This window comes from Haladaptatus sp. HS23, assembly GCF_056892285.1.
The window spans coordinates 1-55,647 of the sequence record NZ_JBXGLH010000016.1 but is presented as its reverse complement, the minus strand read 5'-3'; the positions used below and the strand labels follow the sequence as shown (position 1 = coordinate 55,647).

Below are 55,647 nucleotides of genomic sequence, written 5' to 3'. Positions count from 1 at the left end.
AAAGACGAAGTAACTGCGTTAGCCGATGAATCGAACGAATTGGCGAATCTGCTCGTCGAAGAAAATGGTAAAGGGTTCTACCTGCACCGTGCTCACGGCGAGGACGCAGTCATGACGGATTCGTACATTGGCCAGGAAGTGTACCTTCATAACACTGGTCTCGGGAAAGCGATACTAGCAAATCTATCGAAAGATCGCGTCGTGGAGATTCTTGATCAGCACGGAATGCCAGCGGCAACTGAAAATACAATAACTGACCGTGAAAAGTTGTTCGATGAGCTCGATCAGGTTCGTGAGGCGGGTTACGCACTGGATGATGAAGCACGTGTGAAAGGCCTTCGCTGTGTTGCGGTTCCAATCATCAACAACTCTAACGAGGTCGAAGGCGCAATCAGCGTTTCAGGACCGACAAGCAGGTTTCAGAACAAACGCTTCCACGAAGAGCTGCCTGATATGCTTCAAAGCGTCGCTAACATTATCGAACTCAATATCACCTACACCTAACTGTTCCTGCATTAGTGACATCACAACCACTCTTTGAGGTGGTGTATCCGTTTATTCTGAACCAACATACATCAATATTGGATTAGTGCCAATAGCAACTAGGTGGTACAGTATTATTGCCGAAGAAGTGTGTTTAAGTTGGTGTAGATTTATAAATACTAAACAATAATCAGTAATACTGAATCGAGTTCAGTTTCTTTTGGGCTGCAGTTTGGAACATCGATAGCAGCCAACTGTCCGTCGATTAATTGTTGCGCTCTATGTGGCCCTATGTCGACTAAACACCCACCATGACAATAGTAGTACTGTAATGCCATTTCCTGGCGTGAAAATAATTTTGATCTATTTCGTCTGAATTCCACCACTGATCCAAGTTCCAGATCGGATGCTTCGATGGCGATGAATTGGTGAGATATCTCAACACTTCCTATTTTTCGTATATCGTCAAGATGAAAAGATATGAGACCATATAGCGTATTCTCATTACTCTATTGGCCAAAATTTTAGTGAAATTCGACTACTCGAAACCGCGGAGTGATATTACATTCGTAGTATTGTAATACATATTCAGGCAGTATTACCTTAAACCACGAATCTCCTGATGGACACTCTCTAGAAAAACCAGTTTGAGAAGCTGTCAATCCATAGATTCACTGGTCAAATTCAACCAACCATCGCACATTAAAACGATTAAGACACGAGGCTTGAATGTTGAGAGCATGTGCGGACGGTGAATACTCTGATCGTCGTCCGCTTTCACCCAACCACTTGCATAATTAAAGGGGTAAAAACAAGTCCCGGGCTCTTGATGTAAATCGATAATAGGCACTGTCTAGTTGAGCCAACTTGAGGAATGAGCAGGTTGTTGAGTAACTTGCCTAGAGATGCTCGCAAACCTGCTCAATGAAGACTTAGACGCGGATTTAGAAGAAACTTGGGAGAATGAGCGGACGGCGACGCCCGTTAGGGCGTTCGCCGTCCGCCTCCACGCGACTGGTTGTTCGCTTAGGGAGACAAAAGCAATTCTAGCACTTTTCGACGTAGAACGGTCACATCAAGCGATTTTTCAATGGGTACATCGGCTGGCTGACAGCGTCTCCGACCCGCCGTCGGCGACGCCGACGCGGGTCGCGGTGGACGAAACCGCTGTCAAAATTAACGGCGAGTGGTCTTGGGTGTACGCTGCAATAGACACCGAAACAAAGCTGCTGCTCGATATCGACGTGTTTGATCGACATGGCACAGATCAAGCGGCTGCGTTTCTGTCTGGATTAGCCGAGAAACACGATCTCTCGAACACGGTGTTTCTCGTTGATGGCTACGGCTATCGGACTGCCCTCTTTCGAATTGGATTGAGCGGTCAGCTCAACTACACCGAGCGAAACCTGATCGAGAAGTGGTTTCACACGCTCAAACAGCGGATCGACCGCTTTCATACGTCGTGGGTGGGCAGTCGGCCGAGCGTCCAGCAGTGGCTTGAACAATTTGTGCATTATTATAACCGCCAGAGACCGCACCAATCGATCGACAATCGAACACCCGTCGAGGAGGAGCTAAACTAGACAGTGCCATTTGAGACATGATCAAAAAGAGGCTTCATACGCTCAAGTTGTAGATTGACGCCTAACATCTGTTGTGAGTGGACGGCCAATCAACCAGCCGGAGTAGTCTTGGATATTCTATGCATATCTGTACCTTCATAAATCACACTGATGGTTGAACAACCAAATTATTGTCAAGGAAGAGTTTAATTAGATAGTCCAAAAAGAAGCAACCATTCTTCTGACAACACGATTGTAATTGAGAAAGTTCGGGAGTAAATTTCGACTCTGTTTCTGGCGAGTCGTCAGATGAAGAAATCACTGGGTCAAGAATTCGGATTTATCGTTGGATGTTGGGAAACGTTTGGGCTCCATCTCCGGGATTTGAGTGGTGAAGAGTCAGTGTAGACTGTGAACAGGACTCTAATCGGTCGCCTTCTTTTTTGATGGATCCGGTGAGTAGCATTTGCGCATAGATTGCCTCAAAAGTCCGGGTGGTTGTACTTCTGCTTATGATTTAGCCAATAGTAGCTAATTTCGGTCCCGTATTGAACAGGTGGATATCTGGTATCCGAAACCACTCCGAGACCAGCTGATTGAGGAAGGTCAAACGAAAGAACACCACATTGTTCTAAACTCAAACGCGACCACATTCCATATCGAATCAGCTGATGACGTCGACCACGTTGGCTGTTCTGACTCTCGTATTACAAGCCGATGAGCGAAGGAGACAGTAGTCTTATTCTTCAATGTTTCACCGTACAAATGACTAAAAATAGGCCACACAAAGCGCATCGATGATTATCAGCTGAAACGTGAGCCGTGGCGACGCCTAACGCCCCGAACACCTTTCCAATCGCAGTACCATCCCTCTCTCATGACGATTCTCGCACTCGCTGAGACAGCACACGCGCCCGATCCTGACTGCGATCTGAGTAAGGGCACAATTCGGGCCGCAGAAGAAAAAGACGTCGCCCCAAGCGAGACGGATCTCCGACTGTGTCCAGACTGTTTCCCCGAGCAAGCACCCTGATAAGTGACTGTCCATGACTGATACCGATGTCCTATACGACGTTCGCGAACGAACTGGAACCCCCGATCACGCGTCGGTCGACGACGTCTCATTTCGACCGCCGCTGCTAGATCTAGAGATGCACTAGTTAACGGTGTTCGTCTCAGACAATAGCCAGGTGGTTTCTGAGAAACCTGGACGCAGGAATAGATCGGTAGCGGCTTCTCTGAAACCATGGAGGTGACGATATTGGGAGAGATCGACGAGTCCGCTTGTTTGCCAGAGATTCCATCGATATCCGGGCAAACTCGCAAAGCGCGAAATCACCCCACCAGTTGAACATGGATTAATTCGGGGGTGCCGGGGGTTCGTTACTTCCGCTTATGGATTTAACCGGCAGGAAATCAGGTTCAATCTTCTTGTTTGTCCTCGTCGGTGGGAACAATATCAATCGCATCGAGCGGACTACCGGATGGCACTTCTAGCTTGGTGGCGATTACTGCCATCAATTTCCACGCTCGTTGTCGCCGATCTAAATCAAATTGTTTGGTGGATTCATCGCTAGCCAGATCGGAAGTGGATAAACTAAAGATAGTATATTATACTAATCTCTGTTAGCACCTGTACCGTCTAACAACGAACGAATAAGTGGATAAGGGAAGGCCAAAAGCGTTCGCGGGAGTTAGTGAGAGTCAGCGAGGAAGTCCGTCACCCACACTCAGGGCGAGGTGGGTGCAGATCGCCCATCTCAAGCACTGCATCAGGAGCAGCCAGCCGGTGTCCGCACGAACTCACATAGACCCGCGACGGACATGCCATCGTCATCGTCCCAATAAGCCGCAGACAGTGTGGACAGCGGTACTTCTGCGTCATTCGGTGGCCTCCTCGACGCGGAGCGACCCACCGCAGTCGCCACAGCTGTACTGCTCGGGGTGTTTGACGACCTTCGAGCGCTGGAAACGCGGGAGTTATCCACCGCATTCCTCGCAAATCACCCACCAGTTCGGCGATTTGAACCGTTCACAGTATCGGGGGTTGTGTCGAGCATGTCTGTCCACCGCTCGAACGTTCGCCCGTGGTCAGCCTCTTCGAACTCGTGATACTGCCATACGTGGATCAGTTCATGACGCACGGTCGAACTGAATGGCTCCCAGCCGTGTTACACCTCCCACGCAATCGCCTCAATTGGCAAATTGGGGAAATGCGCAGCGGCGACGTCCGCCGCATGCTGTTGGGCACGGTCAAGCAGGGTGCACTCAGTCGTCGGTGTTTTGTCCCCGCATTCGGTCGAACCAGCCGTACACTCAGTGAGCATTCGCTGGGTACCATCGGTCAGCGTCAGTTGGCGTGCGATAAATAGAAGAAGTGGGACGAGGTTAGCAGCAGTCGGTGAATGCACTCTTCCGGGTGGCTTCCACGCCACAGTTTTCACACTGCCAGTAGGTGTGATCGACATATCCGTACGTGTCGTAGCCAGTGTACGGGCCACTGACACGCTCGTCGTCATTGTCCTTCGATGAGAACATCTCAAATGTACCGTCGTCCGTCGCGGTTTTGACGGCGGCCATGTGTTTGCAGAATGCGTTGCGGTGGACGTGGTGTGGGCAGGTGCAGGCCCCATTGCTCACCCAAACAAAATTCTCTGACGTGCCTCACAACGGCGAGAAGGGAACTACAGTGATGCCTCTACGTAGGCAGTCTAGTTCGTGAAAGGGAAGTGGGTGTTCCCCTTCATGCAACCGTGGTAGATGCGTTGTTGTTTTACAGCATACAGTGGATTGGGACGATGACATACGTACTGACAATCATTCTCAATCACATATTTTCGGCCAAAAAATAAATTAAATCAATCCACTATTATCGTTTGTCGGGGGATCAGCCATGTGATTTCCATTAGCTTCCTGCCCCGACAAACGTGAGTAGCTCATGACGGCACACCCACCTGACTCCTCACGTTTTGATAACGAGGTCAGAATATATATTCTGCCTGATCCAGTGTGATTAAATAAAGGCCCACCGTAACTAAGGTGTCGGGTGGTTGGCGTGTACCGTCCGACTGGTGTGGGAGTAGTGTGGTGGCATTTCACTGGTTCCCACATCCTAACCTCTCACCTCAAATGTCGCTATGTCGGTCACAGTAGTCTCTGGATTAGTTCCTTCACAAATCCACGCCAAGCAACGACATAAAGAGTCCGTACGTCAGACAGATGCTGTTGAACGATGCAACGCGAATGCTACAAATCGCGCGCTTGGACGGTTTTGCGATCGTTTTCTTCGGCTCGGCGAGCAGCGTCCTCGAGAATTGATGCGACTTCCTCATCGAGTGCATCGTAGAAGTCACTCGCCACATTCTGTCCTTCGAGCTGTTCTTTCACTGCGGATTGGACAATCAAATCAGCCATACAAGCGCTCAGACGGTATAATACTGCAAAAGACCAGTGGCAGAAGAGCTGAGAAAAACGACTGATTCGGATCATTGGTGAAGAAATCTCTCGGGTGATTTGTAAGCCCGAGTTCCCAGCGGTGACCGCTCGGTAGGTCGCAAATACGGTCGAGAATGTCGCGACCGAACATCGATACCGAGTGAACAAGTATGATATATGCAAATAAACCTTATTTTAATTACACATGGATACAGCCAAAAAACTGATTCAAGCGGAAGGAATAGAACCGTTTGTCGGGTCAATCACTCTATGGGTGTGGTTGAAGTGGTTAGCTCTTTCCCGACACCCGTGAGAAGCGTTCATGTGCATCCAATAATCCTCACGGGTTTTCGGTACTGACATTCTCTATGACGAGTGGAATGGCGGCGGAGTTTAAGTGATCACGTCAGATGGAAGAGAGATTTTTATCGATTGACACCGTCGAGAATCACGGTTGGAGTTTGGTTTTGATAGACTGGTCAGAATGTCTTTTTCCGGTGCGTTCATTGGTCGAATTGGCTCGAGGAAACTCGGCCACCACCCCTGTCGAAGCGAAGTCAGAGGCACAATCTCTCGACAGGATCGCTGTGAACGCAGTTCAGGTCACAGCGGCTACCCGACTATCATCCAATCCGCAGCATCTCTCAACCCGGTCCACACTGGAGCATGATCCCGCTGTCATGCCTCAGGAGTCAATCTCCCGGACCGGGATTTCCATCCAAGAGAATGCAAAAGACACTATCGGCGGTGAGTACGAGTTAGACGTAGTCGATCTAGTTAGGTGAGCTATCTCCACCACAGTTATTCACAGGTGGGCAAGTTCGTAGTCACTCAATGTCTTGCGGTGTCGCTACAGCTGCTCAACTAAAACGGTTCGTCTGATGGTATGGACAATTCGCCATCTCTGGAACCCGACATATGCAGCCCCAATCGTTACACCATTAGTGAATTAAACATTACTCCCATGAGCGATGCCGAACTCTCCGACTCCGAGATCGACGAGAAGTACGAGAGTGGCACCGATGCCCTCGTATCTCCGGACTGGCTTCACGAACACCTTGACGCGTTTCAGTCGGACGATCCCGACTGCCGACTTGTCGAAGCCGATATCAAGTACGAGGAGTCCTACGCCCAGGGACACATTCCGGGTGCTGTCGGCTTCCGCTGGGGATCTCATCTCCAAGATTCCATCGAACGCGATATTCTAAAACGAGCGGAGTTCGAGGAGATAATGCAGAATGCAGGGATCACGGAAGATACGACAGTCGTCATCTACGGCGACGAGGCTAACCAGTGGGCCGCCTACACCTACTGGCAGTTCAAGTACTACGGCCATGACGATGTCCGGCTCCTTGACGGTGGGCGTCCCTACTGGTTCGACAACGAGTATCCGACGACTGACGAAGAGCCCGACTTCACCACACGAGAGTACGAGTCGGCAGGCCCCAATGAGGAACTCCGAGCATACCGTGACCACGTTGAAGAGGTCGCTGCGATCGACGGTGAGTCCTCTCCCGAGGGTCGCGCGGAGATCGGTGATGACCCCGAGATACCATTGATCGACGTGCGTTCAGAGGCCGAGTATCGTGGTGAAAAGATCGCTCCCGAAGGGAGCAAAGAAACAGCCCGCCGGGCGGGACATATCCCCGGTGCGACGAACATCACGTGGAAAGAGAATCTCGACGATGAGGGACGATTCAAGAATAGTGACGATTTGCGCTCGGTGTATGCCGAACGGGACATTCAGGGTGACACCGAGGTGATCTCGTACTGCCGTATCGGTGAGCGGTCCTCGATTACATGGTTTGCTCTCCACGAACTGCTCGGTTGGGATGTCACGAACTACGACGGGTCGTGGACCGAGTGGGGGAACCTCGTCCGCCAACCCGTCGCGGTTGATGTCGATGAACCGGCTTCGGCCGACACGAAAGAATAGTAGGTAGATACCATTTCGCGTTTGAGACAGATAGGGATGTGTGGGTAGTGTGGAACATCCTTTCTCGCGGTCTTTTCGGTGAAAGAGTGAGATACGCCGAAAGATCGCCCACAGAACGTGGATTTTCCGGTGTGAATGAATTGCTTCGATATTTATCCACGCTTCCGGAGGCGTGGACACTCCTATGCCAGGCCTGTTGATTGGCGTGCCATGGAAAAGGACTGAATCGGTAGTTAGTTCGGCAGTTCCTTCCGTCCCGTTCGCACGCACGGCCAGCACGGGAAGTCCCCGAGAGCCTCACAATCGCAGTCATCAGGTTCGGCATCGTCGTCATCCTCCGAGGGGAAGGCGTCAAGCGTCCCGTCGTCGGTTGCGGTTTCGACGGCGGCCATGTGTTTGCAGAAGGCGTTGTGGTGGACGTGATGCGGACACGTGCAGGCCATCAGTTCCTCGGTCACGTCGTCGATGGAGACCACGTATTGGTGGTTTGCGGGGTTCTCGTGGCTCTCGTTGGTGACTTTGACCATTCCGGGGGCATCGACGTCGAAGGAAAATTGTTCCCACTGTGCGCGTTTCTGTGCCGTCTCGTCAGTTTCAAGTTCTGCGGCCGATTTCGTTGACGTGGTCTTTCGAGATTCCATTGGAAGACCGGTGCCGGGTGTTAGAGCACCCGGCGCGTTTCTACACACGCCCGAGGGCACCGTTCTTCCTACTTATTCCTTGTACGGCATAGGTGATAAAACCACCGATTCCTTACAAGGAATAAGCTTATATCGTGCGGAAATGAAAGAGTAGGTATGACTGAGGACGATGAGAGGCCGCGTAATGAGAGCGGGGAATATGTCCAAGAACACACAGAGGAGGCCGTCTTAGAAGTCATGCAGCCGCTTGAACCCTACATGACGAGTGAGATCGCGGACGAACTTGGGTGGTCACGACGGTCGGCGTATAACGTTCTTACTCGACTGCACGAGGTCAACGAGATTCGCAAGAAGAAGCCCGAGGCGCGTCGGGTGATCTGGATTCGACCGGAATAACAGTTGTTCTGACCTTGATGAAACCCGCAGTGACCGATTACGATCCGCTTGCTCCGATTCGGCGCTCGAAGAGAAACAGTATCAGCACAGTCACAGCGAAGGCGGCCGGCATGAACTTGAGTTGGGTGAGCGGATCTGGTGGAGTGAGCATTGTGCTCGCTACTGTTGTCACAATACCGCTGACTGCGAGGACCCCAGCGACCCGCTCACGACGCGTTTGTGGGGTGTCTCGTTCGTGCGAGCGTCGATAGAACTGGAGATAGTACACGCCAGTCGGAATGAAAACCATCGTGCCGAAGGCCCAGGACAGTGCCGATGAACTACCACGAGCAGTGGCATTAGCGTATATCCAATAACCGAGGGACACCCACACAACCGCGAACAGAGCGACCATGAGATAATATTCGAGATACACTGCCGGCGGCACGGTCATAACTGCTATTAAGTGTCGTCTTGCCATGAACTTTCTGTTGATCCATAGATTATCAGCAATAAAGTACACGATACTTGCGGAGGATATGCAGAGCAAATGAGTGATGACGATATTCTTCGCGTGATTCGTGAGTTCGAGTTCCCAGCAGTGACCGCTCGGTGGGTCGCAGATACGCTCGGTCTCGAGCAATCACCTGCTCATCGATGGCTTGATGATATTCTAATTTTAGATGGAATATTATTTCGGTACACTCTTGTGACGCCACTGTCTTCCAATGTGACGCATGGCACGCATCGTAGAACAACCACACCCACAGACCTGGATATACCGCCCTGTTAGTACCTCCCAACACCAATCCACTAGAAGGAAATATCGATGATTCTTGCATCGATTCTTCAGTGGATCATCAACCAATTTCCAGGTTCCGAGGGCCAATTTTTCCTCTCACTCATTGTTGGTATTGGGTTCATCCTTTGTGAGTGGGTACTTTGGAGACTCTCACGGGTTGCAAAGCGTGAGTATCCATTTCGCCTGGTAAATGTTGGCCTCCTCATCGCGAGTCTGATTCTCATTGGAGTCAGTGGTAGTCTCTACGTCGTCATCTGGGAACAGACACACCAAGCGAAAGAGAGTGTAAAAGCACTCGGTACAGTCAGAAGAACCGGATTTCAGATCGTGCTGACACTCGGTGTGTGTGCAGCAGCGTACGTGAGCGCTGGAATGGTCAATCGAGTTGTTGACCGGCTCTTACAACAGACCGAAGAGATCACACGCCACCAGGCAAAAGTCGTTTCTCGCTTGTCTATTATCAGTGTATATATCGTTGGTCTTTTCGCAATATTAAGTGTCTGGAAGGTAAACCTCCAAGGGCTATTTGTGGGTGCTGGATTGCTTGGTGCCGTGATTGGATTAGCAGCGAATGAGACACTTGGATCGTTGCTTGCAGGCTTTCAGCTCATGTTCTCCAGACCGTTTGAGATTGGTGACTGGGTACAAATCGATGAGCATGAAGGGATCGTGACTGACATCACGATTTTCACGACTCGTATCGAGACGTTCGAAGGAAAATACGTCATGCTTCCAAACGACGTTGTCAGTAGTAGTACAATCATCAATATCGGGCGCAAAGGACGACTTCGACTCGGGGTTGAGGTTGGGGTAGACTATGAAACCGATCCCGGTCATGCGATGGCTGTTGCTAAAGAAGCAATGAAAGGTATCGACGAGATTTTGGCGGTGCCGAGTCCAGACGTTGTTCTAAAGCAATTTGGGGATTCTTCAGTCCTTCTTGAACTTCGGTTCTGGATCGAGAAACCGAGTAGCCGCAAGAAATGGCGAGCAGTGACTACCGTGGTTCGCGCAGTCAAACTCGCCTATGATCGTGAGGGAATCAAAATTCCATATCCACAGCAAGAGGTGTCGGCGCGAGAGGAAGCCGGTGGGTTTCGAATTGTTGATGGAGAATTGTCAGTTACGATTCCCGAGCAAGATTAAGCGATACGATCGATAGGCAGCAACTCTCCTCAATTTGATTGGACAAGGTCCTCCATCTGTTGGAAATTGGATACTGAAAAGATACACTGAATTGTGCTCTACAGTTCGAGCAGGATGAATGGCTCGATGCCTGCACCCGAGTGTTTCATCCACATGTCGTTCTGGCTGTTTGATTATCCTCGAAGATGGCAGTCTGCATGGCACATCGATAGGTGATGCCGTCCCCATCAGGAACACGAATCGGCTTACCGACCCCGAGTGGGTCAATTACGAGTTGTGTATGCACCGCAATGGTGGAACGTTCGCCGTTCCGGATGTGTGATCGGAACCAGTCATCGACTTTGTCATTGTTCATTGTGATTGGGATGACAACGTCTCGGGTTTCCCCTGGGAGTAGAAGCTTCTGTCTGGTCGAATTCGCTGAAGCGACACCACCTCCCGAGTGAAACATCGTCACACTGTTAACGTCAGCTTTCATTCTGAGTCCAGTTGGTTCGACGACGATGGGAACCGTCTTGCTCGGGTTGTGAATTCGAAACCGAACTAAGACGGTCGTCCGGTTCTGATTCACGCTCCCCCACGTTGTTGTTGCGTCTTGCACCTCTGCGCCAACGATCACATTTCGATGAGTGGGGCCAGCGTTAACCCGTCGAGTACGGATGTACTTCCCTTCGGTTCGCTCGATGGCGTGTGAAAGTGAATCGAGAATCGGCGTTTGGTGTGCAAACTGGGTGTGACTTTTTGATGCTTGGTACGACCAGTCTTTGACCGGCGTGGTGATGCGAATGTTTCCGTGAGCCGTCGCATGGACTGTTTCATTTGCCTTGATAAAATTCACCCACCAGTGGGTTAGTCGGTCATTCTGTATGTCTGTTGTCTGTGTTTGTGTCGTATTTCCGCGTGGGAGGTCAACCTTTTCTCGAGCTCCTCTGGCCACAGTGACTCCGTTGAGAGAAAGTGAATAGCGGACGTGCAGTGCGTTGCCAGTTGTAAAATCGACGGGATATGGGTTGGTTGTCCAGAACGTGGTAACGACCTCAGTCTGGTGATTCGTGACGCTACCCCAATCTCCAAAGTCTTGAACGCCAGCAGATGGTTTCGGAACTGCTCCACTTGTGACTGCTAAAAATCCACTCCCAGCGAGAATGAACATCACAACGACACCACCAATGATGAGGTTTCGTACCCGTATCATGTGAGTTTGATTCGTTTTGAATCGATCGTCGGCGGTAATGATCGATACTAATACAGAAGGGTGAGTTCCAAAGAGCATGATTCCATTGGCCAAAATTCAGAAATTTTTATATCTTATCGATTATAGAATAATTAGAATATTTTTCGAGGCGAATTAGCTCTCATATCCCAGTACTTGAGGATAATATACTACTTTGAGATTGGTATCGGACTAATTTCGAAATACTCCTCCATCTCCGAGAACGTCACTTGGCGTGCCATGGATAAAAAGGGCTGAAGCGGTGGTTAGTTCGGCAGGTCTTTTTGTCCCGTTCGCACGCACGGCTAGCATGGGAAGTTACCGAGACTGTCTCCGAATTAGTGAACATACAGCCGAGTTGTTCGGCAATATCACGATCTGGCTTGGTCGTTAACAGTAGCGACACAGTTATTGAACTACGTGAGTAATACAAATGTATGGCCGAAGCAGATACAGGAACGGAAAACATCAATATCCGAATCACGCCGGAACTGCTCGAGGCGATCGACGACGTCTGGCGTGAGCGCGGCTATAACAGTCGGTCAGAGTTTATCCGACAAGCAATCCGTGATTCGGTATACGAATCTGAGCTCTCTAAAAGTACGCTCGAAGCATTGCTCGAGAGTACAGAGCAAGTTCGACGTGGTGAGGTCGTTTCTAGCGATGATGTTCGTGAGGAGTTCTTGAATGGCGAGCGGGAGTGACTGGGATTATCAGCTTACTGAGCGCGCTCGTGATGATCTTCGTTCACTCGACGCTGAAACAGCCGAGCGTGTCGTGAGTAAGCTCGAAGAAGTCGTTAATTCTCCGTTTCGGTCCCCACCGGATTGGTTAGAGCCACTTGAAGGAACGCACTATAAAAAGCTCCGTGTCGGCGACTATCGCGCGCTGTTACTCGTGATAACTGCTGATAACATGCTTGAAGTACATCACGTCGCACACCGAAGCTCGGTCTATGACCGTCGTTTGTAAGATCACACTCTGTGAGTGTTAGCTGGTTAACTACTTCTGATAATATCACTTGACGTTATGTGGGTAAAAACAGCTGGATCGGTGGTTAGTTCGGCAGTTCTGTCCGTCCCGTTCGCACGCATGGCCAACACGGGAAGTCCCCGAAACCGTCGCAGTCACAGTCTTCTGGTTCGGTATCGTTGTCGTCCTCGGAGGGGAATGCGTCGAGTGTGCCGTCGTCGGTTGCGTGTTCGACGGCGGCCATGTGCTTGCAGAAAGCAGTCCGGTGGACATAGTGCGGGCAGGTACACGCAATCGCGTCGCCCGTCATGTCGTCCAGCGTGACGACGTATTGGTGGTCAGCGGGGTTCTCGTGGCTCTCGTTGGTGACGTCGATGAGTCCGGGGGCTTCGACGTCGAAGGCGAATTGTTCGGTCTGTGCGTGTTTCTGTGTCGTCGCAGTAGGGATCACGGGCTGCAGAGGGCCGGAGAATGCTATCTTAGACAATGCATAGTTCGTTATGCAAATTTCCGGATCAAGTGTTTGTCTATCCGCTTAAGTCGTCCACACTCTGTTTATACGAGTCGGTCGTAGTTGGACACAGTATGGGGAGTGAAGATTCGCCAATTGATCAGGAAGAGAAGACAGAGGAACCCGAGCAGATTCAGGCGTTCTATAACTGGGGGGATACAGCACCGAGCGCAGCTGTCATCGATACCGTTGCCTTCGCAGCCCATCGTGAGCTATCTGATCTTCCGTTATTGTACGAAGTAGTCGAACCGGAAGCACTTGATAAGCTGATCACCTCCTCGAATGCAATGCGGGCCTCTCAAGATTCACAACTCTCAATTTCGTTCGCGTATGCAAACTGTGCCGTGACGATAAAATGTGATGGCGAAGTTTGTATCCGGTCACCAACTCATTCGGAAAAACAGTCGGGATGATGGGCTCGATCTCCTCGCTTCACCCTTTGATGAGTCCTATCTAAACAGAGGAGCTCCTAGACCGATTTGCAGGGAGTGGCACATACTGTCAGAACATGAATACGGGTCTATAACTTCCTGTTTTAGCTTTGTATTGACTAGATTTTCCAGAATTCACTCAGTGGATGAATTCCCCATCCTTACAACCGTTGACGATATCTCCATATGTAAGAACTGATGAGAGGTACTCGACGGCGATTTGTTAAAATGAGTAGTGTAACAGGAATTGGTCTCCTTACAGGTTGCAGTGCGCCGGGAACACAAACTAACACGGAAAATGTGGCACCTGTTGATATTAGAGGTGCTCTCTATCTACCAACACGGGATTTTAATTTCTACCAGATGTGGGAAAATTATTCGCCCAAAATAATCGAGCGTGATCTCGGTTATGCAGCACAGTTAAATTTGAATGCGATTCGAACCTGGGTGAATTATGAATTTTGGCTTGAAAACCCACGAGCTCATAGAAAAGCGATAAACCATTTTCTCACAACTGCCGCCGACAAAAACATCGACGTTTTGTTCAGTCTGTTCGAAAACGTCGGTACAACGCCAAGCCATGAAAATTTAATAGATAGTGACCCTCAAACTGCAACGCCAGTACGATCACCTTCACTAACGGTCGTTCAAAATAAGAAACAGTGGACGAAACCGTGAGGATTTGTTCGATGGTTCATGGACCGATATCGTAACGATGACCGGTTGCTCGCTATCGAAGTGATGAATGAACCTGGATGGCGCAACGACGTGAAGAGATTTGCAAAGGCTATGTTTCAAACGCTTCTGCAGAATCGCGGTGCTGTTCCATTAACCGTAGGCGCGACTAGTCTAATTAACAGTGTAGACTATCTCGATTGGGGAAGTGATATACTACAGTTCCATTACAATTATCCATCTAGTAAGAAGATATTCAGAGATTTATTGCAAGATTATCGTAAAATATCAGAACAAGTTGAGCAACCAATCTGGTTAACAGAGTGGCAAAAAGTAGCCTCATTTGGATGGAATAGTTCAAGTCAAGCGGTAGAAGATTGGTATCCAGACTATTCATCGATAGCGCCACTTCTGCAAAAATACAGCGTTGGCAATTTCTTTTGGTCACTCATGCTCAAGCCAGCGTATACAATCCCAATGCGTCGAAAGAGTGTTCTTAATGGCCTTTTTTACGAAGATGGTGCTGTGTGGAGTCTGGAAGATGCACGAAGCATCAAAGGTATGTCTGGCGATCATTCCTTTTCGGGTGTGGAACGAAAACAATGGCCGCAATGGATCAGCGCAATAAAGCATCCACAAAGCTAAATCTCTATTCTAATAAGGCTGATTTTACAATAAATCTACTTCATTATTTGAATATGAATTCTCGTCTACTTCCAGCTGTTCAATACCATCATCAACTCTTATTCCAACGGTGTTATTTTGGATTGTATTCCATTTGATCTGTGCTCGAGTGACATTCTCAACTGAGATCCCAAAAACGTTTGATGAGGCCTGGACATTGTGTACAATAGCTGTCGTTGCCTGCCGAAATTCAACCCCGTTATGCCAATCAGTGAGAGATAAGTTCTGGATTTTAACACCTCCAGTAGCCTTCGACGTAATTACTTGAACTCCTGTGGTATGACTATTTCCACGCCCGCTTATTGTATGTCCGTTACCATCTAAAACCACATTTCCTGATCGGATTTTTATACAAGATTTGGAAATACCAGTTCCACCTCCGTTTGTGATATTACTTCTCAGTTCGTAGTGCCCAGGTTTATTGATTGATGTGCAATTGTTGATTGTTCTTTTGTTTTCAACGTTTGATATTTGGTATGCACTTTGAGCGCCGAGACATCCTGAGAAGGAGATTGTGAAGATCAAAAGAACTGACAGCAGTTTTCTGTTTGTGTGCACAAGGGAACCAATGAGTTCATCCCCAATAGATGTTTATTGAGCAATCCTCCATAAGCCAGATTCACGTATCGTCAAGAGATTAAACGGGAATATTCGAAAGCGATGACGATATTCTTCGAGTGATTCGTGAGTCCGAGTTTCCGGCAGTGACTTCTCGGTAGGTCGTAGATACGGATGCAATGGAACGGCGGCCAGTGCATCAGCGGCTCGAGGAGTTGCATGAACGAGGTGAGTTAGAACGCGGGAAATTGAGTCCGCGGGTGGTTATCTGGTGGATTCCAGAAGAATAGGTGCAATAGGTATCTTAGTTAGCGGTTGTCGGGTTTTCACGTCTGTTATACGTGATTAATCGAAGGCAAGAGAATAGCAGCGTTTTCGTGCATCGGCAAATGAGAAGCGTGAGCCGACGAGATCGTGTTCTTTGAGTCGAGTGAGCGCATAGCGAACCGTGCGTGGTGGGAGCAAGGTTTTGTCGGTGAGTTCAGCCTGCGTGAGCGTGTCGTCATTATATTCGAGTACTTTCGCAACCAGTTTTGCACTTGGTGGTAGCTCGGCCAGCACATCAGTCGGCGGTTTTGTTTGTAGATCGTCTGTGTCTTCTGGAGCTTGTACATGTTGTTGCATTAGACGACAAATGTGGCTAGCAACTCAAGACACCGTTGATATGGCAGAGACGTCTGTCGGGTTGGAACTGGTCTCCTACAGATATCGTTTCAGTGGTGTGAAGGGGAATGCAAGGGATGGGATTCGAACCCATGGACGCCTACACGAGCGGGTCTTAAGCCCACCGCCGTTGGCCTGGCTTGGCAACCCTCGCTCATCGGGTGATTCCGTCGTTCGGAATGTGAGAGGATTGGGTAAATGGCAGCCATACTCCCGCTAATATACGTGCAGGAGCTTTGACCTCATGGCCGATTGAACGGGTTGTTCATCACTAGATAGCGTGAGTTCTGTGCGTAGCAACGAGCACAAACAGGATTGGCGCCAAAAGAGGCGATGAGTCGCTACAAATCGCGCGCTTGGACGGTTTTGCGATCGTTTTCTTCGGCTCGGCGAGCAGCGTCCTCGAGAATTGATGCGACTTCCTCATCGAGTGCATCGTAGAAGTCACTCGCCACATTCTGTCCTTCGAGCTGTTCTTTCACTGCGGATTGGACAATCAAATCAGCCATACAAGCGCTCAGACGGTATAATACTACAAAAGAATCATGGCGGAATAGTTGAGAAAACTATCAATTCGGATCTCTGATGACAAAATCCTCCGGGTTATTCGTGCGTCCGAGTTTCGAGCAGAACCGCTCAGAGGGTCGCTGATATGCTTGGAACTGGGCGGCCGTCGGCGCATCGATGGCAGGCGGAGGACGGACCGGTTCGAGTATATCAGTCGTTTCAGTGACGACAGTCCGACTCTTGGGCAGAATACGCATTTTGCGTCAATACAAACCTTTTTTCGTTCTACATTATAATTCATATATGGGGAGTAGACAGCGCCATGGATGCTTCCCAGACGTAGCAGCGGATAGCATCATCCACGCTACCCGCTTTTCATAGACGGTTACGGGGCCCAGTCGTTGTATGAGCGGATATTTTTGGAAGTAACCATTCACACGGTTAGGAAACGGATTTCATCTAATTATCCCGAGCAGAACCAGCTTGCTGTGTGTTCTCGTGAACTGCTTGAAGCGGCACTGTACCTCCAAGGCGAGTACCTGCATTCCCAATAGCTGAATTACCGGTATCACCACGAGAAAATCGAGGAGTTCGAGTCATCTGAGTGATCGCTGGATTATTTCCTGGAAGATAGTGCGAGGACCGATCAAGACAAGGATATCTGTTCAAGAAGCAGTTATCTTCGAATATTCGCAGAATAACTATTGCCGTCCATTGGCTATCAGATTGTGCCGGGAAAAACGTTGATGGGGGGGAATTGTATCATATGCCCGGCACAGTTAGTGAGGTAGTGGTCTCGGGGGAACTACCTCACGAACCGTTCAGATTTCACGGATCCGGAGAGATCCATAGTCAGATATAATCACGTGAGTCGGAAATATATAACAGCTACACGATACTAATTGTATTATTCACGCGCGCTTGCATGGAGGGCACAACCAGTCAGGATCGGCTTCAAGAGGTTCGAGTCCTGGTTGCCATACGCAGCGGCTATCACAACCGTTCATTCCATACGCTCTGTTCACTCACCGGGAGTCTCCCTGGCTCCCATTCCCTGCTCTGCAGATTGAGAACAGCTATCGTTCTTTGACTAGACGTTGAGAAGATAGAAAGCGTGAGTTTGTTCGGTAGATCCCTCTGTCCCGTTTGCATACAGGACCAGCACGAGAAGCCACCGAGGCCGTCACTGTCTCATTCATTAGTTTATTCACCCCTCATAGATACCCCGATTTTGCACGACAGAATGGATCTGAACGTATACTAGTAGTTAGTACCACTGAGCACCGAATATTGTCGGTGTCTTGTTTATACAGTTTACTACGAACTATGCTTCCGTACCCACCATGAATGATGACACATCGCTGGACAACGAGAATGGTGAACTAGTGACCTCTGACATCCATTCTACGGAATTTGATCCCAGTACCGATAGCGCTAGCGAGGAGCTCATCAAAACTGTCGCAACACTCAACGACGTAGACCCCACCGAGCTACCACTTCTTGCGGATTTTATTGATCCTGAAGCGCTTGATGCACTATTTAGTCCACGAGACGATGGCACACCGCGTGGAGTCGGCGGCCAAGTGGAATTCACTATGACACGTATCACGTTACGGTCGACAGCCGAGGGATGATCAACCTCTATCCGCACAAATCAGCGGGGAACAACTGAATTCAGCGGTGTAAGTGAGTTGCTTCTCTAACGAGTGAATCGAGAGTGAGCGCGACAAGCAGGGACGATTTGCGGAGAGAATAAAGTACTCTTGCCTCCATATATAGTTTGGGTCAATTAGTATGGTGAGATTCAATCAAACTAACAAGACGTCGTCAGAGTGGAAATACGCACTCATTGGCGGACTCATATCTATTCCACTGACCGTCGGATACAATTGGTTCTTTGAACCAGAGATCTATTCACTCATAATGGCGACTATTGGGGGAGTGATTGCAGGCTATCTGGCGAAACGCAACGCACTGAGGATCTATCGTACGGGTATCGGTGCTGGAGCTCTTGGTGCTATTCCAGCACTGGTGATGGCGTTCAGTCCTCTCTCTGACATCGCCACCAAATGGCTTGGTTCCGGTGCAATCGTCTTTACGGTGGTCGTCGTCCCATTAGTTGTACTGGCTATCTTAGCTATCGGAGCCGTATTGGGTTTCATCGGAGCCGCAATCGGTGGTTGGTTAGCTACGAAATTTGGCAATCGAAACACAGTACACCCCGCAACGTAGTGCGGCTTATGGATCAATTGCCACCTTAGCTGTCCGCTACCTATTCGAGAGTGAAATTGTGTAAAAGCCAAATTTACGCCGAAGTTGATCCGCTACTACGTGAATTTGTTTATAATATGAGGTGCCCTGTTAGCTCGTTGCATCTTCGATGAGCGTATACAATCCATAGGCAAACTGTTTGAGCCCATAGAACGCACAAACAATCCAGACGATCAGTGCTGGACTCGCAGCGATCACCGGATCAAATATGGTCCCAAGTGCCGATGCAACGATACTACCAATCGAAAGGAGGACTAAGCCAACAAGACCGTTGATTGCGGCATCGGTTGCAGCCGTGTGTCGACATAATCTCACATCGTATTATAGGGTAGAAAGTAACAAGAATCGGTTACACTACGTTAATCAGCTAAGCGGTGTCGTTCGTTACGACGTTTGCTTTCGTCGAATTTGAACGAGTTGACCAATATCCAGGAAATACACTGAATACAGCCCACCAAGCACCAGAATCCCCCAATAGCTGAGTAACCGATACAAGAGAACAACCCCGCCAGCGGTTCCCGCATCCAAGCTAGTCAGCGCAATAATCATCCCACCGAGCATAACTTCAACACCACCAAGACCACCTGGAAGTGGAATGACTCGTGCAACCCCACTCGCAGGAATCAGAAAGAGCGGGAGTAGTATCGAGATATGCCTATCAAGTGCAAGGAAACTCGCATAGAGGGGAAGGCAGAAACAGATCCACCCGATGACTGACCATCCGAGTGCGAGTCCGATTTGCCGGCGGTTCTCCAGCACGAGGTTGATTTCGGTCGAATACGAGCGCACTCGTAAGTGAAGATATTCGCGAATGAATCGGGTGCGGGCCTTTACTGGACGGAGACGAAGGTGGAGACGCTGTGTCCGATTTCCACTCAGTGCACGCAGCACTGAGAGCAGCCGGATACCCACTACCATTATCCGACGTAAAAGCAGGTGCTTGTATCGATACAGCGTGGTCGTGGCGGCCAGAAATCCACCTGTGAGGAGGATCGCGATGTGGAGCGAGGGAATGGGGATAAATGCCAGAACAGACTGACCTCGAAAGGCGAGGAAACCCAATCCGATAAGACCGAGACTGAGCGATGCAGTGAGGTTCAATACCTCTATTACGAGTGCCGCCCCCAGCGTTTGGTCCCGATCTGTGCTCATTTCGGACGAGACGATGTGGGCGAGCAGAAACGGACTGCTTGCGCGGCCGATCGGAATGATTTGTTTGGCGAAGAAGCTTGCGAGGTATGCACCTCGAAACCGCCACCCCCCAATAGGGGTTTCCGAACGGTCGAGAAGACAGCGAACAGCTTCACTCCAGCAAAAAAGCGCGACTAAGGTGATGGAGAAGCCGAGGACGATAAACACTGGATTAGCGCTTGCGAGTTCGCGACTGACCTGGCTTCCGCCGACAAAATAGCAGAGAATCACAAGTCCAAAGACGACGACCAGAAATCGAAGTATTCGTCGATTCATTTTATACCAAGATAGAATTCCGTTAGTAACAGGACGGATTGAACCTACATAAATGTGTGGACAATGGAGAGTTCACTGAAAAAGTACAAAATGAAGAAGATGGAGCGGCGGCCAGTGCATCAGCGGCTCGAGGAGTTGCATGAACGCGGTGAGTTAGAACGAGGGAAATTGATTCCGCGGGTGGTTATCTGGTGGATCCCGGAAGAATAGTTGGCGCGCTATGGCTTTTTCACATCTGTCCACGTATCTACAGCATATTATGCCCTCCACGATTTCATGGTCCATCCGCGTCCAAAATTCTCGGCTACTCCGATTCTGTGTATATACTGCGATTAGCGTGCTCGGAGGTATGTTCCTCCTTGCTGTCTGTGGCAGTATGTTCTTTCTTATCGTTGAAATCTGGCAAGGCAACTTCTCTGCTGTTGTCCTTGCCCTCTTGCTCGCATTAATTGGGGGACCAGTTTCGCTGCTCTATCTTCTGCCAATGCTCAGGGACGCAGATCAGCGGCCATCTCCAACCCAATTCATTCCATTCGGAGTTCCCCTTCGTATGCTCCCAATTTTGTCGCTCTGTGGGGCACTGCTTCTATTTGGTTCAATCCAAGTATCGCCTCTTGGCCCTCTTGTCGTCTTTGGCGTTGGTATCTTTATCCTCCTTCCAGTTGCATCCGCAGTGCAGAGTGATGGAGAAATCGACACAGAAGAAAACACACTCACCTACTATAATCAAACAGTGGATCTTGATACGCTCGCTCGTGTACGACGACTGCGTGTCGGTGCACTTTCGATTCTGTGGCTTTCGTATGTCTCTGGTACTGCAACCACCCTTACTCCCCGATTAGTGGTTTTCCCTACCGACATCGAGCGACGAACGAGAGAAACGTTTGAAGCGGGAGTTTCCCAACCAATTGAGGATGAACATTATGGGTCCCCTCGTGCTGTCTCGATTGCTCTTGGGCTATTTGGAGTTCTCTTTCTGAGCATCGGAGGGATTGTGTTTCTGATTGATCAGATTCCGTCCGGTGTCGACGTCTATTTCGGTGTTTTCCTCGGACTATTCGGGATGATCTTTCTCTGGGCAGCGGTAACGACTTGACGACCGTCACAGTCCCCGTAAACTGATTATTATCACATGTCCTCCAATGAAGAGCCGATCAGATGGACGAATCCAGAGTATGTCGCAGCGGGTGTTGACGTTCTTACTGTGAGCGCATTTGTGTTTTACAGTGCTCACTCGGTCAGGCTCAACAGTTGATGAAATCGTTTTCGTTGGTCTCGTCATCACGTTCCCTGCGACTCTCGCCTACGAACTTGCTCGTCGCGTTCAGTGACCGATACGCGCTATGTACCTCGTAGAGCATCACTGAACTCCCGAGCAGCTGTCAGTGGAGTTGCGAAATTCAGAGGGTGTATTCAGCACATCGATACCGATAATTGTCGGACGAATCTTTGGGCCTATTCGGAGGATTTCGACGCGACGGCACGCAACGAGAAGTCCGATTCGCGGATGAACGAGATATCTTCGAATCCGCTGGATTCCAAGTAGGCTTCCAGTTCGGAGGGGCTGTGAGCTCTCAGGTGCATGGTCTCATCCGTGACTGCTGTCTCCCCAGTTTCCTGGTCGGTAATCGTGTACTCGGCGGTAAATCCCCAGCGGCCTGCTTCGAAATCCGTGACGAATCCTTCTGTAGTGCGGGTGACGCTGTAGTCCGGGGACGAAAAGGTCTCCTCGGCCATGTGTCCGTCTTTGAGGCCACGGACGTCGAAGGTGTTGAACACGATGACGCCGCCAGGCTGAAGATGAGCGTAGCAGTTTCGAAGGAGTTCACTCCCCTCTTCGTCCGTTCGTGCGTGAGGGAAAACACGGCCGAGCATCACGATCGCATCGAAGTCCGTCCCAAGGTCGACGGTCTTCATATCGGCAGCGATTACCTCTGCGGCTGGCGCTGCCTCTCTGGCGAACGCCACCATCTCTTCGTTCAGATCGACGCCAACGACGTGGTCGTATTCGTCATCGAGTAATGCAAGGAGCTGGCCGGTTCCACAACCGACTTCCAGAATCGAGGTGGTGTCGTCGGGTACGGTGTTCTCGACGATAGAGAATTGCTCCTCGTAGTCGAAGTGGCGGTCGTAGATGAACTTGTACAACGGGGCGAGCGACGAATACAGGTGGTGGTCATCATTCTCGGGAATCGCCGCAATCACATCATCCAGCGAGCGGGTCATACTATCTGCGTTGAATAGGCTCGTAAAGTATCTTTGGAGGATCTACCGTATCCGTCGCCAGAAGAATTCACAGAGGCAATCTCTATTCAGCACGACTCCTGAAGCCTATCAGCGCCCGTGGGTTCCAACAAGACTGAATTCGTCTTTGGTCTCGTAGGTCTCGAATGCGAGGACACAATCGACATCGCTCTTTCGTGTGACTTCCTTTTCTGTTCACAAAACGTCCCGTGAGCCACGCACTGCAAAGGCGATCCTCGTTGACTTCAAGTGCATCTCGGATCTGTGGCCACGTTGGCTTGCGTTCGTTATTGGCCATTGCAGTGAAGTATCGGTAATGAGCTACTGTGATACCGGTACCAAGTCGCGATGTCGGAACCAGACATCGATTTTCTCGCTACCGGTTTCGATGCGGTAGCTATAGGAATCCAGTTCGCGCCCGGTTTCGTCTCCGAGAGTGTCCTGCAGGAGTCTGTGATGGTGCCTTCTTTCCCGTGGTGTTCGCTATCGGGATCAGTCTCTGAGACGGAGACCTGTCCGTCGTCGCCCGGTTGGTAGGGGTCGCTCGCTGGCTGGGGCTCGTCCTCCATCGATACTCAGGAGGAGATTGGAATGACGCTGACGAGAAACAAATGAACTTGGTGGGTTATATATTCACCAGCCGCCGTCAAACTCGGCAGTCAGACCACACAGCTCGGAGAATTTCGTCAGATACCGTTTCTTGCTCTTCTGATTCAACGCGACATAGAGATAGTAATCATCCGATAGATCCTTTTTTTGGCGCATTGGCTCTCCGGTGGGATGAGTCGGCTCGGTACTGAGGATCGCATTTTTCGAGCCAGGAACATAGGGAAACGACTCTAACTGGTCGATGAGATCGTACTCTTGGATCAGGAGATCAACCGTCTCTGCCATCACATCGGATTGATTTTCATCAGAGCATGACCACACGCGATCCCCGTTTGCAGAAAGATGGACGACAAACTCCGTATCGACTGTAGAAGACGTATCAGATGCGGCTTCATCCGAAGTGGTCACAATCTCGCCCCCGTTTTCAACGACCAGAAGATCTGCTTCATCACCGTTTGCGAGCGTGTGAATCAGCGAATCAATGTACTCCTTTGACTTTGGTTCGATTTCCTGCGCGAGCGACTCGTCAATTTCTGCAACTACGAGCTGTGTCACTCGTTCGGAGAGGCTTTCTTTTTGCTGTTGGAGTGTTTCAACGGCGTGCTGTCGTGCTTCAATACGATGAGCAATCGTGTCTGCTTCGCCTGTCTTGACGAGCTCCTTTGAGAGGAGTTCTAAGACGTGCCAATTGTCTTCGAGTTCAGCAATTGAGAACTGTGCTAATGAGACCTCATCAGGACGAGAGCTGTTTTTCCGTCGACGAAATACCTCAAACTGGCTGCCGGTGGTGAGGAGTCCCCAATCCACCCCTTTTTGTCGCATGTAGCTCGTCAATTGACTTCGATCGGCGTCAGTGAGTGTACTATCGCATCCTTTCGCTTCGATGAGGTTGAACTAAACGAGATGACTGATACCAACCGGTATGCACGTCAGTTGCAGTCTGTATAGAGGGAAACAAACGATGACGATATTTTTCGAGTAATTCGTGAGTCCGAGTTTCCGACAGTGACTGCTCGATGGGCCGCAGATACGGTTGAGATGGAACGGCGGCCAGTGCATCAGTAACTCGAAGAGTTTCATAACCAAGGTAGATTATAACGAGGGAAATATTTTAAATAGTTATAATGATTGTTAGAACTATGGGTCTATTTAGCAGTTTAGGATCGATCTTTGATTCAGGAGATGTGGGCGATTCCTACGGATTTGACCATTATACCGAATCGACAGAAACGATAAAAAAATTAAAGCGAGAGAAAAAGCATGAGGAAGCACTTGAACTCTTAGAATGGTGTATGGATCAAACGGAGGCCGAGGATAATCACACAGGAGGTGTCATTCCAGGGTACTACAAGCATGCTGCAATTATTTATCGTAAAGAGAAACGATATCAGGATGAAGTCAAGGTTCTCGAACGGTTCGAAAAACAGAATCATGCGAGAGGCGTTATGCCAAAGAAACTGATAAAGCGTCTCGAGCGAGCTCGGGAGTTGAATCAAAAACAAGACTGGAATTATAGATAATTTGGATTGGATTATTTTTCTACCTGAACCCATCGGTAGAATATTATAAATAGTTCGCCAAATTTGTTCTCTCCAAAATTGGGTCTCAAAATGACACCAACATTATTCCACTATTTCATCTACTGTACTCAATGCGCCTTCGATATCCAGCTGTATAGAAGCGTAATTGGCGTTTAGAAGCTCTTCAGTTAGATATCGGTCGTGCTTGTCAATAATCTTGTTTTCCACGTTTGATGCTAGTTGGGTCGGTTCAGGAGGTTCTAAATCTGCTATTTTCTGAAATTCCTCGAACAGTTCCTCCGGTCCACAGTTTCGGACTTCTAATGTCATTCCACTTGTTGTTACCTGATGACCTCGTTGCGAGAGGAGTACATACATTGTATTCAGAATCCGATCACTCGTCCAAAGGAAAAGCACAGTCTTGTCTCCCTGTGGGACAATATTTCGGTTCTGGAGATCAAACCTGTTAAAGTGAATCCTTCCTTCCTCAAGCAGATCAGTACCCTCCGAATCAAGGTATTTAGGAATATTCGTGTTAGTATATGTAGAATACATCTTCTCACGAATGCGAGTATGAATAGGTGGACCTCCTCCGCCAAAATGAGGAACTCGACCTCCAGGAGACCGTCTCAAAAACGCAACTTGCTTGGCCTTGTCAACGGACTCAATTTCCCAGCGTTGTCCACCGAAAATCAGTAGATTGCCTTCTAACAGTGGCCGGGTAATTGGAAGTGTTCCAATCGTTTTCTCATTTGCGACAAGGCGATATTCATCCGGGCTCCAGAAGGCCGCATAGAAGTCATAGTGCCCGGTAACTTTCTCTCCGCCCAGTCCCATAATGAGATCACCATCACCTGCTTGATTGATGAGATTTTCTTTCGCAAGAGCGCGCAAGAGGGATTTGAATCGTGGGATTGAGATATTACCAAATGGTCCAGTTTGACATAAAATACGATAGGCGGCGTCCGCCTGAATCCCACCATGCTCGGCGATAAGGGAGAGAAGCTGTTGAATCATCGTTGAGAGTTCGAGCGCATCGAGATTCGGTGGTTCGTACCAATTCTCAAGCAGTAAGTCAACCATCGCAACCGTCTGAACGAGTTGTGGACGCAGCATATCCTGAAGGGACGTCGAATCACCAATTTCGGGTTCCTGAATATATGCCCGTAAGACAGCAGGATCGCCCTTTCTACCTGACCGACCTAGTCGTTGCCGGATACTAGATACGGATGGCGGTGAGCCAATTTGAGCAATACTGTCCATCCACCCGATATCGATTCCTAATTCAAGCGTGCTCGTGCAAACAACCGTTGCATACGATTTCGTATTTTTTAGAGCTCGCTCGCTATCTTCTCGAATCTCCTTCGAGAGACTCCCGTGATGTGCATAGAACTCGTTCGGGACATTGTTCTCATCTGAGATCCGCTTCAAGAGGTCAGTATAGAGCTCAACATTGCCTCGGCTATTTGCGAAGATGAGGTTGTTTTGACCTCGAAGGGTTGTGAAAATCTGTTCCGCAATGTCGACGACTGTCCCTGAGGCTTCTTCGTCCTCAGTTTCACTGTTCCGCTCCTTATATCCCTTCACTAGGAATTGGATCGCCTGTCGATCGCCGCCGGGCTCAATAATTTCGACTTCATTTCCCGCATTTGGACGGAGAAACTCAGCGGTCATGTCGTGATCACCAATCGTGGCAGAAAGAGCAACACGCGGTATCCACTCTCCGTTTGCCTTCTCTATGCGGTGGAGAAGAGATTGTAGCTGTTTCCCTCGAGGCGTTCCGATGAACGCATGCACTTCGTCAATAACGACGTACGAGACATTCTGCAGGGCGTGGTGAAACTTCGATGGCTGGCGGAGAAACAGAGCCTCAACTGACTCAGGTGTGATGAGAAGAACGCCATCTGGATTCTCCAGGGCTTTGCGTTTCTTGCTTGACGATACGTCCCCATGCCATCGATGTACTGGTAGATTGCAAGCCTCACCAAGATTCTCAAACCGCTCGAATTGGTCATTGATGAGTGCTTTCAATGGAGAGATGTACACTACTTCGAAGCCCGAGCTCGGGCTTTGAGATGAGTCTCGATCGGCTATGATCTTCGAAAGGATGGGGAGAAAGGCTGCTTCGGTTTTTCCTGACGCTGTAGGCGCCGACAGAATAACGTCCGAATCCGCTTCTAAAACTAGTGGGATAGCTTGTTCTTGGATCGGACGAAGCGTACGCCATTCTTGTTGCCAAACCCATCGTTGGATATCCTTATGGAGAAGCTCAAAGGATTCCGTCTGTTGAGGGGTGGCTTCATCGTCATTAGAGTTCGAAGTTGGCAAGATCATCCCCCTCGTCCTCCTCAGTTGACTCAGTTTCTTCGTTCTGAGCAGTTTGAGGACCTTCTGGTTTGATGCTGATATCCCCAATCAGCTCCTTCCAAGAAACATTGGGATTCTGTTCAAGGATAGAGAGAAAGCTGAGGAACTCTTTGATCGTGTTTCGAGGTGTCTGGAAATACGCGGCTCCAATCTGTTCGTTACAGTGTCGCATGAACGCTTCCAGAGCTTCGTCTGGGACTGCGTAGTTGTCGGGATCTCCACCAGCGTGGATGTGCCGAAGCTTTTGGAGAAGCACATACATATCCTCCTGTGTTAAATTGGTTAAACGGATAACTGGACCACTCATATCTATAAGCTCATCTGAGGCGAACGTACTCTCAGACAGCCTGGTTTGCAACGCTTCATAGCTGTACAGCCCTCGCTTTGAATCAGTGAGGAAATCTGGCGTTCCACCAAAGAGGAACCCTAAGCCGACTGTTTGACCCTGCAACCCGTCATTCACGATGGAGAGAAGTTTTTCATAGTTGCTTCTGCGGGCTTGTGCATGCGAAATTTTGTAGAGGTTCACCATCTCGTCGAGATTAATTAATAGCCCTTCATAGCCCGCTAAGTTGACGAACCGGGCCATGAGTTTCGTCATCTCGTACCAGTTTGAGTCGTCAATGATCGGGATGTGTTTATCGAGTTCCTTTCGGGCTTCTGTTTTCGTGTCGTACTCTCCACGCAACCATCGTAAGGTTGCGTGTTGAAGCTCGTCATTATCGTCCTGATACCCCTCCCAGTACAGTGCAATGACGTCCGTGAACGCATATCCCGCAACAAGCTCCGAAAGGTCAGCAAGGCGGTCTCGAATAACTTCCTCTGTGGAGATATCTCGACTGTTGGCTTCACGGTTAGCCTCGGCGATAAATCGCTCGACAATACTACGAAGAGCCCCTCCATCAGATATTGCACGAGTTGATAGGTTTCGGGCGAGTTGTTGATACAGTGCACGCCCATGGCCGGAGGTGGAACGGAAGCGTCTATCGGGTGTAAGATCCGCGTGGGCAGTGACAAGCCGTTTCTCGAGGGCAATCGATCGGTGCGAACGCGTTCGCGTTCGTGCTGACCGTGACGTTCGCGGCCTCGACGGCATTCATGACGTCGGTGGGGTATCAGACGAATCTCCTTGTTTACGGCCCCGGTGGCTATTAGTTCTCGGACTTTCTGCGGCTTGGGGCGCCGTTACAGTTGCTCTTGTCGGTCGTCACCGTCCTCGGAATCGCGTTCTTCTGGGGTGTCCGTGTCTGATCCATGTACTGTCGCTCACCCCCGAAAGATGACACAAGATACTGTGACAGTTGTGTATCGCAGGGCTATTGCAGAGAGTGCTTCATGGATGAGTGAATCGCCTCACTCGTTTTCGAAGTGCGGATCCGTCATTTTCACCGTATAGACGCGTTCTCTAGGGATGTACGTGTACTCATCGTCGCCGTGATGAATCTGCCAGTGATCCTCTCGATAGTTCAGTTTCTCATCGTCGATCTCTTCTGAAACAGTGTCATCCGCGCCTTGATAGACAATCGTCGCCATGAAATACAGTAGGCGGGCCGCGTCCATAACGTGGCGGGTCAATCACCTCACGACAACGCCGTGGACTGCGACGATGATCATCCAAAGATTCGCCAGTATCGTCCCAGACACAGTTGACCCCGGGTGTTATCACCTCTCGAACCCACTATGGTGTATGGCAACGAATAGCAAATCAGCTTCTGAACCGACCCTGTACGTCTGTCGCGACTGTGGGGACGGTATCAACGACCCTGAAGACACAATCAGATGTCCGCAGTGTGGAGGGCGATTGGTGAACAGTAGCGTTCCACACGACGACTAAGAAACGAAAATTCATCTCTCATCGAGCTTCCTAGAAAGTGACCATACTTCTGAACACGAGCGGAAGTTTTCTCGCTCAGTTCAGGGTCACCGTCACTATGCCCACCGACCAGAGGCGTCGTACGAACGTTCATTGACCTGGCCGTCGTCCTAGGAGCATGGCCGAATTTCCAGATGGACGACATCTTGTCCTCCGGGCACGTTCCCAGTTGGAGCCGTGGACGAAACATGCTCGGGTCGAGGCGTACACTGAATTGTTCGAAGGCGACGATCCGATCCTCTCCCCCGAAGAGGTGCAACTCCTCGATGCGCTCGATTCCGAACTGGAGCGACAAGGAGGCGATGGTGTCTGGGGGACCGATCAGTACGGAATCCATACGGCTGGAACCTCGAGCTCGAATACCTCACTCGGAGTGGTCTGTGTGTATCATCCCCAGATCACGAGAGACTCCGTTCTTCGTGGGGCCGACGATCTCGACGACGAGATCGAAGAGCGACTCAATGCAGCACTCTGGAGATACAGCGAGCGCGTTGCGACACTCATCGAAAAGAAACTCGACGAATTCGTCCGTCAAACCCAGAGTTAGGCCTCCGACTCAGGTTCAGCCTCGCATTGACAGTGGTGGGGTCTGCACGACAGCCCCATCTTTTCACGAGTCGACAGAGGGAAGACGACTGGTCGAACGGTGCTCGTGGACTACTCGGTCACCGGCCGTACACCGTATATGCGTCGAACCAACCATGCACAGTTTGCTTGAGCGCGTCGGTCGTACTCCTGTGATTTATCAGCTGGTAGCCGTCCACCGCTTTCTCGTTGACGTCATCCACCCTGAATCCGAGACCGCCGACGGGAACACCTGCTTCGACAGCACTCAGCCGAACTTTTCCCACGACATCCGGTACTGCAAGATAGTCAATTTTACCAAGGAATCCCAGAGAAACGTCGGTACACCTAGGTGGAGTACGTACGATAGTGGCAGATCGATATATTGCCCGCCAATACCAGGAAGAGCCGACATTTTCACACTCTATGGGGTTTTTCATTATGTGAGCCGCATCTCGGATGTAGCACTTCCTACCGCCGATTTCGCTCGTGTTCTGGAGCGAGGTTGAGAAACACGTCGTACTCAGCACCACACCGTGGGCAAGTATGTACGAAGTGGAGTCCGTCCTCATCGCGCTTTTCCATACGCCACTCCGATTGGGCGCGAGCGACGTTTCCACACTCACGACAGCGTGTGGGATGATCCTGAAGATACGTCTGCATGAAGTCGATGAACGACTGCGTCCCATGACGGTGTGTCGGCATTGGTCAACCGTACGGGAAGCTCACGTATCAGCGTATTCCACCCGTTAGTTCTTCACCAGTACATAGCACAAGATTCAGACTCGCTTTGACAACCAGTGAGAGTACCAGGTAGAAACGGTTACCGGGAATCGAGGAGAAAGCCCCGTCCTTTAGGGCGGGGAGGATGTCAATCCAAACAAATCATGGCATTCCCCGGCCGCAAATAGGCGAACATTTAGCATGTTTCGCCCACGTACCTAGAGATATGACTGATGCAGATCCTTCGCTTCACGAGCAAGCAACAGAGGCGTTTGCAGCTGCTGCTCAAGACGAGTTTGGTGATCAGATTGAGGATCTCATCGTCTTCGGCAGTACTGTTCGTGGAGAAACCCGCGGAATAGACTCCGATGTCGATATCTTCGTGATCGTCACTGACGAGTCTATCGTCGATAATCTTCGGGATTTTGCGTACGATGTGCAACTCGACTACTCCGTCGTTGTGTCTGTTCACGTCCAAACGACAGAGCGATTCGCCGAGCGGAAGAATCATCCATTCATCAAGCACGTGCTCTCCGAAGGACGTTCGTATGCCTGAGGAAGACTACGTCGGTGAAGAACTCGAACAGGCCCGAACAGCCCTTACCGACGCAAAAATCCTCCAAGAGGGGAGAGGCTCGGATACAGCTGTCGTAAATCGGCTGTACTATGCGTGTTTTCATGCGGCGCAAGCAGTCCTCTACGCGAAAGGATTCGATCCAACTTCGCATCGTGGCGTTTCAACTCTTTTCGGCAAAGAGGTCGTCCTCGAAGGGGATGCGCCCCGAGACGACGGTCGATTTTCATCTGAATTGTGGGACTATCGTGAGCAGGCCGATTACGGCTACGAGCCACTTGACCTCGATTTGAGTGCGTTTCGTGCCCGAACGGAAACATTCGTTAATCGAATGGAGAAACTCATTGACCAACTCCAAGAAGAGAATTGAGACACCTTCGACAGAAAACACCAGACTTCGCTTTCTCCACCACCGAGGTTATTTTTCGTCCCACTGTAGGTAGCGTATGGTCTCACGTGTCCTAGTTGCAATGGATGATTCCGAGATGGCAGCGAAAGCACTTCGATATGCGCTCGAGGTTCATGCAGACGCAGAGATTACCGTATTGACAGTGGTTGGTGAGCCGTCGGTATTCATGGGAAAAGCGACGACGATTGCAATGGCGGATGATCCCGAAAAGACGGCAGAGGAGTATGCACAGCCGGTCATCGATTGTGCTCATGAAATCGCCGCAGAATACGGTGTCGAACTCAACACCATCGTCACAACTGGCCACCCTGTACGGCAGATTCTCAACCAAGCTGGGGATTTTGACACAATTGTCTTTGGGAGCCATAGCGGAACACTTGCCGACCATTTATTTGTTGGAAATGTTGCAGAGACGGTGTTCCGTCGGTCACCAGTCCCAGTGACAGTTGTCCGATAGCAGATAGTGCAATTGCGTACTCTCATATGGAATCGTCTCGAGTTCCAATTTCGAGATTAGTCGTTCCGTAGTTCGTCGAGAGCGACGATCACATACACCAGTCCGACCAACCGGGTACCGAAGTAGACCCACGGTTTCCATCGGCAGTTGCTGGCATCAGTGTACGCAAGCTCGGCTCCATAGTCAACATAGGCACGTGGGAACAACAGCGCAAGCAGTCCTATGACACCCAGAAAGCGCTTAAATGCAGCATACGAGCGATCGCTTCGCCACATGGAAATTAAGATGAGGAGTCCTTCGATCCGCGCACCAGGAATAACCCACGACCGCAATTCACAGCTATCGGGATTCTCAAGGGCGAGCTGCTCGGCACGATCGATAAGCGCGTTTGGTGAAAGTAATTCGATAATGCCGATGGCTGAAAGGAGCAAACGAAGCATTGCGGTATGATTAAACTTCCAACATAATGAATCTCATCTTCTAGATTCAGCTCGGATGTTCTATGACGGTTTGGGGATCTCAAAGAGGTGAAATAGTCTAACAGAGAGTTGCTCATTGTACTTCCATTCGAAATCGAACGTGCAAGATGCCAAAGTGAGCTGAACTCCCCAGTCAGCGGGAGAATCGTGACCTTGTGGTTTTGGTAAATCCTGCTGAGATAGAGGTAACATAATTCATCGTGCTGGAGCACGTACTAAGCTATACGGATGAGTGCTGCTGCTTAAAACTGGAACCAACAGTGGTTGTCCCCGACAGAGAGGAACACAAATGACCGATATGATCGATTCCTGGCGGTACGGGAAACCACAACATGAGGTTCAATCGACGCCACTAAACGAACTACAGTTCTATGGTGATCCTCAGCACGAAATACCGGGTCCAACCAATGTGGAACTCCGAGAGTCTGTTACATACCTCCGTTTCTGGGAATACTACGCGGAGAAACAGCGACGGCAGAGAAGTGTAACAAAACGTCCGATGCTCTACTCTCGGTAGGCGAATTTCCGTCTCACAATGTCCGTATGAGAGCACGATAAGCACTAGTGAAAAAAGTCCCGAGTAGCGGCCACAGCGTTATCCCTTTCGTTCACCTAGATATGATATGGCGGACAACAAAAAGAGCCGAAACAAGCAAGCCCGTGACGAAGAGAACCGCCAGCGTGCGTGGGAAGTGGAACAAGCGCGTGAACGTATGGAGCGCCCGTTCGACTAACTACGGGGATCACACAATGCAAGTCGAATTCGACCGCGATACCTGTACGGGAATTTTCAACTGTGTCCATGAGTGGGAGAAGTTCATCGAGGACCGTGATGCGGGCAAAGCGACACTCGTCGGGAGTGACGAAGTCGAGGGCAATCTCTACGTTCGAGACGTTCCCGATGGTGAAGAGTTCGACGCAGAGATGGCTGCTCGTGTCTGCCCAGTGGACGCGATTACAGTCTATGATGACGAGGGCCAACAGTTGGTTCCGTAACACGGTCACTTGCTCCAGTCATGGATGCTGGAGCCTATGAGTCGAGTCATGGTGTCGATCAGGCAAGACACAAATTGGGTTCCAACCCCTCCGATCACCAAAACTTGAGGTTTCGCTTGATGGCCTCGCGTTTCATCTCCTGAATCTCTTCGGTAATCGGGATATCTTTCGGACAAACAGTCGTACAGGAAAACTGCGTGTGACACCGCCAGACGCCGTGTTCTTTGTCGAGGAGTTCTAGTCGGCGCTCTTGAGCCTCAGCTCCTTCGCGTTCATCCATGTAGAACCGATACCCCTTGACGATAGTCGCCGGTCCAATGTACTCGTTATCGGTCTGTGCGGGATTGCACGACGACGTACAACAACCACACTGGATGCATCGAGCGGCCATTTTGATTTGCTCGCGGTTCTCGTGCGACTGAAGCTGCTCTTCTAGGTCACCAGCGGGGAGGTCGTCGGGTTGGAAGTAGGGTTCAACGGTCGCCATCCGTTCATAGAAGTGGTCCATCTCGACAACCAGGTCCTTGATCACCGATTGGTGGGGAAGTGGTTCGATGCGTATCGGCTCGTCGAGATCCGAAATCTGTGTTTGACAGCCCAATCGCTGTTGACCATTAATAAAGAAGCCGTCACTCCCACAGACGGCCATTCGACACGAATGGCGGAACGTGAGCGACGAGTCGAAGTGATCTCGCGCATAGATGAGCGCATCAAGGACGGTCATTCCCCGTTCGTAGGGGATGGCAAAGTCATCGAAACACGGTTTCTGTTTGGACTCGACATCGGGATCGTATCGGAAAACCTTGAGATGGATTGCTTCGGCGTCGGATCGAGAATCGACTTCGGATTCGGCTTGACGTTCAGTGGCACGTGCTCGCTCTCGTTTCCTCTCAAGTCGTCGCTCCTGTGGTGTGGCTTCGTCATCCGAGTCGGGTTCCGGCCGAGATTGTGTCTGCTGTGAGCTCATACATCCTTCTCCGAAGAAGTGGGCTTTGAAGCAAGAACGAGCAATGCTGTACTCTCCGATTTGGCGAGCGGGGAGATGTCCTGTGCCCCATCGAAGTGCACCACGTCGCCCTCGCTCACTTGGTGTGGTTCTCCATCGAGGCGGAGTTCGAGGGTACCGGAGATGAGGTAGAGAACGATATTACGATCTGGGTGGCTGTGTGGCTCGACATGCTCGCCTTCGGAAAGAGTCAGTCTGATCGTCTTTGGTTCCTCACTGGGAAACGCGTTCGCATGCGGTTTTCCATCTAGCTCTTGTAACGATTTGATGAGTACCATCGGATTTGAATGGGGTAGGTTGGGACGATTCACGCGGTCTAATGCTTCTTCTCGTTTGGATTGTTATTCGATGTGGACGCGGACAACGTGCCCACCGCATCCACATTGTTCGATATACTCCCAGTGGACATCCGAATCGCCGAATCGCTCTCTGAGAGCGTCGAAGAGATATGTCTCTGGATGGCCATGGGCTTTGTGCGTGACGAGATTCACATGGTGACCGCTCGTCGTGTGTTCGATTGCCTCGATCGCGTGTCGTTCAAGCAGGGAGCGATCATCTGCGTACTGCGGTTTCTCAAGATTGGCCGACCAGGAGGTATCGTGGGTACGATCGGTGACCGGTTTGGTTTCACCGTGGTCATGATCGTGGGAGTGCGTTGCCATACTTGTCTGTAGGTTCACAGCTATCAAAAAGACGCGGGTGAAGAAACTCCCTCGAGGGTAAATAATCAACACCACGGAGAACATACTTGTCGCGTCGCCTCAATACCAGCGAACGACTGCTGGTGAATCGTTTAGCGTGTCTGAAACACGGCGATGAGCAGATATGCGTACATCAGTGTACCGATGAACGTCAGCAACTCGCCGACCTGGATTACGAACGGGACCTGTCCGATGAAACCGATCACTTGAAACAGTAGGCCACCAGCAATGGTCGCGATCGAAACGCGTGCAGTACGGTAAGATGCCCCACGGAGCGTTCCGATAGCGGGTGGATAGAATTGATAAGCGATACCAATGATAGTGAGTCCGAGAAAGCCGAGTACGTTTAGGCGAAAGTGCGCATGCACTAACGATGACGTCGGCTGGCCAAACGCAAATGAAATCCCGAGTGACACACCAAGTACACCACTTCCCGCTCCGGCAAGGACGCCGTAAAATCCGACGCGCCGACGTTCAGAGCGCATGAACAGAATGCCATATGTCAGCGCATAGCCGATGACTGCGATCGTTTCAATGATTGCACCGAGTTGGAACCAGCGACCGCCATATAAATAACTTGCAAGCAACACCGGTCCAAATGCGCCAGCTGGTAAGACGACGGTGACGAGTGACCGAGGTGGCGACGCGACCAGAAATCGGGGGAGAAGACGAAATCCAAGGGCAAATATCAGCAGTGCCGCTGTTCCCGCGGTGAGCAGGTGTGCTACTCGAGGGAAATACCCATCGAAGAGTGTCGGAAGGCCACCATAGATCGCGACGGTTTCGTACGATCCGGCGAGCAAGTACAGAAGCGCGACTGGAATGAAACCGTTCGCAAGTCGATCGATCGGCCGTCGGTCCACATTTGATTGACCTGTTGCAGTTTCTCGTCCAGTTAGGTTCTCGCGGATCGTCCACAGAAGCGCACTGAGGAACACAGCGACACCGATGCCCCACAAAATTGCCCCAACAGCTCCAATCCAGTCGGGTCCACCCATGAGTGATGCACCAATGAGACAACTCGTCCCGACCACAGTGAGCGGAAACTGTATCATCGGTGCGGGATCAGGCGTTAGCTGCCGATTGAAATACGACGGGATCAGCGAATACGCCTTCCCGAAAATCATGTGCAGGACGAATCCATAGATGCCAAGCAGAACCTCTGTCTGTTGTGGAAGGCCAACGAGTGCGGCACTCTGCCAGAAAACGAGGAACAGAGCACTCACAATGACGTATCGGCGTGTCCATCGGGAAACTGTCGTGGCTGTCATCGATATGCGCTCCCAATTTTTCGTTCAGGTACAAACTGGACAGGTTGATGTCTTCGTTGAGGGTGAGAAACGGTTCATCACCTCCACATACAAACTCAAATCAAACCGATGTGCCCGTCATTCCTTCGTTCCGTTCTAATGGCGCTTTTCGTGCAGCATACAGGTGACGGACAGCGCCAGCGGTGAACGTAAGTGCCCCGAGAATCATTGGCGTATCTCCGAACGTCCGCGCCCACAACAGCGTCTGGATATGTGGCTGCTCATAGAACTCGAGACTCCGTGCAGTGGCATAGCCATCGGTATAGACCGCCCGGAGTTGGGCAAATCCGACCGGGAGCAACGATGCAACGACCATAATTGTGAGCCCAACGTTCATGAACCAGAATGAGACTCGGAACCAGGTTGGATCCCACGCCGCCTCGGGCGTCACAACACGCAGAATGTAGGTACCAAGTCCGAGCGCAAGCAGACCGAACGCCCCGAACGTTGCCCCGTGGGCGTGGGCAACTGAGAGATAGGTTCCATGTTCATAGTAATTGATCACCGGCAAATTAACGAAGAAGCCGAGCACGCCGCCGCCGACGAAGTTCCAGATGCTACTGCCGAGAATGAACAAGAGCGGGATTTTGTAGGGAAATGACTCACCCTGAGATTTTAACGAGCGATATTCACCAATGCTTCGATACAGAACGAACACGAGCGGGACGAACTCAAGCGTTGAAAACGTTGTCCCAAGCGGCACCCAGAAATCAGGCAAACCAACCCACCAGTAGTGGTGCGAGACGCCGACGATACCCGCCGCCATGATCGCGAATACCTCAAAGAGGATTGCTTTCTCTGCCTCTTCTTTCTCTAAGAGCTCCATCGAAACGAGGGCAACAGAGGTGACGGCGATCACGAAGAATTCGAAGACGCCTTCGACCCACATGTGGACGACCCACCAGCGCCAGAATTCTGTCACCGCCATGTTCGTCTCTGGAGTATAGAGCATGCTCGCACCAAACAGCAATCCGATCGAGCCACCTGCGTAAACTAAGAAGTGTCCGAGCCCACCGAGCGGTTCGTCCATCTGTCGAACACTCCGAAGTACTAATCCTGTCCAGCCGGCGAGCCCACCAAGCAAGAGTAATTTCCAAAGCCGACCCACTTCGAGATACTCAAGCCCTTCAGAGCCAAGCCACCACCAGAGGTTACCCTCTTCAGGTGAACCGAATGTGCCCTGTATTCCCAGCCAGACTCCTGCGAACGCGCCAGCGGTCGCGATCACGAGCAATCCAAGCAGTACCGACGCTCCCGTCGCTTGCCAGGGCGGATCGCGATCACTGAATAGTCCTGGAAGGAAGAGTCCCCCAGCGAGCCACAGGGTCGTTATCCACAGAATTGCGAGGTTGAGATGCCACGTTCGAACTGTCGCAAATGGCAACAACGAAACGAGGTCGATCCCGAGCACCTCTTCGATCCGGAAAAAGCCCGTTCGTTCAACATAATAGTGCGCGAGCAGCGCCCCAGTAAGTACCTGCACGGCGAACAGTGCCCCAGCAACCGGGACGTACCACGCCGCAGCATACTGGGTTGGTGTGATCGACACCGAGTCAGGCGATGGAATGTCGATGACATCGGTTGTTGGTTCCGCGAAATCAAGCGAATGATACGCCCACACTCCAAGACCACCGCCGAAAATAAGCAAAAGGACGCTAATCGTACTCCAGACCATCACCTGGCCGGTCGGCCGGTTTCCGACCGCAGGTTCATACGGCCAGTCGTTCGTGTATGAATGAGTCGAGTCTGGTCGGTTAGTGTGGGCAAACCATGCTGTCCAAACGGCAAAGTCGGCGATGCGCTCGGCTTGTTCGGGCGTCTCAATGAATCCTGCCGGAATCCCTCGTTCGAGGTCACCTTCGTGGTACCGCTCGATGTACTGTTCACGAATTCGTCGGTGAGCATACGCTTCAGCGGCCGAATACTGGATAGTTGATCCATCTGGAGCGTTGGTGTCGAGTTCTCGTTTGACGCGTTCTTCGACGGCAGCCTGCTCGGTGTCATCGAGTGCTTCAATGGACTCTCCTCTCTGTTCTTGTGCATAGTACTCCTGCATGAACTCAGCCTTGAGGTGCAGAGCATCAGCTGTGAGATCAACTCCGAAATACGATCCGTTGCCAAGGATTGAACCCTGATTCATCAGCCCATTAGCCTGGAACAGCTTCTTGCCCATCCGGACTTGTTCGTCGGTGGCGACGATGTCGCCATTTTGGTCTCGGATTTCATCGGGAATTGGCGGCGCATGCCGATACGACTTCCACGCTCCCAGTCCCATTCCGACTAGATTAGCGATGAATAGTACAACGAGTAGTTTCGAACCAGTCAGTTTCGAGCTAAGTGTCTTGAAGTCTACATCCTCATTGCGGAGGTATCGTACAATCTCCGGGAGAGCATTGACGAGTTCCGTGTCTGGGGGTCCGTCCACATCGCTATGCACGGGAAGCAGATGAGTGGCCAGTTTAACCAGGACACGTTCGAAGGCGGGATCGATCCGTCCACCATCAGATAGTACAGCTATCGCAGCAATTGCTGCTGCCGTGGCGGGTGGAGCATGCTGCTGCTCCGCATTTACATCGGTGGTCTGTGTTTCTTCCACCACTTGCGGTAGATCCTCAACAAGCAGCCGCTCAACCTGCTGAGCCGTGTCGACGGCGTCTCGCTCTAGAAAATCGTCGAGAGAATGTATCCGATTCTTATCAGCGTCAGTCAAGAACCGAGATAGCACCCCCATCAGGGTACCGTCGACCAGGCGATCGACGTCTGCCCTCGACTCCCCTGAGAGTTCGTCAGCGATACGTTCGAGCGATTTTGTCGTTTTCTCGGAGGCCCTTAAGTTCAATCGGGTTTGAACCTCTTCGAGTAAGTGATCGTCCAGGCGGGTCTTTTCTAGGTCATATCGACGCAAGAAATTCTCAAGCGCACGATCTTCTGAGAATTTGAGGTCGTCACCCGATTCGTACTGTTCTGACAATCGATTGACAGAGTACTCGAGAGCATGAGACGTGGGTTCGTTAGTGAATTGATCAATCAGCGTTGAGAACTCGGCGACCGCTTCTTTCCTTGTGCTGAATTTATCCTTCAAATAGGTACTTGTCTGTTCTCGTAACGACGATACTTGTTCGTGATCAGGGATCGGTATTCCACGTGAAAGGCGTTTTTTGATGGACATGGTTCAAAGTATTACTTAATTCACCATTTCTCACAGACACTACTATGAAGCACCACGTAAGCGTGTGGGTTGAATACAATCAGCACAATACTCAATTCAACATGCTTTCACCCGTGTCAATGAACTCGAAGACTATCGCACCGAGACGGCGAAAAAGCATGTCCAGGACCGACAACAGCTTAGTAGTCTCGAAGAAACGACTGAATCCGGCAAGCGGACATCGACGACCTCACCGACGCAGAAGAGAAAAACAGTCGGGTGCGTGCGTCAGTCTCGCGTATAATCAATCTCGTTCGAGATTACGAGACTAAAGAGAGTGTTGACGACGAGTCGCCAAACCTCGCCGCGGAAGCAACCAATGCAGGTCGCCAGCTCTTCGAGACGATTCAGCGTTCAGAACAGAACACCGAACTGGTCAATTTCCGCGAGAAACGTGCCGAGAGTCAGCAAGTCGAGGACAAATATCTTGATGTCCTCGAGCATGCGAAGAACGTCGCCAAAACGAATGACGTGATGGTCGCACGACTCGGATATCGAGAGGTTGCAACGCATTACGGCTGTGCGTACAAGAACGATGGCTATCGGGTCATGGAGGAGATGGCAGAACGTGTGCCTGGTGTGAGCACAAGGAATCTCGAACGTTGTGTGTAGACGATGCAATGAGCGTTGGTGGCCATCACATCGAGATCACGTTCGCCCATCCCGACTTAGCCGGGTGGATGCGAGCCCACGAAGCGAACGCGGAAATAGAGAACGGAGGGCGCTGATTATAGCGTTGTAATCACGGGGGTTCACAGAACCCCCACTCGAACCACACCACCACAAGAGATTCACACCGCACTGCCGGTGAAACATGGTGGTAACGGTTGTACGGCTACTGTGGAGTGCGTCATTTTCTGCGTCATTTTCTGCGAAACAGAGGGGGTCGCTTACGCGATCCCCCTCTATTATAACGTTATAATCAACGATACCCAGGATCAACAACCGAGGACGGCCTGAGTGAGAACGTGCTGACGTGTTCCAGGGTGACCAGTCAGCAGTTGGAAGACACCGTCCAATCATCGGCTAGGAATGGTGTGCTAGATGAAGAGGATGGATTCAGCACACACTCATGGAATGCTATTCGTTCAAGTTTCGGAAACTCCGCACGGCTGAGCTTTCGATGGAAGGCTGCCGATCTGGTGCTATCGGGTGGCGATGATGACTCCGACCGACTCAGTGATGATTTCGATATCGGTGAGCGTGAAACCTGCATCCACGAGGAGATTTGCGACGGTTCCCATCGGTGGCAGCGTCTCGTACTCGCTTGGGGACTGCACCGGCCCGAAACGCATTTTGTCGGTGACCACTACACACCGCGAATTCAGCGACGCGAGACTATCGATGGCGGCGCGTAATTCGTTCTCCCCCCCCCCTTCGTCGTAGGCCATGTAGAGGGCATAGCTGGCGACGACGACGTCCACCGGTTCGTCAACGTTCGGTTCACGGAACGACCCGTGGCCGAACGAGACGTTCTCGATGTCGCGCTGCTCAGCCTTCTCACGGGCGTATCGGAGCCATTCGTCGTAGATGTCCCGTCCTAACACGTGGTCACACCTCGACGCAAGTTCGAGAGCGACGATGCCGGTACCCGTACCGATGTCGAGTACCACGTCGTCAGGCTTGATGGGTGCGTGCGCGAGAAGATACGACAGACACATCTGGTACACCTCGTCTGCCTCGCTATCCGCATCGTAGTCCATCGGGGTGTAGCCGTGGTAGTCGCGTTCCGTGTTGGTCATCCGTACGGTGAATAGGATGTGCTGATGGATAAGGGTCTCAAGAATCATCGCTGACACATACGACCGACTCGCGCTATGTATTTCGCAGAGCCTCAACGAACTTCCAAATAGCTGTCAGTAGGAGTGTGCAAGATTCAGAGGATGGATTCAGCACAGACGGCGACATCACCTCACCCCGTTCGGTATACCTGAAGTGGCGGGTCGATCTGTCACAGATGCGGCCACGTGGCAGCACGATCCAAAGGCTAGTCGAACTCGGTGACAGGACTCAGAACCAATCGTCGGGGAGGTCATCATGGTCGCGCATCGACTCAAGCAGCGGCTGGATATCCTCGAACTGAGGACCTTTCTTCACCTCATTGCTGTCCCGGTTCCACTCGATCAACCCCATGTCCTCGAGCTTCGGTAAGTGGGTGTGAACCATCTGGATCTTGGGGAGATTTAATTCCTCGTTCTCGATGGTGACGTCGCCGGGACCCTGTGTATCGTCGTCCTGGTCATTCTGGTTGATCAAGGCAAAAAGGAGCCGACGTCGATACCTGTTCGCGAGCACGTCCAGTACGTCGTCTAATGAGAGTTCTGACGAGAGACGTTCAGCGTTCATGATTCCTCCGCTTTGGTAAGCCATGGACGCCCCTTGAAGCCACGGAAGGGAAAGCATGTGCTCGAACCTCTTCGGTCACGACGTGACTCGACGGGTATTATCTAGAAGACACCCAAGTGATGCTGGCCACCGAGAGTGCTGGAACAGCGTTTCCAGACCGATTTATAGCCGAGGAGAGATAGTTAGGCCGAGTCGAATACCAGCTCACAGAGCCGCCGCTCGCCCTCTCGGAGGTGGTGGGAGAACGTCGACTGTGTGATGTCGAGCGCTTCCGAGAGGTCTCTGCCGGTTTGGACGCGCGGGGACTCGAAGTATCCACTTCGGTACGCTGTTTCGAGGATTTCGCGTTGCCGGGCCGTAAGTCGCTTCGAGAGGGCCGCACGCATATCTTCGCGTGTCCTGATTGGGCGGTCGCGCGAGTGCCGAGTCACGAGGTCAGTACTCGGATACTCAATCCGTATCGTCTCGACGAACTCACGAACGGTTGTGTCAACCGGCTGGTCGATGACGGCGGTAGTCGTCTCGGCGGTGACAGTGAGCGAGCGGACGAGGCCGCCGTTCTCGATGACGTGTGACGCGAATGTTGATCCAGTGACCGTCGCCTCGAAGACACTCTCGGTTTCCGCCTCACGGAGTAGCGTTACCTCGGCAATGCTCGGCAAACGCCGAGCTTCATCCAGTACCTCCTTGGCGCTCACGTCCTCCGTCGCGAAGAACAGGCGGGCCGCGCCGTCCTGCAGGGGCACGAGGCCGTCGAACGTGATCTCGCAGTCGGACGCCCGGGCGAGCGCGGTGAGTACGTCGTCCCCATCGTGAACTTCGAGTGTGAGTTCGGTGACGCTGTCAGACAGTAGCGTCCGCTTAGTCTCGACGGCGTCGATAGCGTGAGCGATCGTCTCTCCCAGCTCTTCGAGTACGGCGTAATCGCGCTCGTCGGATTGAGGACTAGAGGTGTACACCGCCAGCACGCCGTATCTCGATCTGTTGTACCGGAGCGGGATCACAATACACGACCGCGCCCCGCGATCGAGCGTGGCCTCGCGCCACGGGGCGGCGCGTGGATCGATGGCGACGTCCGCGACAACCTGTAGGTCAGTCGTCCGTATGGCGGCGGCGATAGGATCCTCATCGAGGCCGGTTCTCTCTGTTGAAATCGAAAGCATGTCGAGGTAGCCGTCGTCGACGCCGGCCCACTCTCGGGGTGTGACGGTGTCCGTGCGCGGGTCACGCGCACCAATCCACGCGAACTCGTAGAGGGCAGAGTCGGCGAGTTGTTCCACGACAGCCTGTTCGATGGTCTCGCGACTGTCGGCGTCCACCAGGTGCTGGTGGACACCCCGGATGAGCGTGTTCAGCCTGTCGAGACGTTCAAGTTCCTCGTTGCGCTCGCTCAACAGCTGTTCGCCTTGGGCCCGGTCCCACGCTGTTTCGACGGTTGCGGCAGTCGTCTCTGCGAGCTCGACCGTGCGCTCGTCGAAGGCGTCGGCCTGCGTCGAGCCGAACGCCACGACGCCGTGTCGGCCCAGCGGAACGAACGCGCAGCTTCGCAACGGCAACGACTCGTCTATCTGGCTGTCGATGTCGTTTTCCACATGGCCGCCGGTGTCGATGAACGTTTGCCAGACCCAGTCGGAGATCTCGGACGGGAGACCGAACGCGTCGACGTCTTCGTCCCCGGCCGCGTCGGCAGCGTGTTTTTCGAGGTCCCCGCTCCGATCATCATACTGCCAGAGTGCGGCATACTCGACGTCGAGTATCGCGAGCGCAAGCGACGCAACGCGGTCAGCGATGGTCTCTGTATTGGTGTCGATTAGCTCCCGCGACGCGTCGTTGAGCCGTTCGAGCGCTACCTCGCTCTCCCGAAGTGCCTGTTCGGCGGAGGCCCGTTCGACGGCCGCCCACGTACTCTCGGCCGTCTCCTTGACCATCGCAACGTCCGTCTCGATCCACTCGCGAGGTTCCGCGTTGTCGACGGAGAAAAACGCCACGAGGCAGCCGTCCTTGACCAGCGGTACGGCGACGTTGGCGTGATTATCGACCGCCGCGTACGCCGCCCGGTCCTTGTCGCTCAGTTCTGGGGCTGATTGCGTGTCAGTTAGGACTAAGTTCTTGCCGGCGCGGAGCGTATCCACAATGTACTCGCCGTAGTTCGATAGGTGGTGCTCGCCGGTGACCGACGGAATATCGCCCCGGTAGTAATCGGAGTGAATCCAGAAAGTGTCCCCATCGTCACCGACCTTGGTGTAGTGGGCGCGGTCGACGTCCAGCCACTCCGCGAGGACGCGTGCGGCCTCCTGCTGGACCTCGACAGGGTCGGTCAGCGGCCGAATTGCATCGATGAGTTCGACACGGAAGGCGGCGAGTTCGGCCTCTCTCTTGAGTCCCTTCTTCGCCTCCTTTCGGTCGGTGATATCGATGACAAACTCCACTTTCTCGCTGTCGTTCAGCGTCTGCGATTCGAACAGCCCCCACCAGCGCGAGCCGTCGCTGTGGTAGTACTGCTTCTCGTAGGGAACGCCGCTACCGGTCTCCTCAACTTGCTCGATATGACGCTCCGAGTCTAGGTAGAACTCCTCGGGGGTGAGGTTGCGCCACGACGTGCCCAACGCCTCTTCGTACTCCATGCCGGCCATTTCCAGGAAGGCGTCGTTCGCGTCCCTGATGGTGAAGTCACTCCCCCAGACGATGACGCCGACCATCCCGGAATCGAACACGGGGTGAGAGCGAACCCGTTCTCGCGGCCCGTTCGAGTTCCCGGTCTCCTCCGTTTCATTGCTAACGGGTCGCCACCACACACGTCCGCGCGCGCCGACCTTCTTCGTCTTGAGTGGCCCCTCCGCGACGAGCTCCTCTAGTTTGTTGTAGACCGTCCGGTCGGTACAGTCGAACTCAGCGGCGACTTCCGGAGTCGTCAATGGTGTACCGGGAGGCTCGAGCATGTCGACCACCTCCAGTACCCTTGCTGGTGAGAGGATGGAAGAACCCATACACCTAGGAGGTTTCATGGAGGCAAAAGAATTCTGTTGATAGAAATCATGTTTGAACGTCACGATGCACGTGCTGAGAGACCAGTGTCTACCGAGATCGTACAGCGAGGGCGTTCAGCCCCTAGCTCTTGATGGGGAACACGGTGTTGAACGGTCAACACGTCTACTCAATTGCCTGTATCCGCCACTCTGCTGGTGCGAACACGACGTCGTGCAAGATACGCGCCCTGGATTCAGCACGACCACGGAAACGCATCACTGATTGAAGGTATCAACAAGATCGTGATTTTTGGTTCTATAGAGGTACAAGTATGCACCAAATCCCTCCTCTAAACGTGCCATTGCTAGAAAAACGAAGTCAGGCTTCTCTCATCATGGCTCGAAAGAAATTGCTCAATGCGTTGCTCACGCCACCCAAGCGGTGACAACACACTAGCCGCCGCACGAACCAACAACTTTCGATAAAACCCGACATCATACTCGTCTAACTCCTCACTCGCCAACAGCACCCGCTCTCGCGACTGCTTTGCATCGTCCACCACAACATACGACACACTCTGGCCAGGCGCACGTCCCAACCCCAGATCAGCCGCCCGCTCCAGCGCTGCCACACTCCGCGTCGATTGCGTGTAGTCCTCCCGCTTTTTCGAAATCCGATTCGTAATCACCAATTCACTCGGATCGACCGCCCCACGCTCAAGTCGATCAACCCACAACCGCAATTCCTCACAAACCGCCTCTGGATCACGATACGCATCCACCGCCCGAATCAGCGCTTTCTGCGCCTCATCGATATACGAGGGTGTACTCCGCTGGCGACATTCGATACCACGATACTTGTACTCATCTTCGCCAGCGACCTTTCCGAAGTACTTCGTCAACGCACCAGCATCTGAATCACGCAACGGCACAAACGAAATCCAGTCGTAGTGGGCTTCATGCTCCAGCCGAATCTCCACTTGCTCGGAAATTTCCGAGACAAGCTTAGACAGAGACGTCTGTTCCTCGTCTTCGATCGGCGTCACCCACACGCTATCAACGATGCCATGCACAATGCGCCAGCCATACTCCTCGAGCACTGCCTTCGTCTCTAACAGAATCTCCCGAGCATACGCGTTGATCGCCTCGTGGCATTCGATACGGCCGAACTTCGCATTCGAAAAGCCCTGATAGCCGAAACAGGACACCAAAATCCACTTAATCGCACTCGATTGGCCTTCCAATTCATCGAGTCGATCCTCGTCCTCAGTCTCGCGAATTTCAGCTTTGATCGCATCCCGCTCCTCGATCAACGGCTCAAGCACGTCCGGCAGATAGCCCCGCTCGTCGCAGATCGAGTAGCCAATGCCCGGCACGTCTTCCCTCTCGGAGTGACACTCACAGCGAATCTTCTCGGGACTCACGTTCCGCGTGACGATGATATTCGGATACAATGAGGAGAAGTCGAGTTCGTGAACGTCCTCGTGCAATCCGACGTCCGGCGCAAAGGTGAACCCACCTCGATCGGCGTCGTGCAGCTGGCGCATCGTTTTGAACTTCTCGTGTCGCCACGACCGCCATGGGACCAAAACATCTCGCTCCCGTGCCTCCTGTATCTGAATCCCAGTCAGAATGTTTCCGATCGACGACCACGCTAACTCTTGCAGTGGTTTGCCCGACTGCTCAACGAGGTACAGACAGCCACCGAGGTTCGTCTGATTCCACATGAACGTATTCGAACCGTCGATGATCACCCGACCGGGAAGGTTGTAGCGTGCTGGAGAGTGTCCGACTTGTCCGTAGCTTTCGTAGGTTGATTCACCCGCCAACTGCTGCCACCCTGTCTGTCGTCCAAGCTGAAACTCTATGTCGAGTCGATCGGCCTGCTGGAAAAGAACGGGAATGAGATCACTCGTATTCAAGAAGGGAACGTCGGGGTCAACCGACTCAACACGTGCCGACAGTGTAGCCAACACGTCCGCACTACTCCCAGTCACCGACTCATCGTCGATCGTGAGTTCGGTAACTCTCTCACTCGCAAGCTCCGTCTCCGAGACGGCTATCTGCATTTGTGAGAGTTCGTGGGTCGGCAGTGGGTCGATTCCTTCTTCGAGACAGTAGCGAAATTCCCGCGAGAAATCGACATTGTAGCAGCGATACTCCCCCGGCGAGCCCCACTTACTCACCATCCGTGCCACTGAGTTGACCGCGTTGAGATCGACCACGTCCACCTGGAGTACTTGCTCGGAGTCGTGTCGGAAGCTCACGCGTTCCTCTACGACTTCAACTTGCACAACGGCAGGATGATCACGAAGTGCAGCACGTGCCATCGAAAAGTCGCCATCGCCATGTACAGAAACGTAAATTGTCGGCGTGTACGACTCATCGACTTCACACTCCACCCCCGACTCAGTTACCGACCATCTGAGCACGTCGCCGTCGACGTAGTCGATTTTGTACACCATTGCCTCATTCCCGATCGTTCAAATCGTCCTCGACGTGATCGAGTCGGTCTTCCAAATCGTCGATCTGGATCTGCTGTTCAAGCAACATCGAGATGAGAATGGGAGTCTCGACGAACAATGGCTTGTGGACCGTGCTGGGATCGGTATGCAAGTACGCATATTCGAAGAGTCGATCGAATACTTCCTGATCAGTCGGTCGAAGCGCTCGGCGATACGCATCCCATCCGGCATCACTATGGCTGCTTTGCATCATTACAGGTAACCACGACCACCGAGAGTCCCTTAGGCAAGCCCGAGTCACTTCCAAATATTCCAATACCGGAAAGACCGCCGTCAACACGCATAGATAGAGCCACCTGCCGACTGTGATAATGAGGGGAAAACAAGACGGATATTGACGGTCGTTCTGACCGGACGACACCACCGTGAGAACGGTGCACCGCATTCGACTCAGCCCAAGCATGATCGACGAGATAGGAGTTCACTCCATACGCGAAATCCGGACGACATGGAGCCACTTGTGGAGAAATCGACTCAGTGAATCGATCGAAGATACCACTATGAGTGATCAGATTAGTTCCTCGGAGATCGATGGGTGCTGTCGAAGCGATGTGCACTGGAATATCGTACCGAAACGTGCATCAATCCCACCCCAAACAACCCGATCACACCAAGCAAATCCCCCTCGGTTTGTCTGTTTCCGATTCACGTTTCCGAAAGCCAGGGGTTCTCCACGAACTCGGAGTGTATGTTTCCGTAAGAGATGTTCACAGGCTCACCGAAACAACTTAGTCTATAGTTCGCGTACTATGGACTACAATGTCTGGGACAATCAAGAACGGCAGCCCCAACGGAAATCAGGGGGCAGCAACCTTCTTTATTGCACAGAAGCTGCTGTCGGATTCCAATCTCGCATACTTCTACACAGACCTCCTCGTCAATTCACCAACGACGATCAAAGAAGCAATGGCACGCCAGAATATCGTGAAAAGTACGGCATACAAATACGCAAACGAGCTAGCCGAACTCGGCATTGCAGAAGAACTCGATCAACTCGAAGATGGGGCGGCACTCTGGCATGTCGATCCAATCGCAGGGACGTGGGAAACAGGCGACACTGAACTCATCGTCTCACCGACGGTCATCGCCGTATACGGCGCTGCGAAAGTCGACGACGATATCAAGTACTTCAGTGAACGTTACGGGAACGAGCGCCTGCTCCGTGCTATCGATGAAACACTCGAATACCTCAACGGAAATCATACCCGCCGCGGCGTTGCCAGCTCTCTGCAGGTCTCATCGGCGGCCGGAATCGCAATTTCCCAAGCCATTGAAGCCGTTATTGGGGTCGTGAGTCGCTACGATCCGGAATTACCCGATCTCTCTGAAGAAATCCACCAGCGTGTGATTGCCGACGCCCCATACACGATCAACCGTGACTAGGATATCTTTTCCCCCAGTCCCGACAGCACTACTCCTCGACACGAGTTTCCTCCGGACGCTCGGTGGACCGGGGCACCATCGCCACCAACTCTTCACTGAGTATGTGAAAGCCAATGGTGTTGAATTGTATCTGAGTGAGCGCGTCCGTCAGGAGATCGAAGAACAGGAGGGCTGGATCAGCCCAGATTGGCTCCACAATTGACATCCTCCCCGCGCCAAAAGGCGCGGGAATCCTCACGTCCGGGGTCTGGCATTAGCGCCACCCCGACGTGAGCGACTTTCTCCTAGCCGTGGATACTTCGGTTTGTGCGCAGTTCTTTGGGACTTTCGTGAGGGTGTGGTTTCCCCGACCACTCGTGGTCGTCCCACTCGAATCGCACGGGCCGTGCCATCGGCCGTGGTACGTCTGCTTCGTGCCGTCTCAGGAACGTCTCGCTTGCCGCGAGGTCGGCATGCCCCTCGAACCCGCACGGACACGTGAGCGTGTCCTGATGCCGTGTCGTTCGGTCTGTGCCGCCACACTGCGGGCACTCTTGGCTGGTCCACGCTTCGGGGCGGACTTCGACGGTGATGCCGTACTCCTCGGCAGTACACGCCAGCCGGTCGATGAACGCGCGGAACGCCCAGAAATTGTGCGTCTTCGCGTTCGCCCGCACCGACCAGTGCGTGTCCAGCACGTCGGTGAGGTCGCCGACGTAGACGGTGGCGACGCCCTCGTCGTATAGCCGTTCGATGAGGTCGCGGGCGAGCGCGTCCATGGCGTGGTCGCGTCGTCGCGTCCGGCGTCGGTACAGGCGACGAATCCTGTTCGAGGAGTATCTGCCCTCGCGAAGTTTCGACTGTAGCCGGGCGATTTCTCGCGTCGTCTCGCGGAATCGTTCGAACAAGTCGCGTCCGTGGTAGAGGTACTGCTGGCCGGTTGTCGTGGTGCAGGCGACGATGTTGTTCGCACCGATATCCAAGGCGGCGGTTTCGTCCGCCAGTGGTGAATCCTGTCGAGAATTGTCTACCGTGACAGGTTGAAAGGCCCTGAATTGGTCTGAAGACTCGTCGTAACACAGTTCTAACCGACCCTGCTTGCCGTCCCACTTCGGGTCGCCAGCGATTTCGAGGCGAAGACGACCGGTATGGTCGTACTCGTCTTTCAGGTCTGAGCCGACGGGGATTTCGAGGCGTGAGCGGTCGCTCATCTCCAGCGTGTACTGGTCGTTGCGGATGTACGTGCGGAGTGTTCGACCGTCTTCCTCGTTGCCCCAGTAGCCGGGCGGAGAACAGCGTTCGCCCTTCTCCTTGAGCGAGAAGAACGACCGCCACGCGCTCTTGCTCTTGCGGATGAGTTGTTGAGCGGTGGCGCTTCCGAGAACGCCGACATACTGTTTGCGGTAGTCGTCGGTGTCCCAGACGCTTTCGCCGTCGAAGTAGTTCTGGCGGCGTTCGAACGTGAGTTCGTTCCAGAGACTGGCAGAAGCGTCCAACAGCTCGTGCAGTAGCTCCCGGTCCTGTTCGGAGCAGGGGCGAACGACGAACTGGTTGGTCCGCTTCATCATTATTGTCTACACACCGAACATACATAAGTGTACGTGTTTTGTAGGTGAGTATGGGACGGACCCTACACATCAAAGTCGATGATGAACAGTACGAGTGGCTCTCTGACGTGAAAGAGAAGCGTGGCCTCACGTGGCGCGGGATGCTTATCCACGCTGCTGAGGACTTGGAGACCCCGGACGGGTCGTAGTCGGTGATTGGTCGGTCGGGCCTACCGCTCGACCCCCGCCTGAAGGCAGGGGCATGCGCTTTATTTTCTGTCACAAACAGAGTCGTGGGTTACTGCTGCTCAACCAGTTCAGGAGGGAGTAAGCGTCTGTGACATCCTCGCCCGCCTTCAAGGGCGGAGCTTCCTACAAGAGAAGCTTCATGTTGGAGGTTTCAGGACTGATACGCCGCAAGCGTCGTCTGTCGGGATTGCCGACTCGGCGTGCGGTGTCCTGTGGTGCTGTCACAAGCACTCCCGTCCCGTGGCGAGTCACTGGTGTGCGGTTTCAGCGCGCACCTCTCTCCCCACGGGTTGAGGCGACCGGCGATGTTGGCCGCCGCGTTGATGTCTGCTTGGTACTCCGAAACCCAACACTCGCTATTTGTGCATCGGAACGCCGCCTGCGAACGTCGAGAGCCGAGGTGTCCGCAGGCGTGGCACGTCTGGCTGGTGTACGCCGGGTTCACCTTCCGAACCGGGATACCCGCTTCGAGGGCTTTGTCCTCGATGCGCCCGGTGAGACGCGCGAACGCCCAATTGTGGAGGCGGCGGTTCATCCACTTGCCGTAGTCGAGATGTTCACGGATGTACGACAGGTCTTCGAGAGCGATAATCGGATTCTCGAAGCGTTGTGCGTACTCGACGGCTTGTCGAGACGCTTTCTCCACGATGTCGGTGAGCGCGTTCTGGTAGTGGTCGAATCGCTCGTCAATGCGCCAGTCAGCGTCACGTTCTTGGAGACGGCGAAGCGTAGTGAACATCTCCTTGCGGAGGTGTCGCGTTCGCCCGCCGTCGAACAGCATCGGTTGGGTGGGAGTATCGTCCTGACAGGCACAGCCCGTCAGAAGCCTGGATTCACCGATATCGAATCCAATCGGTGTTGGGTCGTCCGGCTGTTCTGGTTCCGCGACCGCGTACTCGACGGTGACGTGCAAGACCCAGTTCTTCCGGTGTTCTTGGAGTCGGAACTCCCCGACCGTCACATCGTCGGTGAGCAAGTCCGCCCACAGCTCCCGCTGAGCGGGGTTGATGCGGAGCGGAATCCAGAAGGCGTTGCCACGTCCTGCTTGCGGAACGCGCCAGCAGAACTCGTGCGTTCTGTCGTTGGAGTGGTCGATTCGGAAGCCACGGTTCGTGAATCGAACCGGATGGTCGTCTTCGAGTTCCGAAGCGTTGTACGTCCGGCGCAACTGGGGGACGTAGTTCTTGAGCGCGTCTTTCGCGTAGGACGTGAGATTGTAGCCGGTGACGACATCGTTGACCGCCGTTTGGGTATCCGCACCACTCTCAAAAGCATCGTTTAGGGCATGGCGGTACGTCGCCACGGTTCGCTGAAGCCGACGCTGTTTGTGCGCCGTTGGTGGCGTGAGCGTGGCTTCGAGCGTTTTCGTGGCGGTGGTTTTGGCGGTCATCCGACACACTATCGTACAACCCCAAGTTACATAAGAGTATGGAATATATGCCCAATATATGCCCAAAAGCATTCACATCAGAATAGACGAAGACCAGTACAACGAACTGAGCGACTTCAAAGACCGAAGGGGATACACATGGAAAGGACTCTTGCTCGAAGGCTACCGCTCCCTCGACACCGACGATACAACCGAGTAGGACAAACAGCCGGGTGAAACACATGCAAATGCCCTGCTAACCGAACGCGATTCCTCTCCGCCGCAAGCGACGGGGGTTCCTCGCTACCGCAAAGATGATGGACCATCTGCAGCAGTGATTATGGATCGAATTCAGCAGCGGCTCTCAAAGATTGAGCAAATACCACCGGATAAACTCCGGAAGACAGACGCTGGGTTAGCTGGCACAGCGATCATGATTCTAGCCTCAACAGATCACGACGACATCGGCATCGTGATGGATGACAAAAACGCCGAACAAACGATTCAAACCGTTCTGTCGGATACGTACTACGAAGACTATATTCGGGTAGTCAATATTTGGGATATTATCGAATATATTGAAAAGTAAATCCTGCTGATCGGAGATTCACTACCTTTGATAGCGAAAGCGTCCCGGCCGTTCCCTGAGGGCCGAAGATGAAACAGGGTAGGCGTGAATCAGTACTCAATAATCAGTGAGCCGGAGCTTCCCCTCAACCTCGTAGAGATGGCCATTCATGTAGAGTCGTTCGATGATATCTTCGGCAGCAGGCTGCTCGAGGTCCTCTTCTTCCTTCAAAATCGTATAGGCGTGCTCGTAGGTGAGTTCTTTCTCATTTGGGAGTCTCCTCGCGAGCGCGTCAAGGGCGTCTTGCGCAAGTGGGGAGAGTGGTGATTTCCCATTTGGAACCATTCGTACTCTCCAATTCATCTACCTCACAGGTAAACCCTCGGTCTGAGCCTATTCGTGCCACTAGTTAGTGTGGTGTAGTAAGGGGAATGAGCAGCCGATGTAGATGCTGGGTTGGGATGAGTACGAGCCCACATCGCCTGCTAGGGAACGCTGACTGCAGTCCATACTTTGGACCCATTGGATAAAGTCTTCAGCCAACCAGAGCGGAAGTGAAACTGAACGCACTGTAAACTTGCATCCTCACCCTTCTCATCACTACGACTGAACCGAGAATAGAACTGACGAAGCAAACACTCATAGGTTAGCATACGATACTAACCGGTAATGCCCAACACGATCAAACGCTCCGGCGATGGTCTCGCTCTCCAGGTCACAAAGCCTGCCCGAGCCGCTGGACTCGTTGAAGAGACTGACGACGAGCCTACTCGTCTTGCAGACATCCGCGTGTTCGCATTCGACGGTCTCCTCCTCGTCATCGACCTCGACCGAATCACTGATGAAAATATTGTTCAACTCACAACGTCAGCCGCACTCGACACTGTCTCGATCCACCGTGTTACAAATGCCTCACTCCAAATAGCGGGGAATGGCTATCAAGTCCAACTGCCGGGTGCTGCAGATGCAGGATTTCATGTTAGTGATCGAGCACCCTGCACACCAGCGCCGAATCTGCTCGTGATTGCAACAGAAGGATCAGGACGGGTGGCGGCAGATATTGTGACGATTCGACGTGAGCAGGTCTGAGAGCGAATGGATAGAGGTCAGTATACTATGTTAACCACGCCCTTTCGAGTACGACAGACAACAATCCTCGAGAGCACACCAGAGAAAAAGTTCACAAGAGTGACTCGGAGAGAGTTCCTGCTCGGAAGACATTCTAAAGGACTGAGAGCTATTTCGACGAATCCGCACACCCCTCGTTTTCAGTGAAAATAGGAGTCGATTTCTACTCTCGTGAAAACCGAACGTATCCCACTATGGAGACCCCTCGTTTTCAGTGAAAACAGAACCGCTAGCTGATTCTCAACTACTCTACTAGTTTAAATAGAAAGTATAGTAAGTAGTTATGGGTAGAAGCAATATATGTGACACGCTTATGAGAGTGAAAATCAGTCGCAGTCGTCGTGTTTTTCACTGAAAACGTGGTGTCTGACGATGGAGTATCCTCCCTGCTTTTAAGTCCTCGTATTCAGGTCGAATGAGTAGCTACTCATTCGACTGGCTTCACTGAAAATTAGGGGTGTCTCTCATCCCTTTTGACCACCAATCGTCCATATTCACACGCTCTCGATACTCGTTCTACGCCTTTCACTGAAAACCGGGGGAGCGGTAGAACTAAGATGCTCTTTCTTGAAAAGTTGTAATAACGTGCCAAACGATCCTATCCCCACGCCGGATCCAGAAGATCTCGCTGACGATCCACTTACCAAGCGTAATGACTCTATTTTCGCGCGTCGTGAGCTACTTCGAATTGGTCATGTTCCTGATAGCGACCGCATCGTCGGTCGTGACGCGGAAATCAAAGATATAGAAGAGTTACTCCAACCAGGTGTTTTCGGCGATCCACCCGGAAATGCGATTGTATACGGGAAAACAGGATCGGGAAAATCGCTAGTCTCCCGACACGTCACAGGACGTGTCCGAGCAATCGCCCAAACTAACGACGTCTCTCTCATTTCTGCCTATATCGATTGCGATCAAGCAAACACTATTACTCGCGTCGCTCGGTCTCTCTCCCAACAAGCTGAATTCCAGTCTACCCGCTCACTCAATATTCCAGATAAGGGGATCGGATCTAGTGAGTATATGGATTATCTCTATACGCTCCTCGACGATGCTGATGTCCTCATTGCTATTATCGACGAGATTGACAAGCTGGGTGACGATGAGATATTATTTAAACTCTCGAGAGCCGAAGAGAGTGGTAAAACGGATTGCTATATCGGTGTCGTTGCAATTAGCAACAAAATCGAGTATTATGAGAATCTCGACGAGCGTGTGAAGTCCAGCTTCCAAGATGATGAACTCGTCTTCCATCCGTATGATGCCGGGCAAATCCGTGAAATTCTGAGTAAACGGCGAGATGCATTCCAACCCGATGTTCTCGAAGATGGTGTTATCCCACGCGTAGCAGCGCTTGCCGCGCGTGAGCATGGTGACGCACGGAAAGCAATTGAAATTCTTTCGAGCGCTGGAAAGCTGGCTGCTCGGAATGGCGATTCTAGTGTTACAGAGGAGCATGTCGATGCAGCACAGGATTATGCGGAAATGTCGCGGTTCCAAGAGCTAATTCGGGGATCAACTCCCCATTCGAAATATGTCCTATTCGCGCTCGCCTATCTCCAGAAATCTTCCCTGAAACAAGCATTCAGCACAGGCGAGATCTACCGTGTGTACGAAGACGTCTGTAAGAGTGAGGGAACTGATCCCCTCAGTCACCAGCGAGTGCTGGAACTGTTGAAGGAATGGGCCTTTAGTGACGTCACTGAAAATCGGCATACTGGTGGTGGCAAGAGTGAAGGGAGCTATCGGGAACACTCCCTCTTGCGCAACTCGGATATGGTTCTCGATACTGTATTTGAACAGCCAAAAACGAAGCAGAATATCGTGTCTGATCTTCAAAACAGCTGATCCTACGTTGAACATCAAAGGAGGCTGTTGGTGACTTCAATGGCCTATACCAGCCGAGGTTAGTATTCAATACTAACTTTGAATGGTTCTTTTCTCAAGTTTGCTCTCCGTTAAATCGGGAGGGAACTGGTATTTGACTTCTCCCACGACTCAAATCGTGGGCTTTCTGCTTGAACTTCCGTAACCGCAAATTGGAATTACTCTGTACGGTGTGTGAGCAACGAATCCACCTAACAGTGGAACGTGGTACAGCCTGGTACCGTTCAATCTCATCGGATTTTTCTACGCGAGCGGCTCTGGTGATTCACTAGACGGCGTCGGATTCGTCCGTTAATTCGAAGGAGTTGAAGCGGGAAATCGCCGATGC

Annotated in this window: 61 protein-coding genes, 1 tRNA gene and 2 pseudogenes (1 of these 64 only partly in view); 30 read left to right on the top strand and 34 right to left on the bottom strand. The window is 52.0% G+C overall.

The genetic code is table 11. The features are described 5' to 3' along the window. From AC1XDK_RS26460 to AC1XDK_RS26445, 4 genes are all read left to right on the top strand, one after another. On the top strand, positions 1–504 hold the 3' portion of the coding sequence (locus AC1XDK_RS26460; protein ID WP_483353009.1) for an IclR family transcriptional regulator. Its footprint begins 264 nt before the window's first position; 504 of the gene's 768 nt are visible here — the last part of the coding sequence; its start codon lies off the left edge, out of view; it ends in the stop codon at positions 502–504. Between the two features lie 884 nt (positions 505–1,388). Beyond that, a complete protein-coding gene (locus AC1XDK_RS26455) occupies positions 1,389–2,066 on the top strand; it encodes an IS6 family transposase (protein WP_483353008.1) in 678 nt (225 codons plus the stop codon). A 535-nt stretch (positions 2,067–2,601) separates the two neighbouring features. Next, the gene (locus tag AC1XDK_RS26450) at positions 2,602–2,766 is read left to right on the top strand and encodes a luciferase domain-containing protein (RefSeq protein WP_483353007.1); all 165 of its coding nucleotides are present in this window, start codon (positions 2,602–2,604) and stop codon (positions 2,764–2,766) included. A 325-nt stretch (positions 2,767–3,091) separates the two neighbouring features. Next, positions 3,092–3,205 (top strand): DUF8158 family protein, encoded by a 114-nt coding sequence (locus AC1XDK_RS26445; protein WP_483353006.1) that lies wholly within the window; start codon positions 3,092–3,094, stop codon positions 3,203–3,205. An 843-nt stretch (positions 3,206–4,048) separates the two neighbouring features. On the opposite strand, the gene AC1XDK_RS26440 is transcribed toward AC1XDK_RS26445, so the two are convergent. From AC1XDK_RS26440 to AC1XDK_RS26430, 3 genes are all read right to left on the bottom strand, one after another. Continuing rightward, complete coding sequence (locus AC1XDK_RS26440) at positions 4,049–4,189, bottom strand: hypothetical protein (RefSeq protein ID WP_483353005.1); 141 nt, start codon at positions 4,187–4,189, stop codon at positions 4,049–4,051. Positions 4,190–4,433: 244 nt separating this feature from the next. Then, positions 4,434–4,685, bottom strand: coding sequence for a DUF8118 domain-containing protein (locus tag AC1XDK_RS26435; RefSeq protein WP_483353004.1), 252 nt, complete (start codon positions 4,683–4,685; stop codon positions 4,434–4,436). Positions 4,686–5,291: 606 nt separating this feature from the next. After that, the gene (locus AC1XDK_RS26430) at positions 5,292–5,459 is read right to left on the bottom strand and encodes a DUF1931 domain-containing protein (protein ID WP_483352990.1); all 168 of its coding nucleotides are present in this window, start codon (positions 5,457–5,459) and stop codon (positions 5,292–5,294) included. Between the two features lie 985 nt (positions 5,460–6,444). Between AC1XDK_RS26430 and AC1XDK_RS26425 the strand changes: the two genes are divergently transcribed. Next, entirely contained in the window at positions 6,445–7,416 is a 972-nt protein-coding gene (locus AC1XDK_RS26425) for a sulfurtransferase (RefSeq protein ID WP_483353003.1), read from the top strand. A 233-nt stretch (positions 7,417–7,649) separates the two neighbouring features. Here AC1XDK_RS26425 and AC1XDK_RS26420 read toward each other — a convergent pair whose 3' ends face one another. Beyond that, positions 7,650–8,057, bottom strand: coding sequence for an SWIM zinc finger family protein (locus AC1XDK_RS26420; protein WP_483353002.1), 408 nt, complete (start codon positions 8,055–8,057; stop codon positions 7,650–7,652). Between the two features lie 156 nt (positions 8,058–8,213). Here AC1XDK_RS26420 and AC1XDK_RS26415 point away from each other — a divergent pair, with 156 nt between their 5' ends. Continuing rightward, positions 8,214–8,453, top strand: a complete 240-nt coding sequence (locus AC1XDK_RS26415; RefSeq protein WP_483353001.1) for a hypothetical protein — start codon at positions 8,214–8,216, stop codon at positions 8,451–8,453. Between the two features lie 37 nt (positions 8,454–8,490). Here AC1XDK_RS26415 and AC1XDK_RS26410 read toward each other — a convergent pair whose 3' ends face one another. After that, on the bottom strand, positions 8,491–9,075 hold the full coding sequence (locus tag AC1XDK_RS26410) for a hypothetical protein (RefSeq protein WP_483353000.1): 585 nt from the start codon (positions 9,073–9,075) through the stop codon (positions 8,491–8,493). A gap of 186 nt (positions 9,076–9,261) precedes the next feature. On the opposite strand from AC1XDK_RS26410, the gene AC1XDK_RS26405 reads away from it, so the two are divergent. Further along, positions 9,262–10,380, top strand: coding sequence for a mechanosensitive ion channel family protein (locus AC1XDK_RS26405; RefSeq protein WP_483352999.1), 1,119 nt, complete (start codon positions 9,262–9,264; stop codon positions 10,378–10,380). Between the two features lie 145 nt (positions 10,381–10,525). Here the strand turns inward: AC1XDK_RS26405 and AC1XDK_RS26400 are convergent, their stop codons facing one another. Then, complete coding sequence (locus AC1XDK_RS26400; protein WP_483352998.1) at positions 10,526–11,653, bottom strand: LEA type 2 family protein; 1,128 nt, start codon at positions 11,651–11,653, stop codon at positions 10,526–10,528. A 377-nt stretch (positions 11,654–12,030) separates the two neighbouring features. Between AC1XDK_RS26400 and AC1XDK_RS26395 the strand changes: the two genes are divergently transcribed. Together AC1XDK_RS26395 and AC1XDK_RS26390 are read left to right on the top strand one after the other, a co-directional pair. Next, a complete protein-coding gene (locus tag AC1XDK_RS26395; RefSeq protein ID WP_483352997.1) occupies positions 12,031–12,297 on the top strand; it encodes a ribbon-helix-helix domain-containing protein in 267 nt (88 codons plus the stop codon). After that, on the top strand, positions 12,281–12,565 hold the full coding sequence (locus tag AC1XDK_RS26390; protein ID WP_483352996.1) for a type II toxin-antitoxin system RelE family toxin: 285 nt from the start codon (positions 12,281–12,283) through the stop codon (positions 12,563–12,565). Before AC1XDK_RS26395 ends, AC1XDK_RS26390 begins: the two co-directional genes overlap by 17 nt. Before the next feature lie 85 nt (positions 12,566–12,650). Here AC1XDK_RS26390 and AC1XDK_RS26385 read toward each other — a convergent pair whose 3' ends face one another. After that, positions 12,651–13,016 (bottom strand): SWIM zinc finger family protein, encoded by a 366-nt coding sequence (locus AC1XDK_RS26385; RefSeq protein WP_483352995.1) that lies wholly within the window; start codon positions 13,014–13,016, stop codon positions 12,651–12,653. Positions 13,017–13,150: 134 nt separating this feature from the next. Between AC1XDK_RS26385 and AC1XDK_RS26380 the strand changes: the two genes are divergently transcribed. The 3 genes from AC1XDK_RS26380 to AC1XDK_RS26370 all read left to right on the top strand — a co-directional run bounded on the left by AC1XDK_RS26380 (position 13,151) and on the right by AC1XDK_RS26370 (position 14,827). Further along, complete coding sequence (locus AC1XDK_RS26380) at positions 13,151–13,489, top strand: HalOD1 output domain-containing protein (RefSeq protein ID WP_231188379.1); 339 nt, start codon at positions 13,151–13,153, stop codon at positions 13,487–13,489. A gap of 246 nt (positions 13,490–13,735) precedes the next feature. Continuing rightward, positions 13,736–14,185: a hypothetical protein gene (locus AC1XDK_RS26375; protein ID WP_483352994.1), complete on the top strand. Its 450-nt coding sequence runs from the start codon at positions 13,736–13,738 to the stop codon at positions 14,183–14,185. An 18-nt stretch (positions 14,186–14,203) separates the two neighbouring features. After that, positions 14,204–14,827 (top strand): glycoside hydrolase family 5 protein, encoded by a 624-nt coding sequence (locus tag AC1XDK_RS26370; RefSeq protein WP_483352993.1) that lies wholly within the window; start codon positions 14,204–14,206, stop codon positions 14,825–14,827. A 24-nt stretch (positions 14,828–14,851) separates the two neighbouring features. On the opposite strand, the gene AC1XDK_RS26365 is transcribed toward AC1XDK_RS26370, so the two are convergent. The 4 genes from AC1XDK_RS26365 to AC1XDK_RS26350 form a co-directional block, all read right to left on the bottom strand. Further along, positions 14,852–15,424 (bottom strand): hypothetical protein, encoded by a 573-nt coding sequence (locus tag AC1XDK_RS26365; RefSeq protein WP_483352992.1) that lies wholly within the window; start codon positions 15,422–15,424, stop codon positions 14,852–14,854. Positions 15,425–15,769: 345 nt separating this feature from the next. Next, positions 15,770–16,048, bottom strand: coding sequence for an ArsR family transcriptional regulator (locus AC1XDK_RS26360; RefSeq protein ID WP_483352991.1), 279 nt, complete (start codon positions 16,046–16,048; stop codon positions 15,770–15,772). Positions 16,049–16,156: 108 nt separating this feature from the next. Then, positions 16,157–16,241: transfer RNA gene (locus tag AC1XDK_RS26355), tRNA-Leu, on the bottom strand. Positions 16,242–16,428: 187 nt separating this feature from the next. Further along, positions 16,429–16,596 carry a DUF1931 domain-containing protein gene (locus AC1XDK_RS26350; protein ID WP_483352990.1) on the bottom strand — a complete coding sequence of 56 codons (168 nt, stop codon included), beginning with the start codon at positions 16,594–16,596 and terminating at the stop codon, positions 16,429–16,431. 1,341 nt (positions 16,597–17,937) lie between these two features. On the opposite strand from AC1XDK_RS26350, the gene AC1XDK_RS26345 reads away from it, so the two are divergent. Together AC1XDK_RS26345 and AC1XDK_RS26340 are read left to right on the top strand one after the other, a co-directional pair. Then, positions 17,938–18,228, top strand: coding sequence for a HalOD1 output domain-containing protein (locus AC1XDK_RS26345; RefSeq protein ID WP_483352989.1), 291 nt, complete (start codon positions 17,938–17,940; stop codon positions 18,226–18,228). A 160-nt stretch (positions 18,229–18,388) separates the two neighbouring features. Beyond that, entirely contained in the window at positions 18,389–18,826 is a 438-nt protein-coding gene (locus AC1XDK_RS26340; RefSeq protein WP_483352988.1) for a DUF5518 domain-containing protein, read from the top strand. A 423-nt stretch (positions 18,827–19,249) separates the two neighbouring features. On the opposite strand, the gene AC1XDK_RS26335 is transcribed toward AC1XDK_RS26340, so the two are convergent. Next, a complete protein-coding gene (locus AC1XDK_RS26335) occupies positions 19,250–20,332 on the bottom strand; it encodes a lysylphosphatidylglycerol synthase transmembrane domain-containing protein (RefSeq protein ID WP_483352987.1) in 1,083 nt (360 codons plus the stop codon). A 376-nt stretch (positions 20,333–20,708) separates the two neighbouring features. On the opposite strand from AC1XDK_RS26335, the gene AC1XDK_RS26330 reads away from it, so the two are divergent. Then, positions 20,709–21,428: a hypothetical protein gene (locus AC1XDK_RS26330; RefSeq protein ID WP_483352986.1), complete on the top strand. Its 720-nt coding sequence runs from the start codon at positions 20,709–20,711 to the stop codon at positions 21,426–21,428. A gap of 359 nt (positions 21,429–21,787) precedes the next feature. Here the strand turns inward: AC1XDK_RS26330 and AC1XDK_RS26325 are convergent, their stop codons facing one another. From AC1XDK_RS26325 to AC1XDK_RS26315, 3 genes and pseudogenes are all read right to left on the bottom strand, one after another. Next, positions 21,788–22,558 carry a class I SAM-dependent DNA methyltransferase gene (locus tag AC1XDK_RS26325; RefSeq protein WP_483352985.1) on the bottom strand — a complete coding sequence of 257 codons (771 nt, stop codon included), beginning with the start codon at positions 22,556–22,558 and terminating at the stop codon, positions 21,788–21,790. Between the two features lie 339 nt (positions 22,559–22,897). Continuing rightward, a pseudogene (locus AC1XDK_RS26320) lies at positions 22,898–23,145 on the bottom strand (DUF8139 family protein). A gap of 64 nt (positions 23,146–23,209) precedes the next feature. Next, complete coding sequence (locus AC1XDK_RS26315; protein ID WP_483352984.1) at positions 23,210–24,007, bottom strand: hypothetical protein; 798 nt, start codon at positions 24,005–24,007, stop codon at positions 23,210–23,212. A gap of 317 nt (positions 24,008–24,324) precedes the next feature. Here AC1XDK_RS26315 and AC1XDK_RS26310 point away from each other — a divergent pair, with 317 nt between their 5' ends. Further along, complete coding sequence (locus AC1XDK_RS26310) at positions 24,325–24,705, top strand: hypothetical protein (protein WP_483352983.1); 381 nt, start codon at positions 24,325–24,327, stop codon at positions 24,703–24,705. 102 nt (positions 24,706–24,807) lie between these two features. Here the strand turns inward: AC1XDK_RS26310 and AC1XDK_RS26305 are convergent, their stop codons facing one another. Both AC1XDK_RS26305 and AC1XDK_RS26300 read right to left on the bottom strand, forming a co-directional pair. Further along, positions 24,808–27,039, bottom strand: a complete 2,232-nt coding sequence (locus tag AC1XDK_RS26305) for a DEAD/DEAH box helicase (RefSeq protein WP_483352982.1) — start codon at positions 27,037–27,039, stop codon at positions 24,808–24,810. Then, complete coding sequence (locus AC1XDK_RS26300; RefSeq protein ID WP_483352981.1) at positions 27,014–28,168, bottom strand: ATP-binding protein; 1,155 nt, start codon at positions 28,166–28,168, stop codon at positions 27,014–27,016. Before AC1XDK_RS26300 ends, AC1XDK_RS26305 begins: the two co-directional genes overlap by 26 nt. Between AC1XDK_RS26300 and AC1XDK_RS26295 the strand changes: the two are divergent. Continuing rightward, a pseudogene (locus tag AC1XDK_RS26295) lies at positions 28,090–28,323 on the top strand (anion permease); the annotation flags it as partial. The gene AC1XDK_RS26300 and the pseudogene AC1XDK_RS26295 overlap by 79 nt on opposite strands. A gap of 102 nt (positions 28,324–28,425) precedes the next feature. On the opposite strand, the gene AC1XDK_RS26290 reads toward AC1XDK_RS26295, so the two are convergent. Beyond that, positions 28,426–28,605 (bottom strand): hypothetical protein, encoded by a 180-nt coding sequence (locus AC1XDK_RS26290; RefSeq protein WP_483352980.1) that lies wholly within the window; start codon positions 28,603–28,605, stop codon positions 28,426–28,428. A 458-nt stretch (positions 28,606–29,063) separates the two neighbouring features. On the opposite strand from AC1XDK_RS26290, the gene AC1XDK_RS26285 reads away from it, so the two are divergent. Next, entirely contained in the window at positions 29,064–29,492 is a 429-nt protein-coding gene (locus tag AC1XDK_RS26285; RefSeq protein ID WP_483352979.1) for a DUF7539 family protein, read from the top strand. A 118-nt stretch (positions 29,493–29,610) separates the two neighbouring features. Here the strand turns inward: AC1XDK_RS26285 and AC1XDK_RS26280 are convergent, their stop codons facing one another. Beyond that, on the bottom strand, positions 29,611–29,796 hold the full coding sequence (locus AC1XDK_RS26280; protein ID WP_483352978.1) for a hypothetical protein: 186 nt from the start codon (positions 29,794–29,796) through the stop codon (positions 29,611–29,613). A gap of 184 nt (positions 29,797–29,980) precedes the next feature. Further along, complete coding sequence (locus AC1XDK_RS26275; protein ID WP_483352977.1) at positions 29,981–30,214, bottom strand: hypothetical protein; 234 nt, start codon at positions 30,212–30,214, stop codon at positions 29,981–29,983. A 163-nt stretch (positions 30,215–30,377) separates the two neighbouring features. Between AC1XDK_RS26275 and AC1XDK_RS26270 the strand changes: the two genes are divergently transcribed. The 3 genes from AC1XDK_RS26270 to AC1XDK_RS26260 all read left to right on the top strand — a co-directional run bounded on the left by AC1XDK_RS26270 (position 30,378) and on the right by AC1XDK_RS26260 (position 31,672). Beyond that, entirely contained in the window at positions 30,378–30,788 is a 411-nt protein-coding gene (locus AC1XDK_RS26270) for a nucleotidyltransferase domain-containing protein (RefSeq protein WP_483352976.1), read from the top strand. Then, on the top strand, positions 30,781–31,176 hold the full coding sequence (locus AC1XDK_RS26265; protein WP_483352975.1) for a HEPN domain-containing protein: 396 nt from the start codon (positions 30,781–30,783) through the stop codon (positions 31,174–31,176). The genes AC1XDK_RS26270 and AC1XDK_RS26265 overlap by 8 nt, the downstream gene beginning before the upstream one ends. 76 nt (positions 31,177–31,252) lie before the next feature. Then, positions 31,253–31,672: a universal stress protein gene (locus tag AC1XDK_RS26260; protein ID WP_483352974.1), complete on the top strand. Its 420-nt coding sequence runs from the start codon at positions 31,253–31,255 to the stop codon at positions 31,670–31,672. Between the two features lie 56 nt (positions 31,673–31,728). Here the strand turns inward: AC1XDK_RS26260 and AC1XDK_RS26255 are convergent, their stop codons facing one another. Beyond that, positions 31,729–32,112 (bottom strand): hypothetical protein, encoded by a 384-nt coding sequence (locus AC1XDK_RS26255; protein WP_483352973.1) that lies wholly within the window; start codon positions 32,110–32,112, stop codon positions 31,729–31,731. A gap of 789 nt (positions 32,113–32,901) precedes the next feature. Here AC1XDK_RS26255 and AC1XDK_RS26250 point away from each other — a divergent pair. Next, positions 32,902–33,147 carry a ferredoxin gene (locus tag AC1XDK_RS26250; RefSeq protein WP_483352972.1) on the top strand — a complete coding sequence of 82 codons (246 nt, stop codon included), beginning with the start codon at positions 32,902–32,904 and terminating at the stop codon, positions 33,145–33,147. A 94-nt stretch (positions 33,148–33,241) separates the two neighbouring features. Here the strand turns inward: AC1XDK_RS26250 and AC1XDK_RS26245 are convergent, their stop codons facing one another. The 5 genes from AC1XDK_RS26245 to AC1XDK_RS26225 form a co-directional block, all read right to left on the bottom strand. Continuing rightward, positions 33,242–34,114: a succinate dehydrogenase/fumarate reductase iron-sulfur subunit gene (locus tag AC1XDK_RS26245; protein ID WP_483352971.1), complete on the bottom strand. Its 873-nt coding sequence runs from the start codon at positions 34,112–34,114 to the stop codon at positions 33,242–33,244. Next, positions 34,111–34,431, bottom strand: coding sequence for a cupin domain-containing protein (locus AC1XDK_RS26240; protein WP_483352970.1), 321 nt, complete (start codon positions 34,429–34,431; stop codon positions 34,111–34,113). The genes AC1XDK_RS26245 and AC1XDK_RS26240 overlap by 4 nt, the downstream gene beginning before the upstream one ends. Positions 34,432–34,494: 63 nt before the next feature. Beyond that, positions 34,495–34,815 carry a CGCGG family putative rSAM-modified RiPP protein gene (locus AC1XDK_RS26235; protein WP_483352969.1) on the bottom strand — a complete coding sequence of 107 codons (321 nt, stop codon included), beginning with the start codon at positions 34,813–34,815 and terminating at the stop codon, positions 34,495–34,497. A 131-nt stretch (positions 34,816–34,946) separates the two neighbouring features. Then, positions 34,947–36,080, bottom strand: coding sequence for a hypothetical protein (locus AC1XDK_RS26230; RefSeq protein WP_483352968.1), 1,134 nt, complete (start codon positions 36,078–36,080; stop codon positions 34,947–34,949). Positions 36,081–36,225: 145 nt separating this feature from the next. Then, positions 36,226–39,333: a nitric-oxide reductase large subunit gene (locus tag AC1XDK_RS26225; RefSeq protein WP_483352967.1), complete on the bottom strand. Its 3,108-nt coding sequence runs from the start codon at positions 39,331–39,333 to the stop codon at positions 36,226–36,228. A gap of 258 nt (positions 39,334–39,591) precedes the next feature. Between AC1XDK_RS26225 and AC1XDK_RS26220 the strand changes: the two genes are divergently transcribed. Next, positions 39,592–39,984, top strand: coding sequence for a hypothetical protein (locus AC1XDK_RS26220; RefSeq protein WP_483352966.1), 393 nt, complete (start codon positions 39,592–39,594; stop codon positions 39,982–39,984). Positions 39,985–40,517: 533 nt separating this feature from the next. Here the strand turns inward: AC1XDK_RS26220 and AC1XDK_RS26215 are convergent. The 5 genes from AC1XDK_RS26215 to AC1XDK_RS26195 form a co-directional block, all read right to left on the bottom strand. After that, complete coding sequence (locus AC1XDK_RS26215; RefSeq protein ID WP_483352965.1) at positions 40,518–41,162, bottom strand: class I SAM-dependent methyltransferase; 645 nt, start codon at positions 41,160–41,162, stop codon at positions 40,518–40,520. Positions 41,163–41,382: 220 nt separating this feature from the next. Beyond that, positions 41,383–41,718 (bottom strand): ArsR family transcriptional regulator, encoded by a 336-nt coding sequence (locus AC1XDK_RS26210; protein ID WP_483352964.1) that lies wholly within the window; start codon positions 41,716–41,718, stop codon positions 41,383–41,385. 182 nt (positions 41,719–41,900) lie between these two features. Beyond that, positions 41,901–44,705 (bottom strand): bacterio-opsin activator domain-containing protein, encoded by a 2,805-nt coding sequence (locus tag AC1XDK_RS26205; RefSeq protein ID WP_483352963.1) that lies wholly within the window; start codon positions 44,703–44,705, stop codon positions 41,901–41,903. Between the two features lie 344 nt (positions 44,706–45,049). Next, on the bottom strand, positions 45,050–47,149 hold the full coding sequence (locus AC1XDK_RS26200) for a type B DNA-directed DNA polymerase (protein ID WP_483352962.1): 2,100 nt from the start codon (positions 47,147–47,149) through the stop codon (positions 45,050–45,052). Between the two features lie 4 nt (positions 47,150–47,153). After that, positions 47,154–47,402 (bottom strand): DUF8156 family protein, encoded by a 249-nt coding sequence (locus AC1XDK_RS26195; RefSeq protein WP_483352961.1) that lies wholly within the window; start codon positions 47,400–47,402, stop codon positions 47,154–47,156. A gap of 566 nt (positions 47,403–47,968) precedes the next feature. Between AC1XDK_RS26195 and AC1XDK_RS26190 the strand changes: the two genes are divergently transcribed. Beyond that, complete coding sequence (locus tag AC1XDK_RS26190; protein ID WP_483352960.1) at positions 47,969–48,592, top strand: DUF7437 domain-containing protein; 624 nt, start codon at positions 47,969–47,971, stop codon at positions 48,590–48,592. Next, the gene (locus AC1XDK_RS26185; RefSeq protein ID WP_483352959.1) at positions 48,585–48,794 is read left to right on the top strand and encodes a PIN domain-containing protein; all 210 of its coding nucleotides are present in this window, start codon (positions 48,585–48,587) and stop codon (positions 48,792–48,794) included. The genes AC1XDK_RS26190 and AC1XDK_RS26185 overlap by 8 nt, the downstream gene beginning before the upstream one ends. Positions 48,795–48,876: 82 nt before the next feature. Here the strand turns inward: AC1XDK_RS26185 and AC1XDK_RS26180 are convergent, their stop codons facing one another. Next, positions 48,877–50,136 (bottom strand): RNA-guided endonuclease InsQ/TnpB family protein, encoded by a 1,260-nt coding sequence (locus AC1XDK_RS26180; RefSeq protein ID WP_483352958.1) that lies wholly within the window; start codon positions 50,134–50,136, stop codon positions 48,877–48,879. 53 nt (positions 50,137–50,189) lie between these two features. On the opposite strand from AC1XDK_RS26180, the gene AC1XDK_RS26175 reads away from it, so the two are divergent. Further along, the gene (locus tag AC1XDK_RS26175) at positions 50,190–50,327 is read left to right on the top strand and encodes a hypothetical protein (RefSeq protein WP_254531560.1); all 138 of its coding nucleotides are present in this window, start codon (positions 50,190–50,192) and stop codon (positions 50,325–50,327) included. A gap of 191 nt (positions 50,328–50,518) precedes the next feature. Here the strand turns inward: AC1XDK_RS26175 and AC1XDK_RS26170 are convergent, their stop codons facing one another. Further along, on the bottom strand, positions 50,519–51,757 hold the full coding sequence (locus AC1XDK_RS26170; RefSeq protein WP_483352957.1) for an RNA-guided endonuclease TnpB family protein: 1,239 nt from the start codon (positions 51,755–51,757) through the stop codon (positions 50,519–50,521). A gap of 58 nt (positions 51,758–51,815) precedes the next feature. Between AC1XDK_RS26170 and AC1XDK_RS26165 the strand changes: the two genes are divergently transcribed. Then, the gene (locus AC1XDK_RS26165) at positions 51,816–51,956 is read left to right on the top strand and encodes a hypothetical protein (RefSeq protein WP_483352956.1); all 141 of its coding nucleotides are present in this window, start codon (positions 51,816–51,818) and stop codon (positions 51,954–51,956) included. A 33-nt stretch (positions 51,957–51,989) separates the two neighbouring features. Beyond that, complete coding sequence (locus AC1XDK_RS26160; RefSeq protein WP_483353028.1) at positions 51,990–52,325, top strand: PIN domain-containing protein; 336 nt, start codon at positions 51,990–51,992, stop codon at positions 52,323–52,325. Between the two features lie 96 nt (positions 52,326–52,421). Here the strand turns inward: AC1XDK_RS26160 and AC1XDK_RS26155 are convergent, their stop codons facing one another. Beyond that, complete coding sequence (locus AC1XDK_RS26155; RefSeq protein ID WP_483352955.1) at positions 52,422–52,649, bottom strand: hypothetical protein; 228 nt, start codon at positions 52,647–52,649, stop codon at positions 52,422–52,424. 324 nt (positions 52,650–52,973) lie between these two features. On the opposite strand from AC1XDK_RS26155, the gene AC1XDK_RS26150 reads away from it, so the two are divergent. Further along, a complete protein-coding gene (locus tag AC1XDK_RS26150; RefSeq protein ID WP_483352954.1) occupies positions 52,974–53,393 on the top strand; it encodes a hypothetical protein in 420 nt (139 codons plus the stop codon). Between the two features lie 624 nt (positions 53,394–54,017). Then, the gene (locus AC1XDK_RS26145) at positions 54,018–55,280 is read left to right on the top strand and encodes a Cdc6/Cdc18 family protein (RefSeq protein WP_483352953.1); all 1,263 of its coding nucleotides are present in this window, start codon (positions 54,018–54,020) and stop codon (positions 55,278–55,280) included. Positions 55,281–55,647 lie beyond the last annotated feature (367 nt).

Bases quoted from the DNA above. Each gene is read 5' to 3' on its own strand.
- AC1XDK_RS26455 (WP_483353008.1), top strand. From the start codon at position 1,389: ATGCTCGCAAACCTGCTCAATGAAGACTTAGACGCGGATTTAGAAGAA.
- AC1XDK_RS26445 (WP_483353006.1), top strand. From the start codon at position 3,092: ATGACTGATACCGATGTCCTATACGACGTTCGCGAACGAACTGGAACC.
- AC1XDK_RS26430 (WP_483352990.1), bottom strand. From the start codon at position 5,459: ATGGCTGATTTGATTGTCCAATCCGCAGTGAAAGAACAGCTCGAAGGA.
- AC1XDK_RS26425 (WP_483353003.1), top strand. From the start codon at position 6,445: ATGAGCGATGCCGAACTCTCCGACTCCGAGATCGACGAGAAGTACGAG.
- AC1XDK_RS26420 (WP_483353002.1), bottom strand. From the start codon at position 8,057: ATGGAATCTCGAAAGACCACGTCAACGAAATCGGCCGCAGAACTTGAA.
- AC1XDK_RS26415 (WP_483353001.1), top strand. From the start codon at position 8,214: ATGACTGAGGACGATGAGAGGCCGCGTAATGAGAGCGGGGAATATGTC.
- AC1XDK_RS26405 (WP_483352999.1), top strand. From the start codon at position 9,262: ATGATTCTTGCATCGATTCTTCAGTGGATCATCAACCAATTTCCAGGT.
- AC1XDK_RS26400 (WP_483352998.1), bottom strand. From the start codon at position 11,653: ATGCTCTTTGGAACTCACCCTTCTGTATTAGTATCGATCATTACCGCC.
- AC1XDK_RS26395 (WP_483352997.1), top strand. From the start codon at position 12,031: ATGGCCGAAGCAGATACAGGAACGGAAAACATCAATATCCGAATCACG.
- AC1XDK_RS26390 (WP_483352996.1), top strand. From the start codon at position 12,281: ATGGCGAGCGGGAGTGACTGGGATTATCAGCTTACTGAGCGCGCTCGT.
- AC1XDK_RS26380 (WP_231188379.1), top strand. From the start codon at position 13,151: ATGGGGAGTGAAGATTCGCCAATTGATCAGGAAGAGAAGACAGAGGAA.
- AC1XDK_RS26375 (WP_483352994.1), top strand. From the start codon at position 13,736: ATGAGTAGTGTAACAGGAATTGGTCTCCTTACAGGTTGCAGTGCGCCG.
- AC1XDK_RS26370 (WP_483352993.1), top strand. From the start codon at position 14,204: ATGGACCGATATCGTAACGATGACCGGTTGCTCGCTATCGAAGTGATG.
- AC1XDK_RS26360 (WP_483352991.1), bottom strand. From the start codon at position 16,048: ATGCAACAACATGTACAAGCTCCAGAAGACACAGACGATCTACAAACA.
- AC1XDK_RS26350 (WP_483352990.1), bottom strand. From the start codon at position 16,596: ATGGCTGATTTGATTGTCCAATCCGCAGTGAAAGAACAGCTCGAAGGA.
- AC1XDK_RS26345 (WP_483352989.1), top strand. From the start codon at position 17,938: ATGAATGATGACACATCGCTGGACAACGAGAATGGTGAACTAGTGACC.
- AC1XDK_RS26340 (WP_483352988.1), top strand. From the start codon at position 18,389: ATGGTGAGATTCAATCAAACTAACAAGACGTCGTCAGAGTGGAAATAC.
- AC1XDK_RS26335 (WP_483352987.1), bottom strand. From the start codon at position 20,332: ATGAATCGACGAATACTTCGATTTCTGGTCGTCGTCTTTGGACTTGTG.
- AC1XDK_RS26330 (WP_483352986.1), top strand. From the start codon at position 20,709: ATGTTCTTTCTTATCGTTGAAATCTGGCAAGGCAACTTCTCTGCTGTT.
- AC1XDK_RS26325 (WP_483352985.1), bottom strand. From the start codon at position 22,558: ATGACCCGCTCGCTGGATGATGTGATTGCGGCGATTCCCGAGAATGAT.
- AC1XDK_RS26315 (WP_483352984.1), bottom strand. From the start codon at position 24,007: ATGCGACAAAAAGGGGTGGATTGGGGACTCCTCACCACCGGCAGCCAG.
- AC1XDK_RS26310 (WP_483352983.1), top strand. From the start codon at position 24,325: ATGGGTCTATTTAGCAGTTTAGGATCGATCTTTGATTCAGGAGATGTG.
- AC1XDK_RS26305 (WP_483352982.1), bottom strand. From the start codon at position 27,039: ATGATCTTGCCAACTTCGAACTCTAATGACGATGAAGCCACCCCTCAA.
- AC1XDK_RS26300 (WP_483352981.1), bottom strand. From the start codon at position 28,168: ATGCCGTCGAGGCCGCGAACGTCACGGTCAGCACGAACGCGAACGCGT.
- AC1XDK_RS26290 (WP_483352980.1), bottom strand. From the start codon at position 28,605: ATGGCGACGATTGTCTATCAAGGCGCGGATGACACTGTTTCAGAAGAG.
- AC1XDK_RS26285 (WP_483352979.1), top strand. From the start codon at position 29,064: ATGGCCGAATTTCCAGATGGACGACATCTTGTCCTCCGGGCACGTTCC.
- AC1XDK_RS26275 (WP_483352977.1), bottom strand. From the start codon at position 30,214: ATGCCGACACACCGTCATGGGACGCAGTCGTTCATCGACTTCATGCAG.
- AC1XDK_RS26270 (WP_483352976.1), top strand. From the start codon at position 30,378: ATGTCAATCCAAACAAATCATGGCATTCCCCGGCCGCAAATAGGCGAA.
- AC1XDK_RS26265 (WP_483352975.1), top strand. From the start codon at position 30,781: ATGCCTGAGGAAGACTACGTCGGTGAAGAACTCGAACAGGCCCGAACA.
- AC1XDK_RS26260 (WP_483352974.1), top strand. From the start codon at position 31,253: ATGGTCTCACGTGTCCTAGTTGCAATGGATGATTCCGAGATGGCAGCG.
- AC1XDK_RS26255 (WP_483352973.1), bottom strand. From the start codon at position 32,112: ATGCTTCGTTTGCTCCTTTCAGCCATCGGCATTATCGAATTACTTTCA.
- AC1XDK_RS26250 (WP_483352972.1), top strand. From the start codon at position 32,902: ATGCAAGTCGAATTCGACCGCGATACCTGTACGGGAATTTTCAACTGT.
- AC1XDK_RS26245 (WP_483352971.1), bottom strand. From the start codon at position 34,114: ATGAGCTCACAGCAGACACAATCTCGGCCGGAACCCGACTCGGATGAC.
- AC1XDK_RS26240 (WP_483352970.1), bottom strand. From the start codon at position 34,431: ATGGTACTCATCAAATCGTTACAAGAGCTAGATGGAAAACCGCATGCG.
- AC1XDK_RS26235 (WP_483352969.1), bottom strand. From the start codon at position 34,815: ATGGCAACGCACTCCCACGATCATGACCACGGTGAAACCAAACCGGTC.
- AC1XDK_RS26225 (WP_483352967.1), bottom strand. From the start codon at position 39,333: ATGTCCATCAAAAAACGCCTTTCACGTGGAATACCGATCCCTGATCAC.
- AC1XDK_RS26215 (WP_483352965.1), bottom strand. From the start codon at position 41,162: ATGATTCTTGAGACCCTTATCCATCAGCACATCCTATTCACCGTACGG.
- AC1XDK_RS26210 (WP_483352964.1), bottom strand. From the start codon at position 41,718: ATGAACGCTGAACGTCTCTCGTCAGAACTCTCATTAGACGACGTACTG.
- AC1XDK_RS26205 (WP_483352963.1), bottom strand. From the start codon at position 44,705: ATGGGTTCTTCCATCCTCTCACCAGCAAGGGTACTGGAGGTGGTCGAC.
- AC1XDK_RS26200 (WP_483352962.1), bottom strand. From the start codon at position 47,149: ATGGTGTACAAAATCGACTACGTCGACGGCGACGTGCTCAGATGGTCG.
- AC1XDK_RS26195 (WP_483352961.1), bottom strand. From the start codon at position 47,402: ATGATGCAAAGCAGCCATAGTGATGCCGGATGGGATGCGTATCGCCGA.
- AC1XDK_RS26190 (WP_483352960.1), top strand. From the start codon at position 47,969: ATGTCTGGGACAATCAAGAACGGCAGCCCCAACGGAAATCAGGGGGCA.
- AC1XDK_RS26180 (WP_483352958.1), bottom strand. From the start codon at position 50,136: ATGAAGCGGACCAACCAGTTCGTCGTTCGCCCCTGCTCCGAACAGGAC.
- AC1XDK_RS26175 (WP_254531560.1), top strand. From the start codon at position 50,190: ATGGGACGGACCCTACACATCAAAGTCGATGATGAACAGTACGAGTGG.
- AC1XDK_RS26170 (WP_483352957.1), bottom strand. From the start codon at position 51,757: ATGACCGCCAAAACCACCGCCACGAAAACGCTCGAAGCCACGCTCACG.
- AC1XDK_RS26165 (WP_483352956.1), top strand. From the start codon at position 51,816: ATGCCCAAAAGCATTCACATCAGAATAGACGAAGACCAGTACAACGAA.
- AC1XDK_RS26155 (WP_483352955.1), bottom strand. From the start codon at position 52,649: ATGGTTCCAAATGGGAAATCACCACTCTCCCCACTTGCGCAAGACGCC.
- AC1XDK_RS26150 (WP_483352954.1), top strand. From the start codon at position 52,974: ATGCCCAACACGATCAAACGCTCCGGCGATGGTCTCGCTCTCCAGGTC.